This is a genomic window from Pseudomonas sp. WS 5146 (assembly GCF_012985495.1).
In the GTDB taxonomy this organism is placed as follows: domain Bacteria; phylum Pseudomonadota; class Gammaproteobacteria; order Pseudomonadales; family Pseudomonadaceae; genus Aquipseudomonas; species Aquipseudomonas edaphica.
On the sequence record NZ_JAAQWL010000002.1, the window covers coordinates 230,687 to 287,209 of the forward strand.

Below are 56,523 nucleotides of genomic sequence, written 5' to 3' on the forward strand. Positions count from 1 at the left end.
GACGGTGCCACCGCACCCGGTCTTGCCGCGCTTTATGCTGCGCTGCAGGATTACGCCGAGTGTGTGGTGGTTGCCCCGGACCAGGACAAGAGCGGCGCCAGCAGTTCGCTGACGCTCGACCGTCCGCTGCACCCGCAGGTTCTGGCCAATGGCTTTATCAGCGTGAACGGCACCCCCACCGACTGCGTGCACCTGGCAATCAACAGCTTGTTGGACCAGGAGCCGGATCTGGTGGTGTCGGGCATCAACCTGGGCGCCAACCTGGGCGATGATGTGCTGTATTCCGGCACCGTGGCGGCGGCCCTTGAAGGGCGTTTCCTGGGGCGCACCTCATTCGCTTTTTCGTTTGCCTCACGGCAACTGGATAACCTGGCGACGGCGGCGTATTTCGCCCGCAAGCTGGTGGAAGCCCACGGCTCGCTGGACTTGCCACCGCGCACGGTGCTCAACGTTAATATCCCCAATTTGCCCCTCGACCATATCCGCGGCATCCAGCTGACGCGCCTGGGCCATCGCGCTCGTGCGGCAGCACCGTTGAAGGTGGTCGACCCGCGTGGCAAGGAAGGTTACTGGATTGCCGCCGCCGGCGATGCCGAAGACGGCGGCCCCGGCACCGACTTTCATGCGGTGATGCAAGGTTATGTTTCGATTACCCCGTTGCAGCTCGATCGCACCTTCAGTGATGCCTTCAGTAGTCTGGATGGCTGGCTTGAGGGGTTGCGTTAATGGCGCGTGAACAAGACGACCTGTTGCGTCGTGGTATCGGAATGACCTCCCAGCGTACCCGCGAGCGTTTGATCCAGCGTCTGTATGAAGAAGGCCTGTCCAACGCCCAGGTGCTGGAAGTCATCCGGCGCACGCCTCGGCATCTGTTCGTGGATGAGGCGCTGGCGCATCGTGCCTATGAAGACACTGCGTTGCCAATCGGCCATAACCAGACCATCTCGCAACCTTATATGGTCGCGCGCATGAGTGAACTGCTGCTGGCGGCGGGGCCGTTGGACAAGGTGCTGGAGATCGGCACCGGTTCGGGTTACCAGACCGCCGTGCTCTCGCAGCTGGTGGAACGGGTGTTCTCGGTGGAGCGCATCAAGGTCCTGCAGGACCGCGCCAAGGAGCGCCTGGTGGAGCTCAACCTGCGCAACGTGGTGTTCCGTTGGGGCGACGGTTGGGAAGGCTGGCCGGCGCTGGCGCCGTATAACGGCATTATCGTCACGGCGGTCGCCACCGATGTGCCCCAGGCGTTGCTCGATCAGCTCGCCCCTGGCGGGCGCTTGGTCATCCCGGTGGGCTCTGGCGAAGTGCAACAATTGATGCTCATTATTCGCGAGGACGAAGGCTTTTCCCGGCATGTACTGGGTGCTGTGCGCTTCGTTCCGCTGCTCAATGGCCCGCTGGCCTGATCATTTCTTTGCAAACAGTGAATTCTGTTGATGGGGATGTGTCTTACGGCGGGGCTTATTGAGTCAACATGATTGGAAGCCGGGTTTAAACGCGATGAATTTTTCGTTTCAGTCGTGTACCGGTAAAAAGCCAATGCCCAGTTATACTTGCGACATATTTCAAGCCTGATACAGGCATTCATGTTCGGCCAGCACAAAGGGAGCGGCGGGTGAGTCTCACAGGTCTAGCGCAGCGTATGAGTAAAACAAGTTTTCAGCGACTGGTGCTTGGCCTTGTCTTGAGTTCCTTATTGGTGGGTTGCTCAAGCTCTCCGTCCAGCGGCGCTCGGGTTGTCGACCGAAACGGTGCCAGCGCCGTGCCGCAAAAACCGACAGTCACCACCGGGCAATATGTAGTGCGAAAGGGGGACACGATGTTCTCAATCGCCTTCCGTTACGGCTGGGATTACAAGGCGCTCGCAGCTCGTAACAATATTCCTGTGCCGTATACGATACATCCCGGGCAAACCATCCGTTTCGATGGGCGTACCGGTTCGGCATCTACGGCAGTTGTGACAAAGTCCGGATCTTCGGCCTCGTCCTCAAGCAAAACCACAATCATCACCAGGCCTGCAGGCACCGCTGCGCCTACGGTTGCGAGCAAGCCGGCAGCCACGCCGTTGCCACCTGCCGGGCCGGCGCCGACCGGTTGGGGATGGCCTTCAAACGGGGTGCTGATTGGAAAATTCTCTTCAAACGGTAGTTTGAATAAAGGCATTGATATCGCCGGGGATTTGGGACAGCCTGTTTTAGCTGCGTCTGATGGGACAGTGGTTTACGCCGGGAGTGGTTTACGGGGCTACGGCGAGCTGGTCATCATCAAACACAGCGATACCTACGTCAGTGCCTACGGTCATAACCGCAGGCTGTTGGTTCGGGAGGGGCAGCAGGTCAAAGTCGGACAGACAATTGCCGAAATGGGGTCAACTGGTACAGACCGGGTGAAACTGCACTTTGAGATTCGCCGCCAAGGGAAGCCTGTAGATCCGCTGCAATTCCTACCCCGTCGTTGATGTGTTGCACAGCCTGTTCCCTCACGTAGAAGGAACAGGCTCCAGCGTTGCCAAGGATAAAGGCGTCGCTTGAGCTTGAGGTCGAACTCACCAAAGGACTATAACAATGGCTCTCAGTAAAGAAGCGCCGGAGTTTGACATCGACGATGAGGTTCTCCTTGAAATGGAGATCCTCACCGAAAAGGAATCGATGTCGAATGATGAAGGAGCTGCTAAACCTTCAGTTCGCACCAAATCCAAAAACGCCACCGCGTTAAAGCAGCACAAGTACATTGACTACACGCGGGCGCTCGACGCTACGCAGTTGTACCTCAATGAAATTGGCTTTTCCCCTTTGCTGACTCCCGAAGAAGAAGTCCATTTTGCGCGCTTGTCGCAAAAGGGCGATCCGGCTGGGCGCAAGCGCATGATTGAAAGTAACTTGCGGCTGGTGGTGAAAATCGCCCGACGCTACGTCAATCGTGGCCTGTCGCTGTTGGACCTGATCGAGGAGGGCAACCTGGGCTTGATCCGGGCAGTGGAGAAGTTCGACCCTGAGCGGGGCTTCCGCTTCTCTACCTATGCCACCTGGTGGATTCGCCAGACCATCGAACGGGCGATCATGAATCAGACCCGTACGATCCGGTTGCCGATCCATGTGGTCAAGGAGCTCAACGTCTACCTGCGGGCGGCACGTGAGCTGACACAAAAACTCGATCATGAACCTTCGCCTGAGGAAATCGCCAACCTGCTGGAAAAGCCAGTGGGCGAGGTTAAACGCATGCTCGGCTTGAACGAGCGCGTGTCTTCGGTCGATGTCTCGCTGGGTCCGGATTCGGATAAAACCCTGCTGGACACCCTGACAGATGATCGCCCGACAGATCCTTGTGAGCTGTTGCAGGACGATGATCTTTCCCAAAGCATTGACCAGTGGCTGTCCGAACTCACGGACAAGCAGCGCGAGGTGGTGATTCGCCGTTTCGGCTTGCGCGGCCATGAGAGCAGCACCCTGGAGGATGTAGGCCTGGAGATCGGCTTGACCCGTGAGCGGGTGCGGCAGATTCAGGTGGAGGGCCTCAAGCGCTTGCGTGAGATCCTCGAGAAGAACGGCTTGTCGAGTGAGTCGTTGTTCCAATAAAGACGCAGTACAAAATGTGGGAGCGGGCTTGTGTGGGAGCTGGCTTGCCTGCGATAGCATCACCTCGGTGTACCTGATACACCGAGGTGTCAGTATCGCAGGCAAGCCAGCTCCCACATAAAGCTCGCTCCCACATTTTTTTGTGCCTGGTATTACCTGGGTGCCGGGACTAAATCCCAGGCATAAAAAAACCCCGCTTTTAAGGGCGGGGTTTTTTCGACTAAGTCAGTACAAGTTAGATAACTTGAACTTCTTCAGCTTGCATGCCTTTCTGACCGCGGGTAGCGATGAAAGAAACCTGTTGGCCTTCTTTCAGGCTTTTGAAGCCGTCGGATTGGATAGCTTTGAAGTGAACGAACAGGTCGTCACCGGATTGTGGAGTGATGAAGCCGAAGCCTTTTTCATCGTTGAACCACTTAACGGTACCAGTTTGGCGATTAGACATGGTGTATCTCCTTGGACAAAGTTAACTGCGACTCAGGAAAAGCCCTGGCCGAGACTGAGTGCAAAGAGCAGGAAAAATTCTTGGAGATGGTTGGATCGAAATTCAACATATCGTGTAGAGATTCTCAGTGACACAAGCAGCACAGTGGCGCCACCTTAACCCTTTTTCCGGGACGTGCCAATGGTATTTCCGAAGGTTTCTCTATTTTCGTGACTGGCGGTGGTATTTACAGTCACCTGGCACTGTAATGTGGGGCCCGGCCCCGCTGGCTGCCGCTTATAGACGGCTGCACATTCATCAACAAATGCCCTGCGCCCTTTGAACCCCAGGGCCAGCCCCGGTAAGATGCCCAACAGAATTTTTCCACCTCGCTATTCAGGACACCCGCCATGAGCATCAAATCGGACAAGTGGATTCGCCGCATGGCGCAAGAACACGGCATGATCGAACCTTTCGTTGAACGCCAGATCCGTGGCGAAGGCGCGGCTCCCGTGATTTCCTACGGTGTTTCCAGCTACGGCTACGACGTACGCTGTGCCGATGAATTCAAGGTGTTCACCAACATCAACTCGGCGATCGTCGATCCGAAAAACTTCGACGAAAAGAGCTTCGTCGACGTTAAAAGCGACGTGTGCATCATTCCGCCAAACTCCTTTGCCCTGGCGCGCACCGTGGAGTTCTTCCGTATTCCACGTGACGTGTTGACCATCTGCCTGGGTAAAAGCACCTACGCGCGCTGCGGCATCATCGTTAACGTGACGCCGCTTGAGCCGGAGTGGGAAGGCCACGTGACCCTGGAGTTCTCCAACACCACCACCTTGCCGGCAAAGATCTACGCCAACGAAGGCGTGGCGCAGATGCTGTTCCTGCAGTCCGACGAAGCCTGTGAAGTGTCTTATAAAGACCGCGCCGGCAAGTATCAGGGCCAGCGTGGCGTTACTCTCCCACGCGCTTGATCGAAAGGTCTTACACGCAAAGGGAATTAGTCTGCGTGAAGTGACTCTATTGGGTGTACTGCCTCGGTGCGTGCAAAACGCGCCGAGCCACGCTTGAGGAGTACTTTATGAAGATCGACCCGCGAATCAGCGCCGAACTCGCCCGGCTTGAACCCAACCAGATTGGTGTTCTGGCCTGGTCCCTGATGGCCGACCCAGCGTATGCGGGTGGCATCCCTGGCCAACCTGACGAAGATTGGCCGCAGCAGCCCACCGAGCCCGGTGAGCCAGTCCTTCCCGATGAGCCGCCTCCCGCGCCTGTCGCCTGACTTATCAAAAGACATGGCTGGCGCTTCAGCACACCGGCCATACGTCTTGATCGCCGATCACAAATACTTGCCGATCGTCGCTTTTCTCTACGGAGTAACCGCCGGTAAAAGCTCCGAATGCCGGCAGCAAGCTGATCTTCGAGCCGATCTGGAAGCACGGCAAACGCAAACTCTGCCGACCTTTGCCGCGCAACCGGTACACAGGATGCACATGCCCGGCCAGCACATGCTGGCTGGGATGGGCATCCGGCTCATGCTGCAATGCAAATGGCCCCATCAATAGCGGCTCGGCCACCACTTCAATCCTCAAGTCGGCAGGCGGGTCGCCAGCGCGTTTATCGTGATTGCCGCGAATCAAGGTCAGGTTCAGTGCGTGATTGCGCTCGCGCCAGGTTCTCAAGGCGCTCAGGGTGCCGCTGGCGTGCGAACCCGGGCCGTGCAGGAAGTCACCGAGAAAGATCACCTGCGCGCACGGTAGGGCCGATAACAGGCGGTCCAGGCGCTGCAGGTTGTCGGTAGTGGTGCCCTGCGGCACCGGTTGCCCGAGGCTGCGATACGCCGAGGCCTTGCCAAAATGCGCATCGGCGATCAGCAGGCACTGGCGGGCGGGCCAGTAAATCGCCTTTTCCGCCAGCAGCCACAACTCCTCACCCTCAAGCGTCAGCGAATAATGCATCAACGTTTCCCGGTATCCGCGACTTTTTCCAGGTCCTTGACCATGCGTGCAATACGCTCGGACAGCTTCTCCGAACTCATGCTCTCGCGCATTCGCTCAACCAGCAGTGGAAAAGCCAGCGGCGTCGGCCGTTCGATCATGTGCAGGTCGAGTTTCAGCGCCGACAAATGACGCAATGTCTCTTCCAGCCGACGAATATCCAACTCATCACGCAGGACTTCTTCTCCGGCCTGGGTCAGCAAAAGGTTCTCTGGGTCGTATTGTTTGAACACCTCAAAGAACAAGCCGCTGGAAGCCTGCACCTGCCGTGTGCTTTTCGGCGCGCCAGGGTAACCGGCAAACACCAGCCCGGCGATGCGGGCGATTTCGCGAAAGCGGCGCAGCGCCAGCTCACCGGCATTCAAGCTGGCCGCCACGTCCAACAGTAAGTTCGTTGGGCTCAGCAACGCTTGATTCAACACAACCGGCCAGTCCACCGGCGTAGCGCTCAATAGTTCCAGCCCGTAATCATTCACCGCAATCGAAAAGGTCACCGGCTGGCCTTGGCTGACCCTCCACGCCAGCAGGCTCGCCAGCCCCAGATGCACCTTGCGACCGGCGAACGGGTAGAGAAACAGGTGCCAGCCTTCCCGCGACTTCAGGGCTTCCGCCAGCAAGTACGCACGTGTCGGCAGGCCAGACCAGCGCAACTGGGTTTGTAACAGGGGTTGCACCGCCCGCATCTCCGGGCCATCGAAGTGCCCGTGGGCCGCTGCATCAAAGCGCTCGACCACCGCCTGCGCCAATTCATTGGATAGCGGCATGCGCCCACCATTCCAGCGCGGCACGGCAGCCTTTTTCGCGGTGCTGCGCCGTACATACGCGGTCATGTTTTCCACGCGCACCAACTCCAGCAAACGCCCTGCAAACAAAAAACCGTCGCCAGGCTTGAGCCGGGCGATAAAACCTTCCTCGACACTGCCCAGATTCTTGCCGCCGCCGCCCTTGCTCCAGAATTTCAACTGGATACTCGCATCGCTGACGATAGTGCCCACGCTCATGCGATGACGCCGCGCCAGGCGTGCATCCGGCACGCGCCACACGCCATGCTCGTCGGGTTCCACTCGGCGGTAATCCGGATAGGCCGTCAACGACAGGCCGCCATGGCGCACAAACCCCAGCGCCCAGGCCCAGTCGGCGTCAGTAAGGTCACGATAAGCCCAGGCATCACGCACCTCCGCCAACAGCGCATCCGGGGTAAAACCACCGCCCAGGGCCATGCTCACCAAGTGTTGTACGAGCACATCCAATGGCTTGTAGGGCGATTCGCGAGCTTCGATGCGCCGCTGCGCTATCGCGTCCTGGGCGGCGGCGGCTTCCACCAGTTCCAGGCTATGGGTTGGCACCAACGTCACCCGTGATGGCTTGCCTGGCGCATGACCAGAGCGCCCGGCGCGCTGCATCAGGCGTGCCACGCCTTTGGCCGAGCCGATTTGCAGCACGCGCTCCACCGGCAGGAAATCCACACCCAGGTCCAGGCTCGAGGTACACACCACGGCCTTGAGCTGGCCGTCTTTCAGGGCCCGCTCCACCCAGTCGCGTGTTTCACGCGACAGCGAGCCATGGTGCAGGGCAATCACGCCCGCCCAGTCCGGACGCGCCTCCAGCAACGCCTGGTACCAGATCTCCGACTGTGCCCGCGTATTGGTAAACACCAGGCAACTGCTGCTGGCGTCCACTTCGGCCACCACTTGCGGGAGCATCTTCAAGCCGATATGGCCAGCCCAGGGAAATCGCTCGGTGGTCGGCGGTAACAAGGTGTCGACCTTCAGTTCTTTAGCCGTCTGCCCCTGCACATTGATCCCACCGCCTTGTGGGACAAGAACCTCAAGGGCGTGAGACTGATTGCCCAAGGTCGCGGAAATCCCCCACACCATCAAATCCGGATGCCAACGCCGCAAGCGCGCCAACGCCAGTTGCAGTTGCACGCCACGCTTGTTGCCAATCAGTTCGTGCCACTCATCCACGATCACCATGCGCAGGTGCGCCAGGCTGGTCTCACTGTCGGCGCGCGCAAGCATCAGCGTCAGGCTTTCCGGGGTGGTCACCAGCGCGGTGGGCTGACGCCGGGTCTGGCGCGCGCGTTCGCTGCTGCTGGTGTCGCCGGTACGCAGGCCGACACTCCATGGAATCTCCAGTGCCGCCAGTGGCGCCTCCAGGGCGCGCGCCGTGTCGGCGGCCAAGGCGCGCATGGGCGTGATCCACAACACCGTCAGTGGCTCAGCGGGCGCTTTGCGTTTACCGGTGGCGGGCGGGCGAGTGACGGCGAAGCGGTTGAGGGCGGCAAACCACAGTGCATAGGTTTTACCCGCGCCGGTGCTGGCGTGCAGCAGGCCTGATTGGCCGTCTTTAACCGCCGCCCACACGGCTTTTTGAAAGGCGAACGGCTTCCAGCCCTTGGTGGCAAACCATGTTTTGGCGAAATCGAGGGGTTTTGCCATTCGGCAGCTGACGCTCTGGAGGCTCTATGTCAGAGACCCTCCAGGCGTCGCAAAGGTTTACTTCAAGTTACCGCTCAGAAATTGCTGCAGGCGCTCGCTCTTCGGGTTGCCCAACACATCTTCGGGCGTGCCTTGCTCTTCCACCAGACCCTTGTGCAGGAACAGCACCTGGTTCGACACCTTGCGCGCAAAGCTCATCTCGTGGGTGACCATGATCATGGTGCGGCCTTCCTCGGCCAGGCCCTGGATCACTTTCAACACTTCGCCGACCAGTTCCGGGTCGAGGGCCGAGGTGGGTTCGTCAAACAGCATCACCTCCGGCTCCATGGCCAGGGCGCGGGCGATGGCCACCCGTTGCTGTTGGCCACCAGAAAGGAACGCCGGGTATTGATCGGCCACGCGTGCCGGCAACCCGACCTTATCCAGGTAGCGACGGGCACGGTCTTCGGCGTCCTTCTTGCTGCAACCCAGTACCCGGCGCGGTGCCATGGTGATGTTTTCCAGCACGCTCATATGGCTCCACAGGTTGAAGTGCTGGAACACCATCGCCAGCCGCGTACGCAGGCGTTGCAATTCGGCGTCGTCGGCCACGCGCATGCCATGGCGATCGCTGACCATGCGGATCTGCTGACCATCTAGGGTCATGGCGCCGTCGTTGGGCGTTTCCAGAAAGTTGATGCAGCGCAAAAAGGTGCTTTTGCCCGAGCCGCTGGCGCCGATCAGGCTGATCACATCACCGGTGTTGGCCTTGAGCGAGACACCTTTGAGCACTTCATTGTCGCCATAGCTTTTATGCAGGCCTTCAACGGTCAATTTGTACATGGGGCGTGCATCCTCAAGGCGAAAGTAGGTAGCCGCTGCGGTAGGCTTGCGTGCCTGCAACATGGCTGATCACCATGCCGGCAGTGGCCATGCGCCGCAGCGAACGGGCGTAAAGCAGGCCGGCATGTTGGCAGTGCACAGGCGTTACGCGGTCAGTAATGGGGTCGATGATTTCGGCGATCAGTTGCCCGGCTTCCAGGTATTCACCGGGCAGGGCGCTGAACACCAGCAAGCCGCCGACCGGCGTGGTCACCGGTTCCACGCCCGCCAGCGGCGTGGCCGGGTAGGGCAGCTCGGGCAGGGGCGCCGCGTCACCTTTAATGGCACCGAAGTGAGTCAGGTAATCGATGATCGCCTGGCAATCCAGCGCCGCGAGGCCGTGGTTGACGTCGCCCTGGCCGCGCAGTTCGACGGTCACCGAAAAGCTGCCCATCGGGATCGGGAAGCGCTCGCCGAAGCGTTGCTGTAACTGCCACCACACCAGCGTGAAGCACTCGTCGAACGACTGCCCGCCGGAGTCGGTCGCCAGCAAGTTGGCTTCCGAGCCGATATAGCGCGCCAGCGGCTCCACCTGCGGCCAGGCCTCGGGGGTGGTGTACAGGTGCGCCACGGCTTCAAAGTCGCAATGCAGGTCCAACACCATGTCGGCATCGCAGGCCAGGCGTTGCAACACCAAGCGTTGGGATTGCAGCTGGGTAGCAGGCGTTTGCGCCGCAAGGGCCAGGCTCAGGGCGTCGCGAATAAGCTCGACGTTGTGCGTGGGGTCGTCGCCCAGCAGGTCTTCGACCTGATTGCCGACCTCCTCACTGAGGTCGACAAACAGGCGATTGAAATTTTGCCCGCTTTCCAGCTCGTAGCGGCCCAACGGAATGTCCATCAACACCTGCTCAAGTCCCACCGGATTGGCGATGGGCACCAGCACGATCTCACTGCGCAGGCGCCCAGCCGCCGCCAGCTCCGCCAGGCGCAGCTTCAGGTGCCAGGCCACCAGCATGCCCGGCAGCTCATCGGCATGCAGTGATGACTGGATATAGATCTTGCCTTCAGCCTGTTCCGGGCCGAAGTGGAAACTGTGAACCTGCCGCGCCGTGCCCGGCACCGGCGCGATCAGTTCATGCACCTGATGACGCATGACGACTCCTTAGTGGCTCGGCCCGAGAAAGGCCAGCCAGCGACGTTCCGCCAGACGAAACAGCCCGACCAGCGCGAAGGTCACGGTCAGGTAGATCAGCGCGGCGATGCCGAATGATTGAAAGGTCATGTAGGTGGCCGAGTTGGCATCCCGCGCCACCTTGAGAATGTCCGGCACCGTCGCGGTAAACGCCACCGTGGTCGAGTGCAGCATCAGGATCACTTCGTTGCTGTAGTAGGGCAGCGAGCGGCGTAGGGCCGAGGGCATGATCACATAGGCATACAGCTTCCAACCGCTCAGGCCGTAAGCCTTGGCCGCTTCGACTTCGCCATGAGCCATGCTGCGGATCGCGCCGGCGAAAATTTCCGTGGTGTATGCGCAGGTGTTGAGGGCGAAGGCCAGAATGGTGCAGTTCATCGCATCGCGAAAGAACGCATCCAGCACCGGTTGCGCGCGCACGGCGGCGATGCTGTAGATGCCGGTGTAGCAAATCAACAGTTGGATATACAGCGGCGTGCCACGAAACAGGTAGGTGTAGAACTGCACCGGCCAGCGTATGGAGCGTTTGCGCGAAACGCGGGCGATGGACAGCGGAATCGAGACCAGAAAGCCGATCACCAGCGCCGCGCTGAGCAGCCACATGGTCATCGCCAGCCCGGTGATGTGCTGACCGTCGCTATAAAGGAAAGGCCGCCAGTATTGCTGGATAAGTTCGATCATCGCACGGCCTCCCGGGACCCAGCGGAGTAGCGGCGCTCAAGCCAGCGCAGGACGACGTTGGATGCACTGGTGATCAGCAGGTAGATCAGCGCCGCGATGACCAGAAAATAGAACAGCTGATAAGTACTCTTGCCCGCATCCTGCGCGGCCTTGACCAGGTCCGCCAGACCGATGATCGACACCAGCGCGGTGGCCTTGAGCATCACCATCCAGTTGTTGCCGATGCCCGGCAAGGCAAAGCGCATCATCTGCGGGAAGGTCACGAAGCGAAACCGCTGCCCGCGCGTGAGCCCGTAGGCGGTCGCCGCTTCCAGCTGGCCACGCGGCACGGCGAGGATCGCGCCGCGAAAGGTCTCGGTGAAATAGGCGCCATAGATGAAGCCCAGGGTGATGACCCCGGCGCTGAATGGGTCGATCTCGATGTAGTCCCATTCCATAAAGTCGGTAAAGCCGGTCAGCCAGATTTGCAGGCTGTAGAAAATCAGCAGCATCAGCACCAGGTCGGGCACGCCGCGAATCAAGGTGGTGTAGAGCTGGGCGGGGATGCGGATCAGGCTGACGCTGGACAGTTTGGCGCTGGCGCCGAGCAGGCCCAGCAAGACGCTGACGGCCAGGGAGGCGACCGACAGTTTCACGGTCATCCACGTACCTTGCAGCAACAGCGGGCCGAACCCCTTCAGACTGAAGGCACCCAGCCCCAGGGTTTGCAAAAGATCTTCAAACATGAATTCAGGACCTAATGGCGATAAAAAAGCGCCCACCGCAAACCGGTGGGCGCCGGGGTGTTATTTACCGCTGTAGAGGTTCAGGTCACCGAAGTGTTTCTTCTGGATGGTGGCGTAGGTGCCATCATCGTGTAACGCTTTGATACCTTTATCGAGCAAGGCCTTGAGGTCTTTGTTACCTTTTTTGATACCGACCGCAGTTTTGGATGGCAGCAGTGGGTCATCGATGGCCTTGCTGACTTCGTAGTCAGCGCCGGCTGGCGACTTCAAAAAGCCCAGTTCGGCTTGCAGCATGTCCTGTACGGAAGCATCCAGGCGGCCCGAGGTCAGGTCGGCGTAAACCTGGTCCTGGTTGGCGTAGGCCTTGGTGGTCACACCGGCTTTGTCCAGCACGGCCTTGGCGTAGGCTTCCTGAATGGTGCCTTGCTCGTAGCCCACGGATTTGCCCTTGAGGGACTCAGGCGTGGAGAAGTTCGCGCCCTTTTTGAACACCAGGGACGTCGGGCCGGAGAACAGCTCGCTGGAGAAATCGATCGCCTTTTCACGGGCTTCGGTCACGGTCATCGAGGAAATCACGCCGTCGAACTTGTTGGCGTTGAGGCCTGGAATCATGCCGTCGAAGTCGCTTTCAACCCACTTGCACTTCACTTTCAGCTCGGCACAGATCGCATTGCCCAGGTCGATATCGAAGCCTACGAGGCTGCCGTCGGCGGCCTTGGACTCGAATGGCGCGTAGGAAGGATCGACACCAAAACGCAATTCCTTGTATTCCTTGGCCAGCGCGGTACCAGCAGCCATGCACAGAGCCAGTGCAGAAAGGGTCAGCAATGCTTTTTTCATTATGTAATCCCTGGAAACCAAGATAAGCGCTTGTGGCGCGGTTAGGACTGTTACTGAACGGTGTCAGACGGATCACAAGTAGCAATTTCTGCACCATAGTTCCGAATGTAGTTCCGAATGGTTGTTTTAAAAGGAAGGATAAAGAAGATGTGAGTGTAGGAGATGCCCGAAAATGGGCATGGAAAAATCAATGCACCATTCTGGATCTTGCTCGGATCCAAAATGTGGGAGCTGGCTTGTCGGGTCGCCGCATCGCTGCGATAGCGGTGTGTCAGCTGAATCTCTCTAACTGACCCACCGCCATCGCGGGCAAGCCCGGCTCCCACAGGGTTTTGCAGTGTTTGGGGGGAAGGGGTCAGGTCAACAAATCCTGCAACGTGCCGAGGTTGTCGGCTTCTTCCACTGTCTTATCCTGCCGCCACCGCAACATCCTGGGAAACCGTACGGCAATCCCGCTCTTGTGGCGTTTGGACAAGGCAATCCCCTCAAACCCCAGCTCAAACACCATGCTCGGCGTCACGCTGCTGACCGGGCCGAATTTTTCCACCGTGGTCTTGCGCACGATGGCGTCGACCTTGCGCATTTCTTCGTCAGTCAGCCCTGAATAAGCCTTGGCGAATGGCAGCAGCGTGCGTTCAGTGCCGGGCGGGCCGTCCCACACTGCAAAGGTGTAGTCGCTGTACAGACTGGCGCGGCGGCCATGGCCGCGCTGGGCGTAAATCAGTACGGCATCGACACTGAACGGGTCGACTTTCCACTTCCACCACACGCCCATGTCCTTGGTGCGGCCCACGCCGTACAGGCCATCGCGGGCTTTTAGCATCATGCCTTCCACGCCGAGGCGGCGAGAGTCTTCGCGTTGCTCCGCCAGGTCCTTCCAGCTCTTGCCCGTCAGCAAGGGCGATGGCAACAGCACGGGCTGGTTGCACTGCGCAATCACTTGCTCAAGCTGGACGCGGCGCTCGGCCTGGGTGTGGTTGCGCCAATCGTCGCCCTGATGCTCCAGCAGGTCATAGGCCAGGACCGCGACGGGCGCATCCTCCAGGACCTTTTTGCTCAAGGTTTTGCGGCCGATGCGCTGTTGCAACAGCGCGAAGGGTTGCACCGCGTCTTTCCACACGACAATTTCGCCATCGATCACCGTGCCATCCGGCAGGCCGCTGACCAAGCTGTGCAGTTCGGGGAAGCGCTCGGTGACCAACTCTTCACCGCGCGACCAGACCCACAGGCGACCGTCGCGCTTGACCAGTTGCGCGCGAATGCCGTCCCACTTCCATTCCACCTGCCAGTCGGCGGGTGCGCCGAGCAAGGCGTCGAACTGCTCCGCCGGTTGCGCCAGCCCATGGGCCAGAAAAAACGGATACGGCTGACCGCCGCGTTGCGCATGCTCGTCGGACGATTCGGCGGCGATCAGCTTGAGGTAGCCTTCGGCCGTAGGCCGGTTGGACAAATCGGTGTAGCCCACCAAGCGTTGTGCCACACGTTTGCTGTCCAGGTCGGCCATGGCGGCGAGGGCGCGGGTGACCAGCAGTTTGGACACGCCGACACGAAAACTGCCGGTGATCAATTTGATGCACACCATCAGGCTCGGCTGATCGAGCTGCGTCCATAACGCCGGCAGGCGTTCGGCCAATTCCAGCGGCGGCAGGCCACGCAGGGGCAGCAGCTTTTCCTCCAGCCACACTGCAAGCCCGTCTTCCGAGGTATAGGAGGATTCGGGCAACAACAGGGAAATGGTCTCGGCCAGGTCGCCTACCGACTGGTAACTTTCTTCGAATAACCAAGGTTCTATGCCCGATGCTGCGGTGGCCATGTCGCGCAGCAGACGGGTCGGCACCAATTGCCGGGGCCGCCCGCCGGAGAGGAAGTACACCGCCCAGGCCGCATCTTCGGGTGGCGCCTGGCGGAAGTAGGCTTGCAGCGCGGCCAGCTTGGCGTTGCTGGAGGTGGTGGCGTCGAGGTTGGCGTACAGCTCGGCGAAGGCTTTCATGCCCTGGCCTCTTCTTCGTCATCGCCGTATTCGGTGGTGAAACCCTGGGCATCCAGGCCTTTTTCCCGCAAGTGGCGTACCAAAACGCCTACGGAACCATGGGTGACCATCACCCGTTCGGCGCCGGTCTGTGCGATGGCCCACAGCAGTCCGGGCCAATCGGCGTGGTCCGAGAGCACAAAGCCTCGGTCCACACCGCGCCGCCGTCGCGTGCCACGCAGGCGCATCCAGCCGCTGGCGAAGGCGTCGCTGTAGTCGCCGAAGCGCTTGATCCAACTGCTGCCACCGGCGGACGGCGGCGCAATGATCAGTGCCTGACGCAGCAATGGGTCAGTCTTTTTAAAGTCCCCGGCATATAAGGTTTCGGGGATATAGATGCCGGCCTCGCGGTACACGCGGTTCAGCGGTTCCACCGCGCCATGGCTGAGAATCGGGCCGATGCTGGCGTCGATGCCATGCAGGATGCGCTGGGCTTTGCCAAAGGAATAACAGAACAACACGCTGGCTTTGCCGACCGCGATATTGGCCTGCCACCAATCATTGATGCCGGCAAAAATCTGCGCCTGGGGTTGCCAGCGGTAAATCGGCAGGCCGAAGGTGGATTCAGTAATAAAGGTGTGGCAACGCACCGGCTCAAAGGGCGCACAGGTGCCATCGGGTTCGACTTTGTAGTCGCCGGAGGCTACCCAGACTTCGCCCTGGTATTCCAGGCGCACCTGCGCGGAACCGAGCACATGCCCGGCGGGATGGAAACTCAGGGTGACGCCGTGGTGGATGAGTTTTTCGCCGTAGGCCAGGGTTTGCAGGTTGATGTCCTGGCCCAGTCGCGAACGCAGGATGCCTTCGCCGGGAGCGGCGGCCAGGTAATGCTGGTTGCCGGTGCGGGCGTGGTCCCCATGGGCGTGGGTGATGACGGCGCGGTCCACCGGGCGCCATGGGTCGATGTAGAAATCTCCCGCAGTACAATAGAGGCCTTCGGGGCGGGCGATGACAAGGTCCATGGGCGTGCCGGGGCAGTGGGCTTATCAGGTATGAGGGGAGCGAGACTTGAGAAGTTCTATCTAAATGCAGGCGATCAAATGTGGGAGCTGGCTTGCCTGCGATTGCGGTGTGTCAGTCGATTAATTAGTGACTGACACACTGTTATCGCAGGCAAGCCAGCTCCCACATTTTGATGGCGTGACGCGGAGCGTCACAGGATGCATTCCCACGCAGAGCGTGGGAACGATCACCGGGTTACTTGCCGGGTGTGAGGGTCAAGCGGGTTTTCCCGTACACCTTGTCAAAGTTCTGCGGCTGCATCGGGAAGCTCAGGTATTGCGCCTTGAGCGACGCATCGATGCCGTTCGCATAACTCGGGCTGGCCGGGTTGCCGGATTGGCCGATGCCACCTTGACCCATCATCGGTTCGATTTGGCTGAAGTCGACGATCATGCGCAGCGCCGGCACTTGGGTGGTGACAAAATCCTGCCCCCAGCTGTACGGCGCCGGGTTCAGGGTGTTGTGGTCGCCGCCACTGGCAAACGGCCCGCGGATCACCTGGCCATTGGTGTTTTTCCAGGTGGTGGTGTGCAGTTTGCCCCACTGCCAGGCCTTGTGATCACCACCCAATTGGCTGTCGCCAGCGGTGATGGCGGCGGCAAGGCTGCGGGCGAGGATCGCCGGTTTGTCTTCTTTTTGCGCGGTGCGCACGTCGTCCCAGAAGGGGCTGTCTTCGCGGCCCAGCAGGTGGTCGGCGTTGGCGGAATAGGACAGGTTGGCGTTGCTGACAAAGGCTTTCCAGCTGGCGCTGGTTTCCGGGCCGAGTTCGTCGAGGAAGATCTGCTTGGTGCTTTCCTGCAGGAACAGCTCATAGATCGCCGCGTCTGCGGAGGTCGGTGCCAGGCGGCCATCAAACGCCATCAAGCGACTGAGCGCTTCGCGTGCCTTCACAGCTTCGGTTGCCGGCAGCGCATCGATTGCCTGTTTCAGTGGCTGGGCCATACCCGGCGCCTGGAACATGGTCTTGAGCTTGGCGGCAAACGTGGTGGTCTGGTCGTACTGCATGGCGATCATGCTGCGGCTGTCATGCTTGCCGGCGTTGGCCAGTTGTGCCAGGCGCTCGCTGCGCTCCGGGGCGTCCCAGGAATTGGACAACTGCATGCCATAACCGCGTGGCGCGGTGCGCTGGTTGGCCGTGCCGATCCAGCCTTGGGCCGGGTCCTGATCGTAAGGGTGCAGCATCGCGTCGGCGTAGCCGTCCCAGTCAAAGCGCGCGTCCCAGCCCGGCGAGGGCAGCAGGCCTTCGCCTTCGCGACGGTTGGGGAAGCGGCCAGTGACTTGCCAGCCAATGCTGCTCGCGTCGGCAAAGATCATGTTGAGGGCGATGGCGCGGATTTCCCGGGTCGCGTCCGAGGCCTTGCCAGCGCTTTGGGCGCGGGACAGGTCGAAGAATGCGTCCAGGCTCTTGTCGTCCTTGAGGTCGGCGGTTTGCAGGGCCAGGCCGAACCCGGTGGTGAGTGCCTGGCTGCTGTTGAGCAGGGCGCCGTGGCGGGTTTCGTACACCACTTCGCGAATCGGCCGCTGGCCCTTGGCGAAGTAGGTTTCGTTGCGCACGACGGCCGGTAGCCATTTGCCGTTGTTCTCGTAGTACAACGCGCTGCCTTGGCGTTTGACCTTCTCCAGGAACAGGTCCTGGGTGTCGCCTTTTACCGCGCTCATGCTCCACGCCACTTTGCCGTTGAAGCCGGACAGCAGGGTCGGCAAACCGGCAATCGAGACGCCGACCGCCTGGTATTTCGGGGCACGGATCTGCACGTAGTTCCATGGCGACGGTGCTTGTGGCTGGGCTGCCAGGTCGCTGGCCAACAGGCTTTTGCCACTGCGGCTGCGTTGCGGGCCGATGGCCCAGTTGTTAGAGGTGGTGACGGCCAGTGCGTTGAGACTGTTCAACTGCTGGCCGACGCTTTCAAGCCCTGCAAGGCCGGTGATCTGGCTGAGGTTCACGCCCTTGAGCTTGTCGGCTTCGTCCATCGGGATCGGCTCGTCCGGCGCACTCGGCGTCAGCCAGGCGAGCTTGTCGGCCCCGACTTTCTGCGCCAGCACCAGCGACGAGAGTTCTTCCTGCAGGTTGCTCGACTCGCTGAAATTCAGCAGGCAGAACAGCAGCGCCGAATCTTCCGGCTTCCAGTAGTCGGGCTTGAAGCCGGTCTGGGCCAGGTCCGGCGGCAGCTTGTCGCGGTAGCGGAACAGGTAGGCGTTGACGCCACGGGCATACACTTCAAAGAAGCGCTTGAGGCGCGGCGACGAAGCGTTATACAGCTCGCCGGCGCTTTTTTTCAGGTTGACCGCGCGCATGAAACGGTCGACATCCAGCACTTGCGGGCCGGACATCTCCGCCAGGCGGCCCTGGGCCAACAGGCGCAAAGTGACCATCTGCGTGATGCGGTCGCTGGCGTGTACATAACCGAGGCTGAACAGCGCGTCATGGAAGGTGTTGCTTTCGATCAACGGCATGCCCTGGGCATTGCGGCGCACCGACACATTCTGTGCCAGGCCTTTGATCGGTTGCACACCGGCCACCGGCGGCAGGGTGTCCTGGGTGCTCTGGAGCTGGCAACCGGCCAGGCTTAAAGCACTGGCCACTGCCGCGGCAACGCCGAACCGGGGGATAAAGTGTGAGAGGGCTGGCGAGGCCATGGCAAAGCTCCTGCGGGGGGTAGCGTCATTAAAGGCGCTACGTTAGTGAGCGCGGCGAAACGACGCAAGCAGGAGTTTGGGTTAAGCGTGAGATCTTGAGACCGGTAGAGAACAATGTGGGAGCTGGCTTGCCTGCGATGCTGACGCCTCGGTGTGTCAGTTACACCGAGGTGATGCTATCGTAGGCAAGCCAGCTCCCACATAGATCAGGATTTTGGCGGATTCACTTTCTGCACCAGTTCATACGCCCGCACCGTCGCCGGCCGTTCCTTGATGCTGTTGAACCAGCGCTGCACGTGCGGGAAGTCCTCCAGACGCTGGCTCTGCCACTTGTGGGAAACGACCCACGGGTAGATCGCCATGTCGGCGATGCTGTAGTCCTCACCCGCCACGAACGCGCGGTCCGCCAGGCGTCGGTCCAACACGCCGTACAGGCGCGCGGTTTCGTCCACATAGCGCTTGATCGCGTAAGGAATCTTTTCCGGTGCGAATTGGCTGAAGTGATGATTCTGACCCGCCATCGGCCCCAGCCCGCCCATTTGCCAGAACAGCCATTGCAGCGCTTCCTGGCGGCCGCGCAGGTCTTTTGGAATGAATTGGCCGGTTTTTTCCGCGAGGTACAGCAAGATCGCGCCGGATTCGAATAGCGAAATCGGCGCGCCGCCGTCGGTCGGGCTGTGATCGACGATGGCCGGGATGCGGTTGTTGGGAGCGATCTTCAGGAAGTCCGGCTTGAACTGCTCGCCCTGGCCAATGTTGACCGGGTGCACCTTGTAGGGCAGGCCGGCTTCTTCCAGGAACAGCGATACTTTGTGACCGTTGGGGGTGGTCCAGTAGTACAGGTCGATCATGAAGCTCTCCAAATGAGCGAATGCCTGTCTCTATAGGTGATGATCAAGGGGCAATAATTCAATCAAACATTTGCGTCTAACCTTAGAAGCCAATCACACCGCCCCATCGACCAACACCTGCAATGACTGCTGCGAGCACCGCTCAATGCGCACCTGTACGCCATAGACCTCGGCAAACAACGCCGGGTCGAGCACCTCATCCGCCACGCCGCTGGCGTACAACCTGCCCTGGCGCAGCACGGCAATATGGTCGGCGAAGCGTGCAGCCAGGTTGATATCGTGCAGCACCACCACGGCGATCAAATTGTGTTCGCGCACCAGCGTGCGCACGCAGTCCATGACTTTTAATTGGTAATTAAGGTCGAGCGCGCTGGTGGGTTCGTCTAGCAGCATCACTTGCGGGCGACGCGCAATCAGCTGGGCGAGGCCGACCAATTGGCGCTGGCCGCCGGACAACGTGCTCAGCAGTTGATCGGCCAAATGCGCGATGCCGATACGCTGCAACGCTTCGAAGGCTTCGCCCAGGCAGGCCTCGCTGGACAGCGCAATCCCGGCCACATTGGCCACACGTAGCGCGGCGATCACGCTTTCCATCACGCTGAGGCTCAGGCCCGGCGGCAGGTTTTGCGGCATGTACGTCACGCGGCGCGCACGCTCGGCCACCGACATGGCTGACAGGTCGAGGTCACCCAGCCTTACTACGCCTTGCATCTTTTCCAGCCCGGCAATGGCCCGCAGCAGCGTGGATTTACCCGCGCCATTAGGGCCGATCAAGGCGGTGAGGCTGCCGTGGGGCAGGGTCGGCAAGCTCAGCTCATGCACAATCTGCCGACGCCCGTAGCTGACCGTGGCGTTGTGTACCGATAACCCCGCACTCATAACTGCCTCCCGCGCTTGAACACCAACACCACAAAAATCGGTACGCCCACCAAGGCGGTGACAATGCCCACCGGCACAATCACGCCGGGCATGATCAGTTTGCTGGCAATCGACGACAGCGCCAGCAGCAAGGCGCCGGTCAACGCACTGGCGGGCAGCAGGAAGCGTTGATCCTCACCTACCAGAATCCGCGCGATATGCGGCCCCACCAAGCCGATAAAGCCGATGGTGCCTACAAACGCCACGGCGGTGGCTGACAGCAGGCTGATACGCAGCAACGAGAAAAACCGCAGGCGCTTCACATCCACGCCAAAGCTTTGTGCGCGGTCCTCGCCCATGCGCAGCAGGGTCAGGCGCGGCGCGGCGGCGAGGGAAAACGGCAGCACCACGGCAACGACAAAGGCGAGGATGCCGAGCTTGTCCCAGTTGGCGCGGGTCACGCTGCCCAAGGTCCAGAACACCAATTGTTGCAGCACGTCTTCGGTGGCCACCAGTTGCAGCAAAGCCACCACGGCGTTGCAACTGAACACCAGAGCGATGCCGAACAGCACCAGGCTTTCCACGCCCGCACCGCGCAGGCGTGACATGGCTTGCAGCAAAAACACCGAGGCGGCGGCAAAGATAAACGCCGAGATGGAAATCGCGGTGTTGGCCGACACCCACAGCGTGGTCACCGGAAACACGATGACCAGCGAGGCGCCCAAGGCCGCCGCCGACGACACGCCCAACGTAAACGGGCTGGCCAGCGGGTTATTGAGGATCGCCTGCATCTCGGCCCCGGCCAGAGACAGCGCGCAACCCACCAGCACCGCCATCAGCGCGTAGGGCAGGCGCACGTTCCAGATGATCACCTGGTCGGTGGCGCTCAGGTGCGACGGATGCAGGATGCCGTCGAGCAACGCCAGCAGGCCCATGCCCGACGGGCCGCTGGCCAGGTCCACCAGAATGGCGCAGACCAGCGCAATGCCGAGCAGCGCCAGCAGCCAGGTACGCCGGGCCAGCAAACGGCGATAGCCGTGAGTGGCGCTGGCAAGGTCGAGAGTTTGAGAGGTCATGGGGGCTCACAAGGTCTTAAAAACAATGAACATCCAAATGTGGGAGCTGGCTTGCCTGCGATTGCGGTGTGCCAGTCGATTAATTCAGTGACTGACACACTGCTATCGCAGGCAAGCCAGCTCCCACACTGACTGCATTCCTGCAGGGCGATTGGGGTTACTTGGTTTTGGCGTCAATCCAGTAAGCACCCTGCAGCGGCATCCCCAAAAACTGCTGGTTGATCTGTTTCATAGTCGCTTGCGGGTCGAGCTTGGCGAACAGTTCCGGGTGTACCCATTTGGCCAATACTTCAATCGCCAGCAAGTTGTATGGCGAGTTGTAAAAGTCATGCCACAGGCCGTGGGCATCGCCTGCGCGGATGGCACGCAGGTTGGCGAACTCCGGCCGCGCCAGCACATGATCAAACGCCTCACGGGCTTCATCGGTGCTCACGCCAGCGCCGAGAATCAGCCCAGGCTTGTGGTTGCCGGTGGCCACGTACACATCCGGGTCGGCCTTGAGCGCGTATTCAACGCTGATATCCCCCAGCGCACCCGGCACCACCTCGGCGGCGATATTGCGCCCGCCGACCAGCTTGATCACTTCACCCATGCCGCTTTTGCCGGTGGTGTGCCCCGGTGCCTGCCAGGCACCGGCGAGCAATTCGAGGAACACACTCGGGCGCGGGCCGGCGGCAGGCAAGGTGGCAACGGCGTCGGTGATAGCCTTGATGTGCTGGTCATAGAAACCCAGGAACGCCTTGGCCTGGGCTTCGCGGCCCAAGGCCTGGCCCAGCGCGTTCATGCTGGTGTGGGTGCCTTGCACCGGGTTGATGCGAAAGTCGACGAACAACACCGGGATGCCGGCTTTGGCCAGCACGTCTGCCACCGCGCTGTGTTCGGTCGGGCCGTGGCCGGAAATGCTGAACACCGCCAGATCCGGTTTCAGCGAGAGAATCTCCTCAGCACTGACACTCTGCTCCGACGCTTGCCCGATCAACGGGATGTCTTTGACCGTAGGAAACTTCGCCACATAGGCGTTGTAAGTGTGCTGGTCCAGCAGCTTCAAATCGTTCTGCCAGCCGACGATGCGCTGGAACGGCGCGTCCTTGTCGAGCAAGGCAAACGCCGAAATCAAGCGGCCTTCGCCCAGCACCACACGTTTGACGTGGTCTTTGACCTCGACCTTGCGGCCCAACACGTCGGTGACTTCATGGGCAGCGGCAGTTTCGGCGTGGCCGAGGACCAGCGCGGCGCACAGCACGCCGAGCTTAAGCACGTTACGAGGTTTGAACATGGAAAGGACTCCGGGTGAGGGGCAATCAGAATTCATAATCGACACTGGCGGTGAGCGTGCGACCGGCACCTGGGATGCCGTAGAGCTGGAAGCCGTCGAGGGACGCGCCGACCTGGCTGTAATAGAACGTGTTGAACACATTGTTGAGGTTGAGGTTGACCGTGGTGTCCTTGTTCACCTTGTATTGCGCCGCCAGGTTGCTCAGCCAGTAACCCGGGGCTTTTTCGTGGTCGCGGGTGTAGATCGCATACACGCCGGACGGGCCGTTGGCGTAGCTGCTGTTGTTGTTCAAACCGCCGACATCCTTGTTGTCGCTGTAGCGGCGACGGCCCACGTATTGCTCGCCGTAGCTGAGGCTCAGGGCGTCGGTGACGGCGTAGGTGGTCCACAGGTTGGCGGTCAGGTCGGGGACGTTCTTGGCTTCCGCGCCTTTATTGATACCTTTGGTCTGCGTGCTTTTGAGCGCCGAGAAGCCGGTGTAGACGGTCCAGCGCGGGGTGATGTTGCCTTGCAGGCCGAGTTCGATGCCGTCCACACGCTTGGCGGGCAGGGCGCGCACCGGGGCGGATTCGCCGTCCTGGTATTCCCAGGCGTTGTCCAGTTCGGTGCGGAAGATCGCCGCCGTGACATTGAGCCTGTCGTGGGCAATGTCCCACTTGGTGCCGATCTCGTAGGTTTTCGACTTGGCCGGGCTGTAGTTACTGGTGGTGGACGCGCCGTAGATCTGGTTGTTGGTGGACGCGCCCAGCGCCGACGGTTGCGCCGCCTCGCTGTAGGACACGTAAATGCTGCCGTTCGGCAATGGCTTGTACACCGCGCCGACGCGACCGCTCACTGCGCCGTCGGTGCTGCTGATGTCGGCCTGGCCGCGCTGGCTGGTTTGCGCGCGCCAGTTGTCGTAGCGCAGCGAGCCGAGCACTTGCCATTGCTCGTTGAGGGTGACGGTGTCGCCCGCGTAGACACCGGCGTTATCGATCACCGAGCGCGGGTCGCCTTCGCCTTTGGTCACGTAGGTGCTGGCGAAGCTGTGGCTGGGGTCGTTCATGTTGAAGAACAGATCGCCGGCCGGCACTTCGGCGTTGCGTTTCAGGCCGCCGTAGGTCTCGTGATAGAACTCCAGGCCGCTGACCACGGCGTGCTGCAGGCTGCCGGTGTTGAACGTGAAGCTGAAGTCGGTCTGGTTATCCAGGATGGTGTAACGCTTGGACAGGCCAAAATCGCCGCCCCGCAGGATGCCGTGGCCGGTGTTGCTGTTGTTCACGTAGTCGGTGTAGGCATTCACCGTGCTGCCGGGCACTTGGCTGATAGGCCCTACGCCGGTGTAGCCCAAGGTCGCACAGCGGGCGCCGGTGCAGGTTTTTTTACCGCTGGCATCGGCGACGAAGAAGCGTGCCGGCGACAGCACGGCGAAGTTGTCGCTGCGTTCCCAGCGCGTCTGGTTGCGCAGGTAGGCGTCGTGCCAGTCAAAGTCATGCTCGAAGCGGGCGGTCAGCGAGGTGGTTTCGTTCTCCTGGGTATAAAGGCTGGAGTCGCCGTACCAGTCGGAGCGTTTGACGCCAGGCATGCGGTGGCCGTCGGTGCCACGTTGGATCGGCACGCCGCCGTCCGGCGTATTGGTGTCTTTCTGGTAAAAGGTGTCGACGAAAAAGCGCGTGTCGGTGCCCAGGCCGAAGCCGAACGAGGTGGCGATGCCCCAGCGGTCGTAGTCCACGTCGTCGCGGTCGGCCACTTGGTTGTAGTGCTTCATCAGGTTGATGCGCACGGCGGCGGTGTCGGTCAGCTGTTTATTGAGGTCGGCGGTGAGGCGACGGTAGCTGTCGGTGCCGATCCCGGCGGACACCTTGTTGGCATCGCCCAGGTGCGCTTCTTTGCTCACCAGGTTGACGCTGCCGCCCACGGCGGAAACGCCGGACTCGATCGAACCCGTGCCCTTGAACACTTCGGCCTGTTGCAGGTTGAAAGTGTCGGTGCGTGTGGACATGCCCGCGTCGCGCACGCCGTCGACGGTCAGGCTTTGCTCGGAGGAAAACCCACGGATCGAAAACAGATCGCCCCAGCCCAGGTTGCCTTCGCCGGACATGAAGGTGATGCCGGGCACGTTGCGCAACACTTCCTGCAAGGTCTGCGCGTTCTGCTCCTTGAGCACCTGCTGCGGCACGATGGTCACGCTTTGCGGGGCGTCGAGCAGCGGCTGGCTGATTTTGGCCGAGGTCACGCGGTCGACTTTGAAGGTGGAGGTGGCTTCCTGGCCGTCGACCTTGATTTGCGGCAGGCTTACCACCGAATCATTCGGCGTGGCGGCCGGCGCATCGGCCCAGGCGGTCGGCGCAACACTGCCGGCGGCGAGGAAACCGAACATCGGTGCCAGGGTTGTGTGCAGCGTGTGACGTTGGGGCGTGGGCAATGACATAGGTGATGATCCGAGTCTAAATTACAATTACTCTCATTCAGGTTCGGTAGTCTAAAGAGCGATTCCGCCTGCTATACCCTGGCTTTGTATCGCTGATGCGTGATTATGGTTTCCCACAACATTCCATTACATTTGCGTGTATCGCTGGATGAACTTTCGGCTATCTCCTGCGTTTTGAGTTTTCGGATTGACTGCCCATGGCCAAGCTTGACCACCTGCTGATCGTTGATGATGACCCGCAAATCCGTCAGTTGCTTTGCGACTACTTGAGTGACGCGGGGTTTCAGGTGTCCACCGCCGCCGACGGCAAGGAAATGCGCCGCCGCCTGGCGCTGAATGTGATCGACCTGATCGTGCTTGACCTGATGCTGCCTGGCGAAGACGGCTTGAGCCTGTGCCGCGAACTGCGCGTCAGTTCCAACACGCCGGTGGTAATGCTCACCGCCAAAGGCTCGTTGATCGACCGCATCGTCGGCCTGGAAATCGGCGCCGACGACTACCTGCCCAAGCCGTTCGACCCGCGTGAGTTGCTGGTGCGAATCAAGGTGGTGTTGCGCCGGGTGCAGAGTTTTCCGGACCGCGCGCGGCTGGACGAGGCGCCGAGTATTCGTTTTGCCGGCTGGCAACTCGACACACGGGCGCGGCAATTGCTCACGCCCGAGGGCGTGGTGGTGAGCCTGGGCAACTCGGACTACCGTGTGCTGCGCCTGCTGTTGCAGCACCCCAACCGGCCGTTGAGTCGCGACTTTTTGCTCAACCATGTGTTCGACAAGGACAGCACGCCGTTCGACCGCTCCATCGACGTGTGTGTCAGCCGCCTGCGCTCGCAGCTGCCGGCGGGGCTGATCAAAACCGTGCGCAACGAGGGTTACATGCTGACTGCCGATGATGTGGTGCTGGAGTCGTGAGACTGCTGCCGCGTTCGCTGTTCGGGCGGCTGGTGCTGATTCTGGTCAGCGGCATGCTCGCGGCCCAGGCGCTGACCAGCAGCATCTGGTACGACCGTCGGCATGGCCAGGTGCTGGAGATTCCTGCGCGGTTGATCGCCACACGCCTGGCAGACGTGGTGCGCCTGGTACACAGCGACCCGCAGCAGGCCGACCAGTTGATCAAACTGCTCAACACCCCGCATTTTCAATTGACCTTGAGCGATCAGGCCAGCAACACGCCGAGCACGTTGACCGACAGTGACCGGCCCACCGAGCGGCTGATCAAGCAGGTGCTGACGGAGAAAACCGGTTCTGCCCAGACCCTGATGTTGCTGCGCCTGTCTCTGGTTGATGGCGAAGGGCAAGGCGCCGGGCTCTCGACCCTGCTCAGTTCCAAGCCGGTCATCGGGCAGTTCCTGATCGACCTGCGCCTGCCCGATGGGCGCTGGTTGCAGGTGGACGCCAGTGAGGAGCAGGGCTGGACTAGCACGTCGCCGCTGGACTTGCTGTTCGACTACGTGATGCGCATCTATTTGCTGCGCGTGCTGGTGCTGGTGATCATCGCGTTGGTGGCGGTGCGCCTGGCCATCCGCCCGCTCAATGCCTTGGCCAAGGCCGCCGAAGCCCTGGGCCGGGATATCCAGCGCCCGCCGTTAGCGTTGGACGGCCCCACCGAAGTGCGCCGCGCCGCCCAGGCGTTTAATGCGATGCAGCAACGGTTGATAGCCAATATTGCCGAGCGCACGCGCTTTCTGGCGGCGATTTCCCACGACCTGCGCTCGCCGATCACACGCCTGCGCCTGCGCACCGAAATGCTCGAAGACACGCGCACCAAGGAGCGGTTTCGCAGTGACCTGGAAGAAATGGAACACATGGTGTCCAGCACCCTGGATTTTGTCAGCAGCGGCGAAATCAACGAGACGCGGCAGAACATCGACATCAATGCCTTGCTGCAAAGCCTGCAGGCCGACCTTGAAGACGTGGGCGAAAGCGTGACCATTGTCGGTCGCGCCCGGCAACCGCTGCCGGGCTATGCACGCAGCCTCAAGCGTTGCGTGCAGAACCTGCTGGAAAATGCGGTGCGTTATGGCCGAGAAGTGGTGGTGCGGGTTGAGGATCAGGTGGACAGTTTGAAAATCGTCATCAGTGACCGTGGCCCAGGGATTCCCCAGGAGCAACTGGAGCAGGTGATGGAACCGTTTTACCGCATCGAAGGCTCACGCAATGCCGACACGGGCGGTTACGGGTTGGGGCTGAGCATTGCGCACACGATTGCGCGGGCGCATGAGGGGCGGTTGAGTTTGAGTAATCGGGAAGGCGGGGGGTTGGAGGTGGTGTTGCAGTTTCAGAGAAAGCTCTGATCTGAAATGCTGAGCAAATGTGGGAGCTGGCTTGCCTGCGATGGCGGAGGGTCAGCTGACACATTGTTAACTGTCAGACCGCTATCGCAGGCAAGCCAGCTCCCACACTGACTGCATTCAGGGCATCAGGCCCCGTGGCACTTCTTGAATTTCTTCTCACTGCCGCACGGGCACGGATCGTTGCGACCCACGTCCTTCAACGCGTTGCGCACCGGCTCCTGGTGAGCGTGGCCGCAGTTCGGGCCGTGGACATGGCCGTGGTCGTGATCATGGCCGTGATCATGCTGATCGTGATCGTGGTTGCAGTCAGGACCATGGACATGGGGTTGCTGAGTCATCGATGTCGCTCCGGAATAAAATCGCCGGGGATTATCTCGCCATTGTGGGCGACCTGCACGTCATTACCGATGAATAATCCGGTTTTCAGCTCGCCTTCCAGGCGATAGGGCACGGGTTTGGTCGGGTTTTTGAGCATTTGCACCACATCGCGGATCTTCGGCCAGAGGTTGGTGCGCACCTTCACCCGAAAAAACCCATGACTGCGCGGCGGTATGGTCAGCCATTCGTTGGACTCGCCTTCGGTCAACACAAAACCGCCCAGGCTGACCTTATAGATCAGGCCGCGCACCGTGAGGTCGGCGTCGTCGCGGTTGTCGACGCGAAACCACAGTTTGAATTTCTGCTCCAGCAGCTTGGCCCGTACCACCTCGACTTTCACCAGGGCGACGTGGGGCGTAGGCGCATCGTCTTCAAACCACGACGCGCAGCCGCTGAGACTCAAGGTCAACGCCAGCATCAAGCTGTACATCCGAAGCATGGCGTTTTCCCTGTGGGTGATTAGAGGTAGCTGGAACAGCACTTCTTGAATTTTTGGCCACTGCCGCACAAACATACATCATTGCGCCCGGCCTTGAACTCAACCGTCGGATCGATGAAGTACCAGCGCCCGTCATTCTGTACGAAAGACGACTGCTCACGGTGGCTGTGTTCGCCGGTGCTGTCATGCCAGCGTGCGGTAAAGGTCACGAATGCATGTTCCGGCTGGCCGCCGAACACTTCCGAACTTTCCACCTCCAGGCCCAGCCAGGTGCTCTGCGCGCTCCAGGCGCTGATCGCAATGCGGTCCAGGCCGGCTTGCTGCGCGGGCAAGGTTGTGGCCACCAGGTAGTCCACCAGGCCCAGCACATAGGCGCTGTAGCGCGAGCGCATCAGCGCGGTGGCGCACGGCGCCGGGTGGCCGGCGTGATAGTGGCCGCAGCAGGCATCCAACAGGTTGCCGCTGCCGCAGGGGCAAATGGATGTACTCATCGGGTTACCACCAATACTTTCCAAAATTTTCCGGGTTGGCCCAGAAACGGGCGTTGAGCCAGTCGGGCACCTGTTTGTAGTCAAGCAGATCATAGGTAAACAGTGTCAGTACCTGCTCGTCGCGCTGGAAACGCTCGCCGGCTTGCAGGGCCAGGGAGAAGAAGTCGGTGTCTTTCCAGCCGCAGGCGCCCAGGTCCACCAGCACCGCAATGCGGCTGCTATTAAGGTTGCGAATGCCGCCGAGCAAGGTCAGGCCTTGCGGTTTTGACAGGTGCTCCAGGCAGTCGACCACCAGCGCCAGGTCAAAACGCTGCGCCGCCAGTTCTGCCGGCAACGGCCCGGGCGGGGCGATGGCCACGATGGTGTCCGGGTGCTCGGCCTGGAACGCCTCCAGCGCCGGAAACTGGCTGGCGCCCAACAACAACAGGCGTTTGGGCTGGTGCAAGTCGAGCAAAGCGGCCAGGGCTTGCTGGGGTGTACGGGAAGAAATACCAGCGGTCATCACAGATCCTCACATCAGAACCCTAGAGACTAGCGCGGCTGAGCGTGCGGGCCTAGAGCGGGCGGCAGCGAAAAGTCCTACAAATGCGGCGATCCTCAATGAAACCGGGGGTGTGGCGTACTGGCGCAGATGAAAAGAGCGGTCTTTACTCCACCTGTCGGCCCCCGCCGATCCCCTCAGGAGAAATCACATGAGCATCATGCGGACAGCTCTACCCTTGGTTCTGCTAACCGGAGTATTGACAGGTTGCGCAGGGTTGCAAAAAACCGATTGGCCCACCTGTGCAGCAGTCGGTGGTGTGACGGGCGCTGCCATTGGCGCCACTGAAAGTTCAGCCTATGCGGGCGCAGGCGCGCTGTTGATCGGCGGCATGGCCGGCGCCTATTGCTGGGTGCATGGCGACGGCGACGAAGATGGTGACGGTGTGCCGGACAGCCGCGACAAGTGCCCTGGCACGCCAAAAGGCGTGCAGGTCGATGCCAATGGTTGCCCACCCGCACCGCCGGCCGCCGTGGTTGAGGAAGTGGTGGTGGTCAAGGAAGAAACCATCGTGATTCGCGATGTGCACTTCCAGTTCGATTCGGCCAGGTTGACGGCAGCGGACAAAACCAAGCTCGACATCATTGCCACTCGCCTGAAAAAAGAAGCCCCAGGCGCGCAACTGCGGGTCAGTGGGCATACCGACAGCGTCGGTAAAGATGCCTACAACCAGAAACTCTCGGAAAAACGCGCCCACTCGGTGACTGATTACCTGGTCAGCTCCGGTGTGCCTCGCAGCAACTTTGTCTCGGTGACCGGTGCTGGCGAAAGCCACCCAGTGGCCGATAACAAAACCGCTGAAGGGCGTGCGTTGAACCGTCGCGTGGAAATCCAGATCAACCGCTGACAGCCCTTGCCCCTGCGGGCACCGCAGGGGCATCGCCGGCGAGCCCTGGCAAGTTTTTTCATCCTTCACTGGCAAATCGCCTGCAGAAGTCGGTACTGTGCGCCCAAAGAATAATAGGCAGGGGCATGCGGGATGAAGGTGTTTTGGGGGCTGGGAAAGTTTCTGACGTTGTTGTTCTGGGTAGTGGTGCTGGTCAACCTGTTCCGGCCGCTGACGAATCCGTTTCACCTGTTGGTCAGCCTGGCCGGCAGTCTGTTGATGCTTACCCACCTGCTTGAATTGCTGTTGTTCAACAGCAGCTTGAAACACCGTGCCCACCCTTGGCGTGACCGCTTGCAGATTCTGCTGGTGGGGATGTTCCATGTGCGGGGCCTGTCGGCGCCTGCTGCGGTTAATGAAACGAACGAGGAGGCCAATCATGCGTAAGGTTTTTCTGTTGGCCCTGTTGGTCAGCCCCATTGCTATGGCGCAGAGCGTCAGTGTTGAAACCAACTCGCTGATGCGCCTGCCCAGCAGCACCAGCGTGTTGCAACTGGAGCGCCTGGATGTGGCGGACTACGGAACGTTGCTGGTGCCGGCGACCATCAGCCAAGTGACCGTGGATGAGTTGCACCTGGGTCGCGAGGCGCGTATCACCATCGCCCCCGGCAATACCGCGCTGCAATTGCAGGTGCGTAATGCGCAACTGGAACATGGCAGCCAGATCACGTCGCGCGGCGCCCCCGGTACCCACGAAAAGCCGGCCAAGGCCGGGCGTGACCTGGTGCTGCGCATTAACGCGCTGACCGCCGAAGAGCTGTCGGTGGACGCGCGTGGCGGCGCCGGTGCCCAAGGTTATGCCGGCCTCGATGGCGCCAACGGTGTGGACCCAGGCTGCACCTGGGGTTCCGCCGGGCGTGGTGCCAATGGCGATAACGGCGGCGACGGCCTGCCGGGCGCGTCGGGGGCGACTGTGCGGGTTGAGCTGCCACAGAGCTTCCCGGCAGAGCAGATCAAAGTGTGGGTCGACGGCGGGCCGGGTGGCTTGGCCGGTACGGCGGGCAAACCGGGCAAAGGCGGGCAATCCAAAGGGTGCCTGGTGTACCGCGCCGACGGTGGTGATAAAGGCCGGCCAGGGCTGGAAGGCCAGCCGGGGCCGGCTGGGGCTGCGGGTGCTGTGACCATTCAGCGGTTGTGAGTCGTTTGGGCTGACGCCATCGCGGGCAAGCCCGGCTCCCACAGGTTGGAATGCATTCCAAATGTGGGAGCCGGGCTTGCCCGCGATGGCGGACTAACAGCCGCCTCAGAACATCGGCCGCGCCGAAGCAATCGCCACCACCACCAACCCCACGATCAAATTAATCCCCACCAATTTGCGGATCTGCCCCAGCGCAGCCGCGCCCGCCGGCCAATCCTCAGCCGCCACCGCTGTGCGCAGTTCCGGGAACTTCAGTGCCTGGATGCGGATAAACAGCGCCGTCATCACCAGATACAGACCCATCATCACCTGCACATAGCGCGGCGCAGTCTCAAAACCACTGAAGCGCAGTTGCAACAGGCCGATGCCGCTGATCGGCAAAATCAGCACCGCGACCCAGACCCACACAAAAAAACGCTGAAACACATTTGCCCACAGCTTGAGCCGGGCAGGGCCTTCAAGTGCCGCCATGGCGGCGGGGCGCAGGATCATCCAGGCGAAAAACATACCGCCGACCCAAACCAGGGCGGCCAATACATGCAGGGTGTAAGCGAGGCTAAAGGCGGTCATTGTGGTACTCCGTTCTGCGCGGGATTAATTAGCGGGGTATGATAGCGGCCGATCCGAACCACTGAAAATTTATCCAGCGTTTTTTGCGCCCGACTATCCATGATCAGCACTGAACTCAAAACCACGATCCAGGGCGCCTATTCGCGTTTTCTCGAAGCCAAGAGCTTGAAACCGCGCTACGGCCAACGCCTGATGATCGCCGAAGTGGCCAAGGTCCTCGGGGATATCGACACCGACGACGAAGGGCGGCGCAGTGGCGACCCTGCGATTGTGGCTGTCGAGGCCGGCACCGGCACCGGCAAGACCGTGGCCTACAGCCTGGCCGCGATCCCTACCGCCAAGGCTGCCGGCAAGCGCCTGGTGATCGCCACCGCCACTGTCGCCCTGCAAGAGCAGATCGTCTACAAAGACCTGCCCGACCTGATGCGCAACAGCGGTCTGAACTTCACTTTCGCCCTGGCCAAGGGGCGTGGGCGCTACATGTGCCTGTCCAAGCTCGACGTGTTGCTGCAGGAAGGCCATGCGCAAACCGCCACTGCCTCCTTGTTCGAAGAAGAAGGCTTCAAGATCGAGGTGGATGAAGTCAGCCAGAAGCTGTTTACCAGCATGATCGAGAAGCTGGCCGGCAATAAATGGGACGGCGACCGCGACAGCTGGCCCACCGCTCTTGAAGATTCGGACTGGGCACGCCTGACCACCGACCACAGCCAGTGCACCAACCGCCATTGCCCCAACTTCGGCCAGTGCGCCTTTTACAAGGCCCGCGAAGGCATGGGCAAGGTCGACGTGATCGTCACCAACCACGACATGGTACTGGCCGACCTGGCCCTGGGCGGCGGCGCGGTGTTGCCGGACCCGCGCGACACCCTCTACGTATTCGACGAAGGCCACCACCTGCCGGATAAGGCAATTGGCCACTTCGCCCATTACACGCGCCTGCGTTCCACGGCCGACTGGCTGGAAACCACTGCCAAGAACCTCACCAAACTGCTGGCCCAGCATCCGCTGCCCGGCGATTTGGGCAAGTTGATCGAGCAAGTGCCGGAGCTGGCGCGGGAGATCAAGACTCAGCAGCAGTTCATGTTCAGCGCCTGTGAACAGGTCGCCGACTTCAAGCCCGGCGAAGACGTGGAGGGCCGTGAGCGGCCGCGCCACCGCTTTGTCGGCGGGTTGATCCCCGAGCATATGCGCGAAATGGGTATTGAGCTGAAGAAGGGCTTTTCACGCCTCACCGACCTGTTCACGCGCCTCACCGACTTGCTCAAGGAAGGCATGGATGGCGAGGTCAATATCGGCATCGCCAGCAACCAGGCCGAGGAGTGGTACCCACTGTTCGGCAGCCTGTTGTCACGCTCCCAGGGCAACTGGGAGCTGTGGACCGCCTTCACCGTCGAAGACCCGGAAGACGACCCGCCGATGGCGCGTTGGCTGACCCTGTCGGAAAGCGGTGCGCTGTTCGATATCGAGGTTAACGCCAGCCCCATCCTCGCCGCCGAAATGCTGCGTCGCAACCTGTGGAACGTGGCTTATGGCTGCCTGGTGACCTCGGCCACGCTGACGGCCCTGGGCACTTTCGACCGTTTCCGCATGCGCGCCGGGCTGCCGAAAAAAGCAGTGACGGCCGTGGTGCCGAGTCCGTTCCACCATGCCGATGCTGGCGTGCTGCGCGTACCGGACCTCAAGGCCGACCCACGGGATGCGGCCGCGCACACGGCGGCGATCATCCGCGACTTGCCGGAGCTGGTCGAAGGTTCGCGCGGCACACTGGTACTGTTTTCGTCACGTAAACAGATGCAGGACGTGTTTGACGGCCTCGACCGTGACTGGCGCAAACAGGTGTTTATCCAGGGCAACCTGTCCAAGCAGGAAACCCTCAACAAACACAAGGCGCGGGTTGATGGCGGCGATTCCAGCGTGCTGTTCGGCCTGGCCAGTTTTGCCGAAGGCGTGGACTTGCCCGGCGCCTATTGCGAGCACGTGGTGATTGCCAAGATCCCGTTCTCGGTACCGGATGACCCGGTCGAGGCAGCCTTGGCCGAGTGGATCGAGGCGCGGGGCGGTAACCCGTTCATGGAAATCTCGGTGCCGGATGCGTCCTTGAAGCTGGTCCAGGCCTGCGGTCGCTTGCTGCGTACCGAGGAAGACCGCGGCACTATCACCTTGCTCGACCGCCGTTTGGTCACGCAGCGCTATGGCAAAGCTATCCTTAATGCCTTGCCGCCGTTCAGGCGCGAAATTTCTTAAGCCACTCATTTATTAAGCTGCTGTGGGCGAAGTCGCCCACTTCGTGGTCTATCTCACTGCCAACGCTTTATGTCATCAGGCCAGTTATCGGCCGATTGGGAGAACCTTGTTCGTATGATTCGCACGCTGCCTGCTCTTTTTGCCCTGTTATTCGCTGCGCCCTTGATGGCCGCGCCTGCCGGGCAACAAACGCTGTTCAACTTCGTCCGACCTGCCGATGTGGTCAAGGTGGCGACTCAGGACGCCAGCCTGCCGCAATACAACGCCGAACAAACCCCCGAAGGCGAGGTGTTGCGCCGCATCACCTTCAACCCGGTGGCCGAACCGAGCCTGGTGCTCAGCCCGCAGGCCGGGAGCTGGGACTGGTCGCAATCCGGCGCCATGAGCCTGCGTATCCAGAGCGCCATGGACTGGGCGTTGACCCTCTATGTCAAAGTACAGAGCGTCGACGGCAAGACTCTGGTCAGCCGTATCGACCTGCCGGCCGGCCCGGCCCAGACCCTGTTGATCCCGTTGCAAGCCAACTCGCCGCTGAGCCAGGGCATGAAGGCCGGCCCGCCCATGCCGATCACCCTGGACGGCCAGCGTGTATTGCTGGCCGCCAGTGCTGGCGAGATCGACCGCAGCCAAGTGGCCTCGGTCACCTTGTCGATGCTCAAGCCCAATGCCGCCCAAAGCATTTTGCTTGAGCGTTTTGGCGTGCAGGACAGCGAGCCGGTGCTGAAGGCGGTCTACAGTGAGCTGGTGGACGCTTATGGCCAGTCCACCCGTGCACGCTGGCCGGAAAAGGTCAGCACTGACGAGCAACTCAAAGCCGCAGCGGCCAAGGAGCAGCAACAGCTCAAGGGCTGGCTGGCCGAGCGTGACAAATCCGCTCTGGACCCATACGGTGGCTGGAACAAAGGCCCGGCGTTCGACGCCAGTGGTTTTTTCCGTACCGAGAAGCGTGACGGTCGCTGGTACCTGGTGACGCCGCAAGGCCATCCGTTCTATTCGTTGGGTGTTAACACCGTGGCACCGGACAACAACCAGACCTACGTGGCCGGCCGCGAGTGGATGTTCGCCGCGCTGCCCAAGGCTGGCGAACCGTTCGACAAGTACTACGGCAGTGGCGATAACCGGGGCGGCAACGGTGCCGATCAGGGCCGCGGCTTCAATGTCGGGCGTTGGTACGATTTTTACGGCGCCAACTTGCAGCGTACTTATGGCGGCGAAGGTTTCGACCAGAAGCGCTGGGTCAGCCACACCCTCGACCGCCTGCAAGCCTGGGGCTTCAACACCGTGGGCAACTGGAGTGATGAGGACCTGGCCCGCGCCGACCGTGTGCCCTACACCTTGCCGCTGTCGATTGTCGGTGACTACGCCAGCATCAGCACTGGCACCGACTGGTGGGGCGGCATGCCCGACCCGTTCGACCCGCGCTTTGCCATGGCCACCGAACGCGCCGTGGCCATTGCCGCCCGTGACCACCGTGATGACCCGTGGCTGATCGGCTATTTTGCCGACAACGAGCTGGCCTGGGCCGGCCCCGGCGATGATCCAAAATCCCGTTACGCCTTGGCCTATGGCACGTTGCGCATGACCACCGACGTACCGGCCAAACGCGCATTCCTCAAACAACTGCGCGACAAGTACCGTAACGAAGAAGGCCTGTCGAAAGCCTGGGGCATCCACCTGGCGGGTTGGGAGCTGATGGAAGACCCAGGCTTCGAGCCGCCGATGCCGAGCCCCGAACACCCGGAAATCGAAGCTGACTTCAAATATTTCCAGAAGACCTTCGCTGATGCCTACTTCAAAACCATCTCCGATTCGTTGAAATGGCACGCGCCCAACCAGTTGCTGCTGGGTGGTCGGTATGCCGTCAGCACGCCCGAGGCCGTGGCGTCCTGCGCCCAGTATTGCGACGTGCTGAGTTTCAACATGTACACCCTGAAGCCGCAGGACGGTTATGACTTTGCTGCCTTGCGCACGCTGGACAAGCCGGTGCTGATTACCGAGTTCAACTTCGGCTCGGCCGACCGTGGCCCGTTCTGGGGCGGCGTGACACAGTTGGCCCGTGAAGAAGACCGTGGCGTGGCGTACAGCAACTTCCTCAAGCAGGCCATGGCCGAGCCATCGATTGTCGGCGTGCATTGGTTCCAGTACCTGGACCAGCCGGTCACCGGGCGCCTGCTGGATGGCGAGAACGGCCACTTCGGGCTGGTGGGCATCACCGATGTGCCGTTCCAGGGCTTTGTCGAGAGTGTGCGTAAAAGCAACCTGGCGGCGGTCGACCAACTGGGCAAGGAGGCCGAAAAAGCCAAGGCGGCCAGCAAGGTTCGCGAGAACGAAGGCGGCAAGTCCGGGCAAGAAGGCAAAGGCGCGGGGCAGGGCGCCGGGCATGCGGGTGGACACTCTGGAAATGGCCATTGATTCATCACTGACGGGTTCACAAAACCTGCAATGACTGGAACAATGTCGGCCACTTCTTACGGTGTTTTCCAAGGCGGCTTAGGTGCAGATTCAGGGTCATTACGAGCTCCAGTTCGAAGCGGTACGTGAAGCCTTTGCCGCGTTGTTCGATGACCCGCAGGAGCGTGGTGCCGGGCTCTGTATCCAGATCGGCGGCGAAACCGTCGTCGACCTGTGGGCCGGTACCGCCGATAAGGACGGTGCCGAGGCCTGGCACAGCGACACCATCGTCAACCTGTTCTCCTGCACCAAGACCTTCACTGCCGTCACGGCCCTGCAGCTGGTTGCCGAAGGCAAGCTGAAACTGGATGCGCCAGTTGCCGACTACTGGCCCGAGTTTGCCGCGGCGGGTAAAGAAACCATCACGCTGCGCCAGTTGCTCTGCCACCAGGCCGGGCTGCCGGCGATTCGCCAGATGCTGCCGACCGAAGCCCTGTATGACTGGCCACTGATGGTCGACACCCTGGCGGCCGAAGCCCCGTGGTGGACGCCGGGCGAAGGGCATGGCTACGAGGCCATCACTTATGGCTGGTTGGTCGGCGAGTTGCTGCGCCGTGCCGACGGGCGCGGGCCGGGCGAGTCGATTGTGGCGCGGGTTGCGCGGCCCCTGGGCCTGGACTTCCATGTCGGTTTGGCGGACGAAGAGTTTTATCGGGTTGCGCATATAGCGCGCAGCAAAGGCAATATGGGCGATGAAGCCGCGCAACGTTTACTTCAAGTAATGATGCGCGAACCTAATGCCATGACCACCCGTGCATTTGCCAACCCACCGTCTATTCTGACCAGCACTAATAAGCCCGAATGGCGGCGGATGCAGCAGCCAGCGGCAAATGGTCACGGTAATGCGCGCAGCCTGGCAGGTTTTTATAGCGGATTGTTGGACGGTAGTTTGCTTGAGAGCGACATGCTCGAACAATTGACCCGCGAACACAGTATCGGGCCAGACAAAACATTATTGACTCAAACCCGTTTCGGTTTGGGGTGCATGTTGGATCAACCGCAACTGCCCAATGCCACCTTTGGCCTTGGCCCGCGTGCGTTTGGCCACCCTGGCGCCGGTGGTTCGGTGGGGTTTGCCGACCCTGAGCGCGATGTAGCATTTGGTTTCGTGACTAATACACTGGGCCCTTATGTACTTATGGACCCGCGTGCGCAGAAGTTGGTCGGAATATTGGCCGGTTGTCTGTAAAGAGCTTGCTGTTTCACGTTTTTTTGTTACAAAGGCAAGTATAAGAAGGCGCTGAACGAAATTGTGTAACTTTACTGTTCTCTAAGCGTCTGTTTAACGGGTCAACCAGGCCCCCCGTTTTTTTCTCATTTTGTGGATACCTCATGTTATCGAACAAGTCCTTGGCACTGGCGCTGTGCCTCACTATTACTGGCTGCGCACAAACACCACAAAGTGATGCCGAAGGTGGGCACTGGTGGTCATTTGGATCTGACAAGGCTGCTACCAAGGACGCCGTGACACAAACCGACGCCAAGCCGGATGCCAAACCTGCCGCCGGCGCCAAGCCTGTCGAACCTGTGGCCGCCGCTGCTGCTCCAGCGCCTGCACCGGTAGCCAAGGCTGACACCGGCTTCAACTGGTGGCCGTTCGCTGCCAAAAGCGCCGACGAAAAAGCGGCGGATGCCAAAGCCGACCTGAAAGCCGACCTCAAGGCCGCAACCCCTGCTTCCACGCCGGATGCTGCGCCTGCCGTCGCCAAGACCGACACCGAAACCAAATGGTGGTGGCCGTTCGAAAGCAAGCCAAAGCCACTGGCCAAGGTTGATGTGACCAACGTGCAGATGCCCGATCCGAAAATCACCCAAGCCTGGCTGGATGATTATGAGCCGCGTCTGCGCGCCGCCATCAAGGACAGCAACCTGCAACTGGAACGTCGTGACAACGTATTGGTCGTGATTGCCCCGGTGGACGGCTCCTACAACCCGAAACGCCCGGCAATGCTGCTGCCGGTCACACTCGGCCCGTTCACACGCGTTGCCAAAGCTGTTGAAGCTGACCCCAAGACCGCGGTCCTGGTCCTGGGTCACGTTGATGCCACAGGTACCGCCCCGGCCAGCCAGGCGTTGACCAAAGAACGTGCGCAATCCATTGCCTCTATCTTCAGCCTCAGCGGCTTGAAGCAGGATCGCTTGATGCTGCGCGGTATGGGCGACCTGATGCCGCGTGCCGCCAACGACAGCAATCAGGGGCGTGCGCTGAACCGTCGCATGGAGATCATGTTCACTCAGCGTACAACTATGTTGGCGCTGCTGAGCAAGTACAACTCGGGCAAACCACCGGTCGCTGACATGGTCGCTGTGCAAACTGCGCCAGCCCCTGTGCCGGCTCCGGCTGCGAAAAAAGCGGCTCCGGCGAAAAAAGCCCCGGCCAAGAAAGCTGCCGCCAAGCCAGCTGCGAAAAAAGCCGCTGCCAAGCCTGCCGCGAAAAAAGCCGCACCGAAGGCTGCCGCCCCGGCTGCGAACGACCAGGCGAAAAACTGATCCGTTGAAACAGAAGGATAAAGCTGCATGACCCAGGCACTGGCCGATATGCGCCGTGACTACACACGGGACGGTTTGAGCGAGGCCCAGGCCCCGGACGAGCCGTTTGCGTTGTTCCACCAATGGTTTGGCGATGCGGTGAAAACCGAGCAGCCACCGGTGGAGGCCAATGCCATGACCCTGGCCACGGTCGACCAGGACGGTCGCCCGCACTGTCGCATCCTGCTGCTCAAGGGCCTGGATGCACAGGGTTTTACCTTCTTCACTAACTATCAGAGCGCCAAGGGTGAACAACTCGCGGCGCGGCCGTTTGCGGCCATGACCTTCTTTTGGCCCTCCCTGGAGCGCCAGGTGCGCATCGAAGGGCGGGTGGTCAAGGTCACGCCTGAAGAGTCGGATGCCTATTATCAGGTCCGGCCTTTGGGCAGCCGTCTTGGCGCCTGGGCATCGCCGCAAAGCCAAGTCATTCGTGACCGTGAAGAGCTGCAGGAGCTGCTCAAGCAGACCGAACAGCGTTTCAGCGATACCCAACCCGACTGCCCCGAGCATTGGGGTGGCTATCGTTTGTTGCCTGAGCGCATCGAGTTCTGGCAAGGCCGCGCCAGTCGCCTGCATGACCGCCTGAACTATCGCCTGCAAGCGGGCGAGTGGACGCGCGAGCGCCTGGCGCCCTGAGCTACACCTTTCGTCATTCCATCTGAATGGTGATCATCACGCCGAAGTCTCTACACAGAGGCTTCGGCGTTTTTGATTGCGTGACTACAATAAAGAGCGCTTCCACGTGATTTTTGGATCGGGGCGGGAGCTACCGTTCGTCGAGTTTTTTGGTGCTGGCAGTCTGTACTCAGGCTGAATGAAAGCAATTTTCTGGCGTGCTTGCCGTGACAGGCGCCAAGCAGCGGCGTCTAATGAACACCTGTCCTTTGGAGTTGATGCTATGCGTAAGTCTGTTTTACTAGTTGCCTGCTTTACCACCTTGTCGTTGCTGTTGGGTGGCTGCGCCTCGAGTCTGACCGGCGACTCGTACTCCCGTGACGAGGCGCGTCGTGTACAGACCGTTCGTATGGGCACCATTGAATCCCTGCGTCCGGTGAAAATCGAAGGCACCAAGACCCCAATCGGCAGTGTTGCCGGTGCAGTGGTCGGCGGCGTTGGCGGCAGCGCGATCGGTGGTGGCCGTGGCAGTATCGTCACTGGCGTTATCGGTGCGGTTGCCGGTGGCTTGCTGGGTTCCGCCGCTGAAGAAGGACTGACCCGCACCCAGGGTGTTGAAGTTACCGTTCGCGAAGACGACGGCAGCATGCGCGCCTACGTCCAGGCCGTCGACCCTAACGAAATCTTCCGCATTGGCGACCGCGTGCGCATCATGACGGTTAACGGCACCAGCCGTGTAACGCGCTAAGCGCTGGTTGTAGAAACGCAAAACCCCAACCGGGTGACGGGTTGGGGTTTTTTATTGCCTGCGGTTTTTTGAGAAAATGCAGGCAATAAAAAAACCGCCTTAGTAGGGCGGTTTTTATTGCAAGCCATGTCTAAGTTTGCCTGTGGCGAGGGAGCTTGCTCCCGTTGGACCGCGTAGCGGTCCCATGCTTTTAAAGCAAAGAGCAGGGGCCGCTACGCGACCCAGCGGGAGCAAGCTCCCTCGCCACAGGTACGGTGTCCGGGCAGGCATTCACGCACTCACTTCACACCTGAAAGTGCTTCACCATCGTATTCAACTCATGCGCCAGGCTGGCAAGCGATTGCGAAGCGGCGGTGGTCTGAGTCGAGCCTTCGGCGGACTGAATCGACAGCTGTTGAATATTCAGCAAGTTGCGGTCGACCGCCCGGGCAACGTCAGCTTGCTCCGCCGCCGCCGTGGTAATCACCAGATTGCGGTTGTTGATCTCGTCATTGGCGGCAAGGATATCCGCCAGCGCTTGCTGCGCCAGTTCGGCCAGGCCAATGGTTTGCTGGGTCATGGTGCTGCTGTCGAGCATGGTGTTGACGGTGCTGGCGGTGTTGGTCTGGATGCTGCCAATCATCTGTTCGATTTCCTGGGTCGATTGCGCGGTGCGATGGGCGAGGGCGCGTACTTCGTCGGCGACCACGGCAAAACCACGGCCCGCATCACCGGCCCGCGCCGCTTCGATGGCCGCGTTCAGTGCCAATAAATTGGTTTGCTCGGCAATGGTGCGGATAACGTCGAGCACTTTGCCGATGCCTTTGGCCTGCTCGGCCAGGCCGCCCACTTGGCTGGAGCTTAGCTCTACACCACGGGTCAGGGCCTGGATGGAACTCAGTGCCTCGACCATACGTTGCTGGCCTTTCAAGGCGATGCTGCGCGACGCCTGGGACAGGTCGGAGGTGGTGGCGGCATTCCGGGCGACCTCTTCAATGGCCGTGGTCATCTCGGTGACGGCGGTGGCGGCCTGCTCGATCTCGCCATGTTGCTGCTGCAGGTCGCGGCTGCCCTCGGCAGTAACGGCATTCAGTTCCTCGGCCGCTGCCGCCAGTTGGCTCGACGAGCCGGTTATTTGCCGCAGTGTCTGCACCAGGTTGTTGCGCATGGTCTCTTGTGCCCGCAACAGGCGTGTGGCTTCGTCATTGCCGGTCGGGTTTATGGGCTGGCTGAGATCGCCCTTGGCGATGGTTTCAGCCACCCGTACCGCCTCAATGATGGGGCCGGTGATGCTGCGGGTCAGCAGCCAGGCCACCAGCACCGTGCCGCCACTTACCAGCACGATGACGATGGCGATACCGCCCACGGCATGCTGGTACGCGGCCACGGAAGTCTGGCCGGCAAGTTCTGCGCCCTTGTTGGCGAGGTCGATCAACTGATCGAAGTTCTTGGTCATCTGCTCATAGCTTTCTCGAATGCTGTTGAGAAAGTCACGGGCGCCAGCCTTGTCACCTGAGCGCGAGCGTTTGAGCATCTCGGTGTGGTTCTTGGCGTACCCTTCCAGGCTCTGGTTAAACACGTCCAGGCGCGATTTTTCCTCCGGCGTGCGCAACAGCGCTGCATATTGAGCCAGTTGCTCCTTGACGCTTTTCAGGCGACCCGCGGATTTGTCTTCGTAGGTCTGCATATCGGCGTCGCTTGCGGACAGGATGTGCGCCATTTCCCCCAAGCGAAAACGATCCAGCGAGGCATTGGCCAGGGCGAGGATCCTCACGCGCTGCATCCAGTTGTTTTGGATGTCGGCAGCCTGGGACTGCACTTCGCCGATCTGCTTGAGCGCGAACAGGCCGAGAAACACACTCAGCGACGCAATAGCAGCGAAGCCGATGAAGGCTCTGGCTGCGATTCTTATATTTCTCAGGAACATGGGTTTTCGCTCGGGCTGGGAACGTGTTGAAGAGCTGTGTCAGGCGGGTGCCCCAGACGGGGCAGGCGGATCGCCACAATCCTTAGTCGGCGGCCGAGACAAAGTCTTTAGGCGTTACGCGAAAGTGTCATCTTCGCCAAAAGAAAAACCCCAACCGGGTAACCGGCTGGGGTTTTTTGTGGGGCGTTCAGAGCGCTCAGGCTTTCTTGCGACTCGCCAGCGCTGTGACCGCGTAGCCAATACAGGCTGCCAGGATCGACCCGGTGAGGATGCCCATTCGATCCTCACCCGCGAACTCACTGGCGCCCGGCACAAAGGCCAGGGAGCCGACAAACAGGCTCATGGTGAAGCCGATGCCGCACAAGATGGCCACTCCCAGCACCTGGCCCCAATTGGCGCCGCTGGGCAGGGTGGCGATTCCGGTCTTGATGGCCAGCCAAGTGAGGCCGAACACGCCGATGGTCTTGCCGATCAGCAGGCCGGCAGCGATGCCCATGGGCACGTGGTGAGTGAAGCTGTCCAGGGTAACCCCGGTCAGCGACACGCCAGCGTTGGCGAAGGCGAACAACGGCAGGATAGCGTAGGCCACCCAAGGGTGCAGGGCGTGCTCCAGAGTCAGCAGTGGCGAGGGTTCGGCATTTTTGGTGCGCAGTGGAATGCAGAACGCCAAGGTTACCCCGGCCAGGGTGGCGTGCACGCCACTCTTAAGCACGCAGACCCACAGGATCAGGCCGATGATCATATACGGGCCGAGTTTGACCACGCCCAGGCGGTTCATCGCGATCAAGGCGACCAGGCACGTGGCCGCGCCCGCCAAGGCTGCATTCGACAGTTCGGCGGAGTAGAACACCGCGATGACGATGATAGCGCCCAGGTCATCAATGATGGCCAGGGTCATCAGGAACAGCTTCAGTGACACCGGTACACGCTTGCCGAGCAGGGCCAGGACGCCGAGTGCAAAAGCGATATCGGTGGCCATCGGGATTGCCCAGCCGGCAAGTGCGGCGGGGTTGTCCTTGTTCAGTGCCCAATAGATCAAAGCCGGCACCACCATGCCGCCAATCGCGGCCGCCCCCGGCAGTACCACTTGCGATGGCTTGGACAGGTGGCCGTCGAGCAACTCGCGTTTGACCTCCAGACCGATCAGGAGGAAGAACAGCGCCATCAGGCCATCGTTGATCCACAGCAGCGCTGGCTTGGCGATTTTCAGCGCGCCAACCTGCGCCACCACCGGCGTATCGAGGAAGGCGCCGTAGAGGTGGGATAGCGGTGAGTTATTGATGATCAGCGCCAGAGCGGCAGCGGCGATCAATAACAGACCGCTGGCGGCCTCCAGCTGGAAGAAACGGGTGAAAGTGCTACGCAGAGGCAAGGGATGCTCTCCAATAAGGTTCAATAGGTGGGTACCCTAACCCGTACTGTTAGTTGTTAAAACAAAATTTATATTCTTATTTGTTATAAGAGAGGGTCAGGATCGGTCTTGCGTCAAAGCTTAGCAATTGTGTGTCTAATTGAGTCGTCACTGTATCTGTGTGGCGTGTAGGAAAGCCCCTAAAATCGGGACTGAAACCCTTAGAGACTCACCTCATGAACGACCACCGTACCTGGGCTCGCGAAGCCATCCGTGTCATCGAAGCGGACTTCCAGCGCAGCGCCGACACGCACCTCATCCCTCTTCCATTGCCGGGGCTGCCGGGTATCGAGTTGTACTTCAAGGACGAGTCCAGCCACCCCACTGGCAGCCTCAAACATCGGCTGGCGCGTTCGCTGTTCCTTTATGCGCTGTGTAATGGCTGGCTCAAGCCGGGTGCGCCGGTGATCGAAGCGTCCAGTGGGTCTACTGCGGTGTCGGAGGCTTACTTTGCGCGTTTGCTTGACCTGCCGTTTATCGCGGTGATGCCGGCCACCACGTCCCAGGCGAAGATCGACCAGATTGCCTTCTATGGTGGCAAGAGCCATCTGGTAAAGGATCCGACGCAGATCTACGCCGAGTCCGAACGTTTGGCGAAGGAAAGTGGCGGTCACTTCATGGACCAGTTCACCTACGCCGAGCGCGCGACGGACTGGCGGGCAAACAACAACATCGCTGAGTCGATTTTCCAGCAGATGCGTTTTGAGCATTACCCGGAGCCGAGCTGGTTGATTTCCAGCCCCGGCACCGGTGGTACCACGGCGACCCTGGGCCGCTACGTGCGTTATCGCCAGCATTGCACCCGCGTGCTGTGTGCCGATGCCGAGCGTTCGGTGTTTTTTGACTACTACCAGACGGGCGATGCCAGTTTGCGTCTGGAGTGCGGTTCACGCATCGAAGGGATCGGCCGGCCACGGGTCGAGGCTTCGTTTTTACCCCAGGTGATTGATGCGATGGTCAAGGTGCCGGATGCGCTGTCATTGGCAGCCATGCATTACCTGGCCGAGCGGTTGGGGCGGCGGGTGGGTGGTTCCAGCGGGACTAACCTGATCGGCGCTTTGGTCGCGGCGCTGCAGATGAAAGCGGCGGGGGAGTCGGGGTCGATCGTGGCGATCTTGTGTGATGGGGGCGAGCGGTATGCGAACACGTACTACGATCAGGCTTGGTTGGCGGAGCAGGGGTATGAGCTTGGCGGCTTGATAGCAGCCGTTGCGGCCAGTGTAGAGAAGGGTGAGCCGTTGCCTGCCAGCGTCCTGCGCGCCAATATCTGACACGCCCAATAAACCCATGTGGGAGCTGGCTTGCCTGCGAAAGCGGAGTGTCAGTCGCCGAATTTATCGACTGAACCACCGCCATCGCAGGCAAGCCAGCTCCCACATTTGATACGGGTTGGCTGTAAGAAGTGCTTAAGCTTATATACCCAGCATATCCCGCGCCAACGCCTCGGCAATCCGAATTCCGTCAACACCCGCCGACAGGATGCCACCGGCGTAACCTGCGCCTTCACCGGCCGGGAACAAGCCTTTCACGTTCAGGCTCTGCATCGACTCGTTACGGGTAATGCGCAGTGGCGACGAGGTGCGGGTCTCAATACCGGTCAGTACCGCATCGTGCAGCGAGTAACCTTTGATCTGTTTCTCGAACGCCGGCAGCGCTTCACGAATCGCCTCAATGGCGAAGTCCGGCAATGCCAGCGCCAGGTCGCCCAGGGCCACCCCCGGCTTGTAGGACGGTTCCACACTGCCAATGGCGGTGGACGGCTTACCGGCGATGAAATCACCCACCAGCTGCGCCGGCGCCTCGTAGTTGCTGCCGCCGAGGATGTAGGCGTGAGACTCCAGGCGCTCCTGCAACTCGATACCGGCCAGCGGTCCGCCTGGGTAATCCACCTCAGGCGTGATGCCGACCACGATGCCGGAGTTGGCGTTGCGCTCGTTGCGTGAATATTGGCTCATGCCATTGGTGACCACGCGGTTCGGCTCGGAAGTCGCCGCCACCACGGTGCCGCCCGGGCACATGCAGAAGCTGTAGACCGAACGGCCGTTCTTGGCGTGGTGTACCAGTTTGTAGTCGGCGGCGCCCAGTTTCGGGTGCCCGGCGTATTTGCCCAGGCGCGCTGCGTCGATCAGTGACTGCGGGTGTTCGATACGGAAGCCCACCGAGAATGGTTTGGCCTCCATGTACACGCCACGGCCGTGCAGCATACGGAAGGTGTCGCGGGCGCTGTGGCCCAGGGCCAGAATCACGTGCTTGGAGAGGATCTGCTCGCCGCCGTCGACGACCACGCCGTTCAACTGGCCATCTTCGATCAGCACATCAGTGACGCGCTGCTCAAAACGCACTTCACCACCGAGAGCGATGATCTGCTCGCGCATGTTTTCCACCACGCCGGTCAGGCGGAAGGTGCCAATGTGCGGCTTGCTGACGTAGAGGATTTCTTCCGGCGCGCCGGCCTTGACGAACTCGTGCAGCACTTTGCGACCGTGGAACTTCGGGTCTTTGATCTGGCTGTAGAGTTTGCCGTCGGAAAAGGTCCCGGCACCGCCTTCGCCAAATTGCACGTTGGACTCGGGGTTGAGCACGCTTTTGCGCCACAGGCCCCAAGTGTCTTTGGTGCGCTGGCGCACTTCCTTGCCGCGTTCGAGGATGATCGGCTTGAAGCCCATCTGCGCAAGCAACAGCCCGGCGAAAATGCCGCAGGGGCCGAAACCCACCACGATCGGCCGTTCAACCAAGCCTCGCGGCGCCTGGCCCACCACTTTGTAGCTGACGTCCGGTGCCGGGTTGATGTTGCGGTCATCGGCGAACTTGAGCAGCAGGGCGGCTTCGCCCTTTACGTTCAGATCGATGGTGTAGATGAAGCACAGCTCCGACGATTTCTTGCGCGCGTCGTAGCTGCGTTTGAACAGGGTGAAGTCGAGCAGGTCATCACTGGCGATGCCCAGGCGCTGCACGATGGCAGGCCGCAGGTCTTCTTCGGGATGGTCGATGGGCAGCTTGAGTTCGGTGATTCGTAACATGACAGGATCCGGTGGGCGGCGGGCTTCGATGCCGGCTGTTTTGCAAACCGGCGATTATAAGCCCCAAAGGCTGATTCCCGTCATGTTAAAACAGCCCAAGGCTGAATCAGTCGTCCCGCGAGCCGCCGAATGATGCACAACCGCGCTGGACCTGGCCATTGACCCGCAACTCGGCGGTCATGTGTTGCAAGCTCCCGCTGGCGGCATCGATGCAGCGTTGTGGGGCTACCCACAGTTCGATGTGCTGGTTATTGGCTTCGGTCATCAGGTTGAAACGGCCGTCACCCAGTTGCTCTTCGACAAAAGGCACCGCCAGTGGCGGCTGGCCCTCGCGTTCCAGCACCATGCCCTTGGCCGTTACGCTCATCGCCCAGGCCGGTTTATGGCCATTGGCCCGCAGAATCATGCGTTTGAAGTCCGGGTCGTTACAGGCCGAGGTCGAGCGTTCTACACGATACAGTTGTTGCAGGTCGACCGAACCCTGGGTGCCGCTGGCCACCCCGGAAAACTTGCCGCGTAAATCGGCAAACAGCACGCCTTGCTGGCCGGCCAGGGACGCGGCTTCCTGCAAGACGCTGGTGCCGCCGGTGTCATTGACCACGTAGTTGCGTTTGTCGCCGCACGGCTGGAACAGCAGTTTGTCGCCCACTGCCGTGAGCTCACCCTGCATGCGGGTCAGCCCGACGGTAGACGGTTTGGCCGGCTCGCTCTCGAACATCTGGCAAGCGGTGAAGAGGGGCAGCAGGGCAAACAGAGCAAGGGTACGGGCGGCGCGCATTATTGGGTCTCCAAACTAGTGCCGCCACGTTACGCAGGCTCGCACCGCACCACAAGCCCGTTCGCCGGGTTCAGGCGATTCTGACAGACATCATATTTCAGCCAACGATGTAGGTCTGACCAGTCTGTAAGCCTTCGACACTTTTCGCGTAGGCCAGTGCTACATCGGCACCCGAAGCCGGTTTGAAACCGCGGAAGTACGGCGCGTAGCTGCCCATGGCTTCGAGCAAGACGGTCGGGCTCACCGAGTTGATGCGCAAGCCGCGCGGCAATTCGATCGCCGCCGCCTTGACGAAGGCATCCAATGCGCCGTTGACCAATGCGGCAGAGGCGCCGGTGCGGATCGGATCGCGGTTCAGGATGCCGCTGGTAAAGGTGAACGAGGCACCGTCGTTGGCGTAGTCGCGGCCGATCAGCAGCAGGTTGACCTGGCCCATCAGCTTGTCCCGCAGGCCCAGTTCAAAGTCGGCTTCGCTCATCTCACCCAGTGCCACAAAATTCACACTGCCTGCCGCGCAGACCAACGCGTCGAACTTGCCGGTCTGCTCGAACAGTTTGCGGATCGATGCGCTGTCGCTGATATCCACCTGGAAGTCGCCGCCGCTGCGGCCGATGCTGATCACCTCGTGACGCTGCGCCAGTTCCGCCTTGACCGCTGAGCCGACCGTGCCGCTGGCACCAATCAATAGGATTTTCATCGTGCTGTTCCTCCGGGGATTAAGTGAGGTTTCAGTCTAGGATGGCTTTTTAAGTGGATAAACGCGCTAATAGGCAACCTTTGGTTTTCAATTGGAAACAATCCATGAGCGAAATGGATGACCTGGCGGCCTTTGCCGTGCTGATCGAAGCGGGCAGTTTTACCCTGGCGGCGGAGCAATTGGGCTGCAGCAAGGGCCAATTGTCCAAGCGCATCAGCCAATTGGAAGCGCAGTTTTCGGTGGTGTTATTGCACCGTACCACTCGCAAGCTCAGCCTGACCGCCGCCGGTGCGGCGTTGTTGCCCCAGGCTCAGGCGCTGGTGGACCAGGTGGAGCGCGCCCGTCAGGCGTTGGCGCGGCTCAAGGACGATCTGGCTGGCCCAGTGCGTATGACGGTTCCGGTGTCGCTGGGGGAAACCTTCTTCGATGGCTTGTTGCTGGAGTTCACCCAGCAATACCCGCAGGTTCAGATCGAGCTGGAACTGAACAACAGCTACCGCGACCTGGCGCGTGATGGCTTCGATTTGGGCGTGCGCATGGGGGCGATGGATAACGAGCGGCTGGTGGCCAAGCCACTGTTGGCCTGGCATGAAATGACCTGCGCCAGCCCGGCCTACCTTGCGCAGCATGGCGAACCGCTGACGCCTGCGGATCTGGCCGCGCACACCTGTCTGCTCAACAGCCATTACAGCGGGCGTGAGGAGTGGTTGTACCACCAGCAACATGAACTGCTGCGGGTGCGGGTCAGCGGTACCTTCGCTTCCAACCACTACAACCTGTTGAAAAAAGCCGCCTTGGTGGGCGCCGGCATCGCCCGCCTGCCGTCCTACGTGTTACCGGCAGAACTGGCCGACGGGCGCTTGCGCTGGCTGCTGCGTGATTATCAAACGCGCAGCATGCCGATGTACCTGGTTCATCCTTATCAAGGTGGCCTGCCGCGCCGAACCCAAGTGTTGGCCGACTACTTGGTGGACTGGTTCAGACGCAGCGGCGAAACCCTGGATCGCCTTCAGCGGTAGCGGCGCGCGATCAGGTGATCAATCGACAGGCAACCTGGGCCTTTGGCCACCAACAGCAGCAGTAACGCGATCCAGGTGCCATGGGTGGGGTAGGCCTCGGGGTAGACGAACAGTTGAATGGTCAAGGTCATGCCGATCAGCGCCAGGGCCGAGAAGCGCGTGGCAAAGCCCACCAGGATCAGTACCGGGAAAAAGTGTTCGGCAAATGCTGCCATGTGCGCGGCCACTTCCGGTGACAGCAAGGGCACGTGGTACTCGCTGCGAAACAGCGGCAGGGTTGAAGCGGCAAGCTTGGGTTCGCCCAATTGGAAGGTGCCGTTGATGATATCAATCGCAAAGCCTTCGACTTTGGTCTGGCCGGACTTCCAGAACACCGCCGCAATGGAAAACCGTGCGAGAAAGGCGATCAGGCTGTAGGGGATTTTTTCGAACAGCGCGATGGTCCGTTTTACCAGGCAAGTAGGGGAAGTGTTCATGGCGATTCCTTTTGTTCTGTGTGCAAATGAATGATGGCGTCGTGGCAGATCAGCAGTGTCAGGCAATGGTTGAGGTCGAATTCGGCTGATGCTTCAAGCGCGTGCTCTACCGCTATTTCCAGGCCTGATCCCTGGTCAAGGCTGTTGATAAACGCCACCGAACCGCTGTCGATGGCGAAGACCTTGACCGCCAAGCCCTGGCGTAACACCAGTGCACTTTGGGCGTACCAAGGGTTCAAGGTGGCAATGGTGCCTTCGGTCTGGTGCGCGGCCCATACCGCAACCACGGCGTAGGGTGAATTCAAGGTGGCCAGGGACGGATGCAGGTGCAGGCTTAGCTGCCCCAGGTCGGTCGGCCCTTGCAGTTGTTCAAGGATGGCCTGCTGATTCAGTGGCTGGCGGTCCGCGGCGTGATAAGCACGCACCCGCAGGCGTTCCAGGCGTGCGACGTCCGCCAGGTAAGGCACGCTCGCAGCCGGTTCGAACGCCTGGATGAACGCGGCAAACGTGCTGCCGTAATCGCTGATCAACGGGCTGTCGGGCGGGCTGGCTTGCACGTACAGGCTGGCCATCGCGCGAAAAAATTCATCGCCAACCAATTGCAGCGTTACCGGATAAGCGGCGGCGAGCGCGTTGATCAGCGAGCTGTGGACATTGTTTCGATACACCGCGAAACGGCTGGCCGGGTCGGCGCCGTTGTTGCTGAACAATCCGTCGGGGCAGGCCTGGTCGGCGTCGAGCAAGGCGCCGGCAAATGCAGCTTGATCGCTCATGGCTTCAATACCTTCGCCTGTGACAGATGCCAGTCGGCGTGTTGGGCTTCGGCGTGTAACACGCTGAAGGCGGGCACCTGGTTGTCCCGCTCGATCAGCGTGGCCACCGGGCCGGTGTACTTGAGCACCTGTTCATAGAGCTGCCACACCGCGTTATCGATGGGCGCGCCATGGTCATCGATCAGCAGGCGGTCGCCCAGGCTGTCGGTGTCTTCGGCAAAGCCGGCCAGATGAATCTCACCGACGGCCTTCAGCGGTAGCGCATCGATGTAGGCCAGTGGATCGCGCTGATGATTGATGCACGACACATAGACGTTGTTGACGTCCAGCAACAGCCCGCAACCGGTGCGCCGGATGATCTCGCTGATGAAGTCCGTCTCGTCCAGGGTCGAGCGTTGGAACTGCAGGTACGTCGAGGGGTTCTCCAGCAGCATCGGCCGCTTGAGGGTGCTTTGTACCTGATCGATGTGCTCGCACACCCGGTCCAGGGTCGCGGCGTCGTAGGCAAGCGGCAGCAAGTCATTGAGGAACACCGGGCCGTGGCTGGACCAGGCCAGGTGTTCAGAGAAAGAGTGGGGTTGATAGCGTTCGATCAGCGTGGCCAACCGTGCCAGGTGCTCACGATTAAGCGGGCCTTCGCCGCCGATGGACAGACCCACGCCATGCAATGACAGTGGGTACTGTTCGCGTATCAAACCCAGGTAGTGATGAAACGGGCCGCCGGCGACCATGTAGTTTTCGGCGTGAACTTCAAAAAAACCGATATCGGGCGAGGTCTTGAGCACTTCAAGAAAGTGCTCGTTCTTCAGCCCCAGCCCGGCCCGGTAAGGGAGGCCGGGCACCTGAGCCGGTGAGACCGTGTGCTGGGGTAAAAGCGTCATCATCAGTACTCAGGTTTTGCAGGGTTTCAGGACTTGGCGGTGAAGGCTGCTTCCTGGCCGAAACCGGTCGGCGAGGTGGCGCTTGGGGTCTTGGCGCACGTGCCGGCTGGGACCAGTTTCCAGGCGTTGGCCTGGTCTTTGACTTTCGAGGTACCGGCGCAGGTAGTACCGGCGCCTGCAGCGCAATCGTTCTTGCCGGCTTCGGCGACACCAAAGCACTTGTCCATTTTCGCTTCGTCAGCGTGGGCCATGTTGGTCAGGGCGGAAAAGCTCAGGGCCGAACCCAGGGCCAGAACGAGGGTAGCGGCGGACAGCGAACGGGATTTAGTAGTCATGGTGTAACTCCAGCAGTGAGGTTGGGTAAGGAAGCGTTTTTGCTTGCTTACCCCTCTAGAGTTGGGGCATCAGGCTGCGTTACAGCAGGTGATAAATAAATTTTCGAGGCCGAGCAAATGGCGCCGTGAGTCTTAGTGTTCGCAAGCCCCGTATGCGCTTGCTGTAGGATCAAGCAATGCCTGGCACTGGGCGAATGTGCGCAAGACCAATAAGGAGCGTTGGCTGTGAAGAACCGCTTTGCAGATTTTTTCATCAGCAGAAATTTCTCATTCTTGTGGCTGGGGCAAGCCCTCTCATCGTTTGGCGAGTTCGTTTTCGAGAGCACCGTCATTGTGTGGCTGGTGACTGACCTGTTTCACGACAGTGCGTTCTTGCCGACGGCCGTAGGCCTGGCAGTGGCGGCTTCGGCTATACCGCGTGTATGGGTGGCCCCACTGGCCGGGGCTTGGGTCGATCGGATGGCCCCGTTGTACGTGATGATCGCGGCGGATGGGATTCGGGTGCTCAACTTCCTGATCTTTTTCGTGATCTATTCACTGGCCGGGCTGGACCCGATGCAAGTGTTCGTCGGCGTTCTGCTGTTGTTGTTGGTGAACAGCACGGCCGCACAGTTTTTCAACCCGTCGCGCCAGGCGATCATGCAAGTGGTCATCCCTTCGGCACGCCGCGTTGAAGCATCGGCCAAGGCAATGTTTTCCCTGACGGGCATTTCAGTGTTGTCGGCGTCCCTGGGGCCGGCCTTGTTTGTCTGGGTGGGCCCCGCCCTGGCACTGCTGATCAATGTGCTGGCCTTTGCCTGTTCGGCCCTGTGCATCGCATCTACCCAGGGCTTGCGCCGGACCTTGCTGGCCGAGCAACAACGGCCGCCCTTTTGGCATGGAGTGCTCGCAGGGCTGCGGTTTTCCTGGGGGCACGCCTCGATTCGAACGTTGCTGATCGGTGTGGCGTTGTATGGGTTTTCCCTGGGGGTCAATAACGTCGCGTTGTCCTTGTATGCATTCAAAACCCTGGGCTTGAGCCCTTATGAATACGGCCTGATTCTCGCGGCGTTCCCTGTCGGCGGGTTGATTGCTGCCGTGCTGGTCCGGCCGCTGTTGAAGTCATTGAGCACGCGCCAGGCCTTTACCTTTGCGTTGCTGTGCATGGGGTTCAGTTACCTGGCGTATTCGCTGCATCCGCCGTTTTACCTGGCCTGGGCGCTGATGTTCAGTTGTGGGGTGTTCTTCTCGGTGTTTGCGATTGTGCAAGGGCCGATGCTTCAGGAAGCCGTGCCTGAAGGCTACATGGGGCGTGTGTCCGCAACGGTCACGCCGGTACTGGCCATTGCCTCGTTGACCGGTACGCTGGTGTGTTCTCAGACATTGAATAGGGCAGAGCGCGTCATAGCCTATTTCGACGCGCCGCTGGATGTGTACGGCGCGTATATCTTCCTGGCGGCGGGCTTGTTGCTATTGGGCGGGGCATTGATGCTGGCCGGCCAGCGCGCGGGCAAGGGGGAGTTGGTCGCGACGCTTTGAACCGCGATAAAAAAACGGCCCGAAGGCCGTTTTTTTGTTACCTCAATGGCTCAGCCACCGAGATAGGCTTCACGCACCTTCGGATCCGTGAGCAATTGCTCCCCGGTGCCCTGCATCACCACCCGGCCGTTTTCCAGCACGTAGGCGCGGTCGGCGATTTTCAGCGCCTGGTTGGCGTTCTGCTCCACCAGGAATACCGTTACACCGTCCTTGCGCAGTTGTTCGATGATATCGAAGATCTGCTGGATGATGATCGGTGCCAGGCCCAGTGAAGGCTCGTCGAGCAGCAACAGCTTGGGCTTGCTCATCAGCGCCCGGCCGATGGCGAGCATTTGCTGCTCGCCGCCGGACATGGTGCCGCCGCGCTGGCTGAAGCGTTCCTTGAGCCGTGGGAACAGGTGCAGCACCTTGTCCATCTGCTCCTGATAATCGCCCTTATCGGTGAAGAACCCGCCCATGGCCAGGTTCTCTTCCACCGTCAGGCGCGAGAACACACGACGGCCTTCGGGCACCACGGCAATGCTCTTGCGCATGATCTCGGAGGAAGCCTGGCCCACCAGTTCTTCACCCATGTAGCGGATGCTGCCGCTGTGGGCCTGGGGTGAACCGCACAGGGTCATCAGCAAGGTCGACTTGCCGGCACCGTTGGCGCCGATCAGCGTGACGATTTCACCTTGGCGCACTTCCACGTTGACGCTGTGCAGCGCCTGGATCTTGCCGTAGAAAGTGGAAACGTTTTCGAATTGCAGCATTTTACGCTTCCCCCAAATAGGCTTTGATCACTTCCGGGTTGTCGCGGATCTGCTCCGGCGTACCGTTGGCCAATGGCGTGCCCTGGTTGATCACCACGATGTGGTCGGAAATGCTCATGACCAGTTTCATATCGTGTTCGATCAACAGCACCGTGGCGTTGTTTTCCTCACGCAGCACCGTGATCAGCGCCTTGAGGTCTTCGGTTTCCTTGGGGTTCAGGCCGGCGGCCGGTTCGTCGAGCATCAGGATCCGCGGGCGGGTCATCATGCAGCGAGCGATTTCCAGTCGGCGTTGTTGGCCGTAAGCCAGGGTGCCGGCCGGGCGGTTGGCAAACTCGGTGAGGTTGACCTTGTCCAGCCAGTACGCCGCGTATTCCATGGCCTCGCGCTCGCTCTTGCGGAACGCCGGGGTCTTGAACAGGCCAGCAAAGAAGTTGGTGTTCAAGTGCCGGTGCTGGGCGATCAGCAGGTTTTCGACCGCCGTCATGTCCTTGAACAAGCGCACGTTCTGGAAGGTACGCACCACGCCCTTGCGGGCGATCTCGTGACCGGCCAGGCCCTGGATGGGTTGGCCATCCAGCAGGATGCTGCCACCGCTCGGCTTGTAGAAGCCGGTAAGGCAGTTGAACACCGTGGTCTTGCCGGCGCCGTTCGGGCCGATCAGCGCCACAACCTGTTTCTCTTTGACGGTCAGGGCCACGCCGTTGACCGCGAGCAAGCCGCCAAAACGCATGCTCAAGTTTTCGACTTTCAGGATCTCGCGGCTCATTTGCGCAGCTCCATGTGTGGGCGTTGCATCGGCAGCAGACCTTGGGGACGCCAGATCATCATCAGTACCATCATGGCGCCGAACATCAACATGCGGTATTCGCTGAACTCACGCATCATTTCCGGCAGCAGGATCATCACGATCGCCGCCAGGATCACGCCCAGCTGCGAGCCCATGCCACCCAGTACCACGATGGCGAGAATGATCGCCGACTCGATAAAGGTGAACGACTCCGGGGTCACCAGGCCTTGGCGCGCGGCGAAGAAGCTGCCGGCGAAACCGGCGAAGGTTGCCCCCAGGGTGAATGCCGAGAGTTTGATGACGGTCGGGTTCATGCCTAATGCACGGCAGGCGATTTCATCTTCGCGCAACGCTTCCCACGCGCGGCCGATCGGCATGCGCAGCAGGCGGTTGATCACGAACAGTGCCGCCAATGCCAGCAACAACGCCACCAGGTACAGGAACACCACTTTGCTCACCGGGTTGTAGTCGATCCCGAAGTATTCGTGGAAGGTCTGCATGCCTTCGGCTGCGGTGCGGTCGAACGACAGCCCGAAGAACGTCGGTTTGGGGATGCTGCTGATGCCGTTGGGGCCACCTGTGATATCGGTGAGGTTCCGCAGGAACAGCCGGATGATTTCACCGAAGCCCAGGGTCACGATCGCCAGATAGTCACCGCGCAGGCGCAGCACCGGGAAACCCAGCAGGAAGCCGAACGTGGCCGCCGCCATGCCGGCCAGTGGCAGGCAGATCCAGAAGCCCCAGCCCAGGTAGTGCGAGAGCAGCGCGTAGGTGTAGGCACCCACGGCATAGAAACCCACATAACCGAGGTCGAGCAGGCCGGCCAGGCCGACTACGATGTTCAGGCCCAGGCCCAGCAACACGTAGATCAGGATCAGGGTGGCAATGTCGACGGCGCCGCGCGAGCCGAAGAACGGCCAGATCAACGCGGCCACGATCAGCCCGATGATGATGTAGCGCTGGGTACGCGGCAGGGTCAGGAATTGGCTGACCTTGGGCGACACCAACGGGCCACGGTTGCCCTTGAGCAACGCACCGACCTGCTGGGTGAACAGCACACGCAGGAACATCAGCACCGAGCACAGGGCGATGATGGTCAGGGTCACGGGACCGGTGCCATGCACTTCCAGGTTGATGCCGACAATGCTCAGCTTGAGGCCGAGTACCGGAAAGGCCACGGCCCAGACCAGCAAGGCGCTGAAGAACGCCGATTTAAGATATCTGCTCATACTTTCTCAACCTCCGGACGACCCAGGATGCCGGTCGGACGGAACAACAGCACCAGAACCAACAGGCCGAACGCCACGACGTCCTTGTACTGGTCGCCGAACACGTCGGCGCCAAAGGCTTCAGCCACACCCAGCACCAGCCCGCCGAGCATCGCGCCCGGAATACTGCCGATACCGCCCAAGACCGCTGCGGTAAAAGCCTTGAGGCCTACCAGGAAACCGGCGTTGGGGTTGATCACGCCGTACTGCATGCTCAGCAGCACCGCCGCAATGGCTGCGAGTGCGGCACCGATCACGAAGGTCAGGGCGATGATGTTGTTGGTGTTGATGCCCAACAGGTTGGCCATCTTGATGTCTTCGGCGCAGGCCCGGCAGGCGCGCCCCAGACGGGAGCGGGAAATGAACAGGGTCAGGCCGAGCATTGCCACCAGGGTGACGACGAAAACCAGCACCTGCATGTACGAAATCAGCACTTCTTGTGCGCCACCTGGGCCGAAGGAGAAGCTCCCCGGAATCAGGTTGGGAATGGACTTATCCTTGGAGTCCTGGGACAGCAATACAGTGTTCTGCAGGAAAATCGACATGCCGATGGCGGAAATCAGCGGGATCAAACGGTTGCTGCCACGCAAGGGGCGGTAGGCGACGCGCTCGATACTGTAGCCATAAGCACTGGTCACGACGATCGATGCCAGGAACGCAGCGGTCATCAACAGCGGCAGGGAATGGATACCCAGCATGGCCAGCCCGGCAAGGGCGATGAAGGCCACGTAGGAACCAATCATGTACACCTCGCCATGGGCGAA

The 56,523-nt window shown here is 60.7% G+C and carries 54 protein-coding genes (2 of these 54 only partly in view); 20 read left to right on the forward strand and 34 right to left on the reverse strand.

Annotated elements, in window-relative coordinates:
• The 4 genes from surE to rpoS form a co-directional block, all read left to right on the forward strand.
• A protein-coding gene (surE, locus tag HBO41_RS05540; RefSeq protein ID WP_017137163.1) for a 5'/3'-nucleotidase SurE crosses the window boundary here: on the forward strand, positions 1–726 show its 3' portion. The gene continues 24 nt to the left of window position 1, outside the view; 726 of the gene's 750 nt are visible here — the last part of the coding sequence; the start codon falls outside the window, past its left edge; its stop codon occupies positions 724–726.
• A gap of 41 nt (positions 727–767) precedes the next feature.
• Positions 768–1,403, forward strand: a complete 636-nt coding sequence (locus tag HBO41_RS05545) for a protein-L-isoaspartate(D-aspartate) O-methyltransferase (protein ID WP_169850588.1) — start codon at positions 768–770, stop codon at positions 1,401–1,403.
• A 209-nt stretch (positions 1,404–1,612) separates the two neighbouring features.
• Positions 1,613–2,455 (forward strand): peptidoglycan DD-metalloendopeptidase family protein, encoded by an 843-nt coding sequence (locus HBO41_RS05550; protein ID WP_017137164.1) that lies wholly within the window; start codon positions 1,613–1,615, stop codon positions 2,453–2,455.
• 106 nt (positions 2,456–2,561) lie between these two features.
• Entirely contained in the window at positions 2,562–3,572 is a 1,011-nt protein-coding gene (gene rpoS, locus HBO41_RS05555) for an RNA polymerase sigma factor RpoS (RefSeq protein ID WP_017137165.1), read from the forward strand.
• A gap of 235 nt (positions 3,573–3,807) precedes the next feature.
• Here rpoS and HBO41_RS05560 read toward each other — a convergent pair whose 3' ends face one another.
• The gene (locus tag HBO41_RS05560) at positions 3,808–4,017 is read right to left on the reverse strand and encodes a cold-shock protein (RefSeq protein WP_002554837.1); all 210 of its coding nucleotides are present in this window, start codon (positions 4,015–4,017) and stop codon (positions 3,808–3,810) included.
• A 389-nt stretch (positions 4,018–4,406) separates the two neighbouring features.
• On the opposite strand from HBO41_RS05560, the gene dcd reads away from it, so the two are divergent.
• Positions 4,407–4,973 carry a dCTP deaminase gene (gene dcd, locus HBO41_RS05565; RefSeq protein WP_017137166.1) on the forward strand — a complete coding sequence of 189 codons (567 nt, stop codon included), beginning with the start codon at positions 4,407–4,409 and terminating at the stop codon, positions 4,971–4,973.
• A 107-nt stretch (positions 4,974–5,080) separates the two neighbouring features.
• Complete coding sequence (locus HBO41_RS05570; RefSeq protein ID WP_017137167.1) at positions 5,081–5,281, forward strand: hypothetical protein; 201 nt, start codon at positions 5,081–5,083, stop codon at positions 5,279–5,281.
• A gap of 25 nt (positions 5,282–5,306) precedes the next feature.
• Here the strand turns inward: HBO41_RS05570 and pdeM are convergent, their stop codons facing one another.
• The 15 genes from pdeM to HBO41_RS05645 form a co-directional block, all read right to left on the reverse strand.
• On the reverse strand, positions 5,307–5,957 hold the full coding sequence (gene pdeM, locus HBO41_RS05575) for a ligase-associated DNA damage response endonuclease PdeM (protein ID WP_017137168.1): 651 nt from the start codon (positions 5,955–5,957) through the stop codon (positions 5,307–5,309).
• Entirely contained in the window at positions 5,957–8,437 is a 2,481-nt protein-coding gene (locus HBO41_RS05580; RefSeq protein ID WP_169985391.1) for a ligase-associated DNA damage response DEXH box helicase, read from the reverse strand. The genes pdeM and HBO41_RS05580 overlap by 1 nt, the downstream gene beginning before the upstream one ends.
• 57 nt (positions 8,438–8,494) lie before the next feature.
• The gene (locus HBO41_RS05585) at positions 8,495–9,259 is read right to left on the reverse strand and encodes an ABC transporter ATP-binding protein (RefSeq protein ID WP_017137170.1); all 765 of its coding nucleotides are present in this window, start codon (positions 9,257–9,259) and stop codon (positions 8,495–8,497) included.
• Between the two features lie 13 nt (positions 9,260–9,272).
• Positions 9,273–10,391, reverse strand: coding sequence for a succinylglutamate desuccinylase/aspartoacylase family protein (locus HBO41_RS05590; protein WP_169985394.1), 1,119 nt, complete (start codon positions 10,389–10,391; stop codon positions 9,273–9,275).
• Between the two features lie 9 nt (positions 10,392–10,400).
• Entirely contained in the window at positions 10,401–11,111 is a 711-nt protein-coding gene (locus HBO41_RS05595; RefSeq protein ID WP_017137171.1) for an ABC transporter permease, read from the reverse strand.
• Positions 11,108–11,836 (reverse strand): ABC transporter permease, encoded by a 729-nt coding sequence (locus tag HBO41_RS05600; RefSeq protein ID WP_017137172.1) that lies wholly within the window; start codon positions 11,834–11,836, stop codon positions 11,108–11,110. Before HBO41_RS05600 ends, HBO41_RS05595 begins: the two co-directional genes overlap by 4 nt.
• A 60-nt stretch (positions 11,837–11,896) precedes the next feature.
• Positions 11,897–12,676 carry a transporter substrate-binding domain-containing protein gene (locus HBO41_RS05605; RefSeq protein ID WP_017137173.1) on the reverse strand — a complete coding sequence of 260 codons (780 nt, stop codon included), beginning with the start codon at positions 12,674–12,676 and terminating at the stop codon, positions 11,897–11,899.
• 355 nt (positions 12,677–13,031) lie between these two features.
• Positions 13,032–14,666, reverse strand: a complete 1,635-nt coding sequence (locus HBO41_RS05610) for an ATP-dependent DNA ligase (protein WP_169985396.1) — start codon at positions 14,664–14,666, stop codon at positions 13,032–13,034.
• On the reverse strand, positions 14,663–15,667 hold the full coding sequence (locus HBO41_RS05615; protein WP_169985398.1) for a ligase-associated DNA damage response exonuclease: 1,005 nt from the start codon (positions 15,665–15,667) through the stop codon (positions 14,663–14,665). The genes HBO41_RS05610 and HBO41_RS05615 overlap by 4 nt, the downstream gene beginning before the upstream one ends.
• 235 nt (positions 15,668–15,902) lie before the next feature.
• Complete coding sequence (locus tag HBO41_RS05620; RefSeq protein ID WP_169985400.1) at positions 15,903–18,344, reverse strand: penicillin acylase family protein; 2,442 nt, start codon at positions 18,342–18,344, stop codon at positions 15,903–15,905.
• 206 nt (positions 18,345–18,550) lie between these two features.
• Positions 18,551–19,195 (reverse strand): glutathione S-transferase N-terminal domain-containing protein, encoded by a 645-nt coding sequence (locus HBO41_RS05625; protein WP_169985402.1) that lies wholly within the window; start codon positions 19,193–19,195, stop codon positions 18,551–18,553.
• Between the two features lie 93 nt (positions 19,196–19,288).
• Positions 19,289–20,074: an ABC transporter ATP-binding protein gene (locus HBO41_RS05630; protein WP_169985405.1), complete on the reverse strand. Its 786-nt coding sequence runs from the start codon at positions 20,072–20,074 to the stop codon at positions 19,289–19,291.
• Positions 20,071–21,129, reverse strand: coding sequence for an iron ABC transporter permease (locus HBO41_RS05635; RefSeq protein WP_169985407.1), 1,059 nt, complete (start codon positions 21,127–21,129; stop codon positions 20,071–20,073). The genes HBO41_RS05630 and HBO41_RS05635 overlap by 4 nt, the downstream gene beginning before the upstream one ends.
• 157 nt (positions 21,130–21,286) lie before the next feature.
• Entirely contained in the window at positions 21,287–22,405 is a 1,119-nt protein-coding gene (locus HBO41_RS05640) for an ABC transporter substrate-binding protein (protein WP_169985408.1), read from the reverse strand.
• 25 nt (positions 22,406–22,430) lie between these two features.
• Positions 22,431–24,815, reverse strand: coding sequence for a TonB-dependent siderophore receptor (locus HBO41_RS05645; RefSeq protein WP_169985410.1), 2,385 nt, complete (start codon positions 24,813–24,815; stop codon positions 22,431–22,433).
• Positions 24,816–25,012: 197 nt separating this feature from the next.
• On the opposite strand from HBO41_RS05645, the gene HBO41_RS05650 reads away from it, so the two are divergent.
• Together HBO41_RS05650 and HBO41_RS05655 are read left to right on the forward strand one after the other, a co-directional pair.
• The gene (locus HBO41_RS05650; RefSeq protein WP_056857506.1) at positions 25,013–25,723 is read left to right on the forward strand and encodes a response regulator; all 711 of its coding nucleotides are present in this window, start codon (positions 25,013–25,015) and stop codon (positions 25,721–25,723) included.
• Positions 25,720–27,105: an ATP-binding protein gene (locus HBO41_RS05655; protein ID WP_099548572.1), complete on the forward strand. Its 1,386-nt coding sequence runs from the start codon at positions 25,720–25,722 to the stop codon at positions 27,103–27,105. Before HBO41_RS05650 ends, HBO41_RS05655 begins: the two co-directional genes overlap by 4 nt.
• A 125-nt stretch (positions 27,106–27,230) precedes the next feature.
• On the opposite strand, the gene HBO41_RS05660 is transcribed toward HBO41_RS05655, so the two are convergent.
• Genes HBO41_RS05660 through HBO41_RS05675 form a run of 4 tightly spaced genes read right to left on the reverse strand, consistent with a single transcriptional unit; the run spans position 27,231 to position 28,915 of the window.
• Positions 27,231–27,443, reverse strand: coding sequence for an SEC-C metal-binding domain-containing protein (locus tag HBO41_RS05660; RefSeq protein ID WP_017137184.1), 213 nt, complete (start codon positions 27,441–27,443; stop codon positions 27,231–27,233).
• Complete coding sequence (locus tag HBO41_RS05665; protein ID WP_017137185.1) at positions 27,440–27,922, reverse strand: LEA type 2 family protein; 483 nt, start codon at positions 27,920–27,922, stop codon at positions 27,440–27,442. Before HBO41_RS05665 ends, HBO41_RS05660 begins: the two co-directional genes overlap by 4 nt.
• Positions 27,923–27,942: 20 nt before the next feature.
• The gene (locus HBO41_RS05670) at positions 27,943–28,413 is read right to left on the reverse strand and encodes a YchJ family protein (RefSeq protein ID WP_017137186.1); all 471 of its coding nucleotides are present in this window, start codon (positions 28,411–28,413) and stop codon (positions 27,943–27,945) included.
• Between the two features lie 4 nt (positions 28,414–28,417).
• Positions 28,418–28,915, reverse strand: coding sequence for a DUF6231 family protein (locus HBO41_RS05675; protein ID WP_017137187.1), 498 nt, complete (start codon positions 28,913–28,915; stop codon positions 28,418–28,420).
• 190 nt (positions 28,916–29,105) lie between these two features.
• On the opposite strand from HBO41_RS05675, the gene HBO41_RS05680 reads away from it, so the two are divergent.
• The 3 genes from HBO41_RS05680 to HBO41_RS05690 all read left to right on the forward strand — a co-directional run bounded on the left by HBO41_RS05680 (position 29,106) and on the right by HBO41_RS05690 (position 30,978).
• Positions 29,106–29,801, forward strand: coding sequence for an OmpA family protein (locus HBO41_RS05680; RefSeq protein WP_169985412.1), 696 nt, complete (start codon positions 29,106–29,108; stop codon positions 29,799–29,801).
• Between the two features lie 132 nt (positions 29,802–29,933).
• Positions 29,934–30,227, forward strand: coding sequence for a DUF1145 domain-containing protein (locus HBO41_RS05685; RefSeq protein WP_017137189.1), 294 nt, complete (start codon positions 29,934–29,936; stop codon positions 30,225–30,227).
• Positions 30,220–30,978: a hypothetical protein gene (locus HBO41_RS05690; protein WP_026013715.1), complete on the forward strand. Its 759-nt coding sequence runs from the start codon at positions 30,220–30,222 to the stop codon at positions 30,976–30,978. Before HBO41_RS05685 ends, HBO41_RS05690 begins: the two co-directional genes overlap by 8 nt.
• A gap of 105 nt (positions 30,979–31,083) precedes the next feature.
• On the opposite strand, the gene HBO41_RS05695 is transcribed toward HBO41_RS05690, so the two are convergent.
• Positions 31,084–31,548: a CopD family protein gene (locus HBO41_RS05695; RefSeq protein ID WP_017137191.1), complete on the reverse strand. Its 465-nt coding sequence runs from the start codon at positions 31,546–31,548 to the stop codon at positions 31,084–31,086.
• Positions 31,549–31,647: 99 nt separating this feature from the next.
• Between HBO41_RS05695 and dinG the strand changes: the two genes are divergently transcribed.
• The 6 genes from dinG to HBO41_RS05725 all read left to right on the forward strand — a co-directional run bounded on the left by dinG (position 31,648) and on the right by HBO41_RS05725 (position 40,135).
• Positions 31,648–33,792, forward strand: coding sequence for an ATP-dependent DNA helicase DinG (gene dinG, locus HBO41_RS05700; protein WP_169985414.1), 2,145 nt, complete (start codon positions 31,648–31,650; stop codon positions 33,790–33,792).
• Between the two features lie 114 nt (positions 33,793–33,906).
• Positions 33,907–36,204 (forward strand): beta-galactosidase, encoded by a 2,298-nt coding sequence (locus tag HBO41_RS05705; protein WP_169985416.1) that lies wholly within the window; start codon positions 33,907–33,909, stop codon positions 36,202–36,204.
• An 82-nt stretch (positions 36,205–36,286) separates the two neighbouring features.
• Complete coding sequence (locus HBO41_RS05710; protein ID WP_017137194.1) at positions 36,287–37,432, forward strand: EstA family serine hydrolase; 1,146 nt, start codon at positions 36,287–36,289, stop codon at positions 37,430–37,432.
• Between the two features lie 143 nt (positions 37,433–37,575).
• Positions 37,576–38,733 (forward strand): OmpA family protein, encoded by a 1,158-nt coding sequence (locus HBO41_RS05715; protein ID WP_099548575.1) that lies wholly within the window; start codon positions 37,576–37,578, stop codon positions 38,731–38,733.
• A gap of 27 nt (positions 38,734–38,760) precedes the next feature.
• Positions 38,761–39,408: a pyridoxamine 5'-phosphate oxidase gene (pdxH, locus tag HBO41_RS05720; protein WP_099548576.1), complete on the forward strand. Its 648-nt coding sequence runs from the start codon at positions 38,761–38,763 to the stop codon at positions 39,406–39,408.
• A 262-nt stretch (positions 39,409–39,670) separates the two neighbouring features.
• Positions 39,671–40,135 (forward strand): glycine zipper 2TM domain-containing protein, encoded by a 465-nt coding sequence (locus tag HBO41_RS05725; protein WP_017137197.1) that lies wholly within the window; start codon positions 39,671–39,673, stop codon positions 40,133–40,135.
• A 283-nt stretch (positions 40,136–40,418) separates the two neighbouring features.
• Here the strand turns inward: HBO41_RS05725 and HBO41_RS05730 are convergent, their stop codons facing one another.
• Together HBO41_RS05730 and nhaA are read right to left on the reverse strand one after the other, a co-directional pair.
• On the reverse strand, positions 40,419–42,041 hold the full coding sequence (locus HBO41_RS05730) for a methyl-accepting chemotaxis protein (protein ID WP_169985418.1): 1,623 nt from the start codon (positions 42,039–42,041) through the stop codon (positions 40,419–40,421).
• 196 nt (positions 42,042–42,237) lie between these two features.
• A complete protein-coding gene (nhaA, locus tag HBO41_RS05735) occupies positions 42,238–43,413 on the reverse strand; it encodes a Na+/H+ antiporter NhaA (protein ID WP_138454015.1) in 1,176 nt (391 codons plus the stop codon).
• A 215-nt stretch (positions 43,414–43,628) separates the two neighbouring features.
• Between nhaA and HBO41_RS05740 the strand changes: the two genes are divergently transcribed.
• The gene (locus HBO41_RS05740) at positions 43,629–44,723 is read left to right on the forward strand and encodes a PLP-dependent cysteine synthase family protein (RefSeq protein ID WP_017137200.1); all 1,095 of its coding nucleotides are present in this window, start codon (positions 43,629–43,631) and stop codon (positions 44,721–44,723) included.
• 141 nt (positions 44,724–44,864) lie between these two features.
• Here the strand turns inward: HBO41_RS05740 and HBO41_RS05745 are convergent, their stop codons facing one another.
• From HBO41_RS05745 to HBO41_RS05755, 3 genes are all read right to left on the reverse strand, one after another.
• Complete coding sequence (locus tag HBO41_RS05745; RefSeq protein WP_169985420.1) at positions 44,865–46,472, reverse strand: NAD(P)/FAD-dependent oxidoreductase; 1,608 nt, start codon at positions 46,470–46,472, stop codon at positions 44,865–44,867.
• 106 nt (positions 46,473–46,578) lie between these two features.
• Positions 46,579–47,250, reverse strand: coding sequence for a COG3650 family protein (locus HBO41_RS05750; RefSeq protein WP_099548579.1), 672 nt, complete (start codon positions 47,248–47,250; stop codon positions 46,579–46,581).
• 97 nt (positions 47,251–47,347) lie between these two features.
• Entirely contained in the window at positions 47,348–47,947 is a 600-nt protein-coding gene (locus tag HBO41_RS05755) for a short chain dehydrogenase (protein WP_169985422.1), read from the reverse strand.
• A 104-nt stretch (positions 47,948–48,051) separates the two neighbouring features.
• On the opposite strand from HBO41_RS05755, the gene HBO41_RS05760 reads away from it, so the two are divergent.
• Positions 48,052–48,966 (forward strand): LysR family transcriptional regulator, encoded by a 915-nt coding sequence (locus HBO41_RS05760; RefSeq protein ID WP_017137203.1) that lies wholly within the window; start codon positions 48,052–48,054, stop codon positions 48,964–48,966.
• Here the strand turns inward: HBO41_RS05760 and HBO41_RS05765 are convergent.
• From HBO41_RS05765 to HBO41_RS05780, 4 genes are read right to left on the reverse strand one after another with little or no spacing between them, the layout of a single operon-like run.
• On the reverse strand, positions 48,957–49,442 hold the full coding sequence (locus HBO41_RS05765) for a DoxX family protein (protein ID WP_017137204.1): 486 nt from the start codon (positions 49,440–49,442) through the stop codon (positions 48,957–48,959). The genes HBO41_RS05760 and HBO41_RS05765 overlap by 10 nt on opposite strands.
• Positions 49,439–50,215, reverse strand: a complete 777-nt coding sequence (locus HBO41_RS05770) for a DNA-binding domain-containing protein (RefSeq protein WP_169985424.1) — start codon at positions 50,213–50,215, stop codon at positions 49,439–49,441. The genes HBO41_RS05765 and HBO41_RS05770 overlap by 4 nt, the downstream gene beginning before the upstream one ends.
• Entirely contained in the window at positions 50,212–51,099 is an 888-nt protein-coding gene (locus HBO41_RS05775) for a DUF692 domain-containing protein (RefSeq protein ID WP_169985426.1), read from the reverse strand. The genes HBO41_RS05770 and HBO41_RS05775 overlap by 4 nt, the downstream gene beginning before the upstream one ends.
• A gap of 23 nt (positions 51,100–51,122) precedes the next feature.
• Positions 51,123–51,431 (reverse strand): DUF2282 domain-containing protein, encoded by a 309-nt coding sequence (locus HBO41_RS05780; protein ID WP_017137207.1) that lies wholly within the window; start codon positions 51,429–51,431, stop codon positions 51,123–51,125.
• A gap of 225 nt (positions 51,432–51,656) precedes the next feature.
• Between HBO41_RS05780 and HBO41_RS05785 the strand changes: the two genes are divergently transcribed.
• Positions 51,657–52,949, forward strand: a complete 1,293-nt coding sequence (locus tag HBO41_RS05785) for an MFS transporter (RefSeq protein ID WP_169985428.1) — start codon at positions 51,657–51,659, stop codon at positions 52,947–52,949.
• A 50-nt stretch (positions 52,950–52,999) separates the two neighbouring features.
• On the opposite strand, the gene HBO41_RS05790 is transcribed toward HBO41_RS05785, so the two are convergent.
• The 4 genes in view from HBO41_RS05790 to livH are tightly spaced (at most 1 nt apart) and all read right to left on the reverse strand, a layout consistent with a single transcriptional unit that may run on beyond the window.
• Entirely contained in the window at positions 53,000–53,701 is a 702-nt protein-coding gene (locus HBO41_RS05790; RefSeq protein ID WP_017137209.1) for an ABC transporter ATP-binding protein, read from the reverse strand.
• A 1-nt stretch (position 53,702) separates the two neighbouring features.
• Positions 53,703–54,470, reverse strand: coding sequence for a high-affinity branched-chain amino acid ABC transporter ATP-binding protein LivG (gene livG / locus HBO41_RS05795; RefSeq protein WP_017137210.1), 768 nt, complete (start codon positions 54,468–54,470; stop codon positions 53,703–53,705).
• Complete coding sequence (locus HBO41_RS05800; RefSeq protein ID WP_017137211.1) at positions 54,467–55,720, reverse strand: high-affinity branched-chain amino acid ABC transporter permease LivM; 1,254 nt, start codon at positions 55,718–55,720, stop codon at positions 54,467–54,469. Before HBO41_RS05800 ends, livG begins: the two co-directional genes overlap by 4 nt.
• On the reverse strand, positions 55,717–56,523 hold the 3' portion of the coding sequence (livH, locus tag HBO41_RS05805; RefSeq protein WP_017137212.1) for a high-affinity branched-chain amino acid ABC transporter permease LivH. Its footprint extends 117 nt past the window's final position; only the last 807 of its 924 coding nucleotides appear in the window; its start codon lies off the right edge, out of view — the gene reads right to left on this strand; the stop codon is at positions 55,717–55,719. Before livH ends, HBO41_RS05800 begins: the two co-directional genes overlap by 4 nt.

Coding starts and splice junctions, on each gene's coding strand:
- HBO41_RS05670 (WP_017137186.1), bottom strand. CDS start 28,413: ATGAGTACATCCATTTGCCCCTGCGGCAGCGGCAACCTGTTGGATGCC.
- HBO41_RS05635 (WP_169985407.1), bottom strand. CDS start 21,129: ATGACCTCTCAAACTCTCGACCTTGCCAGCGCCACTCACGGCTATCGC.
- HBO41_RS05570 (WP_017137167.1), top strand. CDS start 5,081: ATGAAGATCGACCCGCGAATCAGCGCCGAACTCGCCCGGCTTGAACCC.
- HBO41_RS05750 (WP_099548579.1), bottom strand. CDS start 47,250: ATGCGCGCCGCCCGTACCCTTGCTCTGTTTGCCCTGCTGCCCCTCTTC.
- HBO41_RS05660 (WP_017137184.1), bottom strand. CDS start 27,443: ATGACTCAGCAACCCCATGTCCATGGTCCTGACTGCAACCACGATCAC.
- HBO41_RS05680 (WP_169985412.1), top strand. CDS start 29,106: ATGAGCATCATGCGGACAGCTCTACCCTTGGTTCTGCTAACCGGAGTA.
- HBO41_RS05675 (WP_017137187.1), bottom strand. CDS start 28,915: ATGACCGCTGGTATTTCTTCCCGTACACCCCAGCAAGCCCTGGCCGCT.
- HBO41_RS05620 (WP_169985400.1), bottom strand. CDS start 18,344: ATGGCCTCGCCAGCCCTCTCACACTTTATCCCCCGGTTCGGCGTTGCC.
- HBO41_RS05715 (WP_099548575.1), top strand. CDS start 37,576: ATGTTATCGAACAAGTCCTTGGCACTGGCGCTGTGCCTCACTATTACT.
- HBO41_RS05745 (WP_169985420.1), bottom strand. CDS start 46,472: ATGTTACGAATCACCGAACTCAAGCTGCCCATCGACCATCCCGAAGAA.
- livG (WP_017137210.1), bottom strand. CDS start 54,470: ATGAGCCGCGAGATCCTGAAAGTCGAAAACTTGAGCATGCGTTTTGGC.
- HBO41_RS05695 (WP_017137191.1), bottom strand. CDS start 31,548: ATGACCGCCTTTAGCCTCGCTTACACCCTGCATGTATTGGCCGCCCTG.
- HBO41_RS05615 (WP_169985398.1), bottom strand. CDS start 15,667: ATGGACCTTGTCATCGCCCGCCCCGAAGGCCTCTATTGTACTGCGGGA.
- HBO41_RS05640 (WP_169985408.1), bottom strand. CDS start 22,405: ATGTTCAAACCTCGTAACGTGCTTAAGCTCGGCGTGCTGTGCGCCGCG.
- HBO41_RS05665 (WP_017137185.1), bottom strand. CDS start 27,922: ATGCTTCGGATGTACAGCTTGATGCTGGCGTTGACCTTGAGTCTCAGC.
- HBO41_RS05625 (WP_169985402.1), bottom strand. CDS start 19,195: ATGATCGACCTGTACTACTGGACCACCCCCAACGGTCACAAAGTATCG.
- HBO41_RS05560 (WP_002554837.1), bottom strand. CDS start 4,017: ATGTCTAATCGCCAAACTGGTACCGTTAAGTGGTTCAACGATGAAAAA.
- HBO41_RS05770 (WP_169985424.1), bottom strand. CDS start 50,215: ATGAGCGATCAAGCTGCATTTGCCGGCGCCTTGCTCGACGCCGACCAG.
- HBO41_RS05790 (WP_017137209.1), bottom strand. CDS start 53,701: ATGCTGCAATTCGAAAACGTTTCCACTTTCTACGGCAAGATCCAGGCG.
- HBO41_RS05630 (WP_169985405.1), bottom strand. CDS start 20,074: ATGAGTGCGGGGTTATCGGTACACAACGCCACGGTCAGCTACGGGCGT.
- dinG (WP_169985414.1), top strand. CDS start 31,648: ATGATCAGCACTGAACTCAAAACCACGATCCAGGGCGCCTATTCGCGT.
- HBO41_RS05730 (WP_169985418.1), bottom strand. CDS start 42,041: ATGTTCCTGAGAAATATAAGAATCGCAGCCAGAGCCTTCATCGGCTTC.
- rpoS (WP_017137165.1), top strand. CDS start 2,562: ATGGCTCTCAGTAAAGAAGCGCCGGAGTTTGACATCGACGATGAGGTT.
- HBO41_RS05775 (WP_169985426.1), bottom strand. CDS start 51,099: ATGATGACGCTTTTACCCCAGCACACGGTCTCACCGGCTCAGGTGCCC.
- HBO41_RS05760 (WP_017137203.1), top strand. CDS start 48,052: ATGAGCGAAATGGATGACCTGGCGGCCTTTGCCGTGCTGATCGAAGCG.
- HBO41_RS05590 (WP_169985394.1), bottom strand. CDS start 10,391: ATGCGTCATCAGGTGCATGAACTGATCGCGCCGGTGCCGGGCACGGCG.
- HBO41_RS05685 (WP_017137189.1), top strand. CDS start 29,934: ATGAAGGTGTTTTGGGGGCTGGGAAAGTTTCTGACGTTGTTGTTCTGG.
- HBO41_RS05765 (WP_017137204.1), bottom strand. CDS start 49,442: ATGAACACTTCCCCTACTTGCCTGGTAAAACGGACCATCGCGCTGTTC.
- HBO41_RS05650 (WP_056857506.1), top strand. CDS start 25,013: ATGGCCAAGCTTGACCACCTGCTGATCGTTGATGATGACCCGCAAATC.
- HBO41_RS05725 (WP_017137197.1), top strand. CDS start 39,671: ATGCGTAAGTCTGTTTTACTAGTTGCCTGCTTTACCACCTTGTCGTTG.
- HBO41_RS05705 (WP_169985416.1), top strand. CDS start 33,907: ATGATTCGCACGCTGCCTGCTCTTTTTGCCCTGTTATTCGCTGCGCCC.
- HBO41_RS05780 (WP_017137207.1), bottom strand. CDS start 51,431: ATGACTACTAAATCCCGTTCGCTGTCCGCCGCTACCCTCGTTCTGGCC.
- HBO41_RS05545 (WP_169850588.1), top strand. CDS start 768: ATGACCTCCCAGCGTACCCGCGAGCGTTTGATCCAGCGTCTGTATGAA.
- HBO41_RS05740 (WP_017137200.1), top strand. CDS start 43,629: ATGAACGACCACCGTACCTGGGCTCGCGAAGCCATCCGTGTCATCGAA.
- HBO41_RS05610 (WP_169985396.1), bottom strand. CDS start 14,666: ATGAAAGCCTTCGCCGAGCTGTACGCCAACCTCGACGCCACCACCTCC.
- HBO41_RS05800 (WP_017137211.1), bottom strand. CDS start 55,720: ATGAGCAGATATCTTAAATCGGCGTTCTTCAGCGCCTTGCTGGTCTGG.
- dcd (WP_017137166.1), top strand. CDS start 4,407: ATGAGCATCAAATCGGACAAGTGGATTCGCCGCATGGCGCAAGAACAC.
- pdxH (WP_099548576.1), top strand. CDS start 38,761: ATGACCCAGGCACTGGCCGATATGCGCCGTGACTACACACGGGACGGT.
- HBO41_RS05690 (WP_026013715.1), top strand. CDS start 30,220: ATGCGTAAGGTTTTTCTGTTGGCCCTGTTGGTCAGCCCCATTGCTATG.
- HBO41_RS05605 (WP_017137173.1), bottom strand. CDS start 12,676: ATGAAAAAAGCATTGCTGACCCTTTCTGCACTGGCTCTGTGCATGGCT.
- HBO41_RS05580 (WP_169985391.1), bottom strand. CDS start 8,437: ATGGCAAAACCCCTCGATTTCGCCAAAACATGGTTTGCCACCAAGGGC.
- HBO41_RS05600 (WP_017137172.1), bottom strand. CDS start 11,836: ATGTTTGAAGATCTTTTGCAAACCCTGGGGCTGGGTGCCTTCAGTCTG.
- HBO41_RS05595 (WP_017137171.1), bottom strand. CDS start 11,111: ATGATCGAACTTATCCAGCAATACTGGCGGCCTTTCCTTTATAGCGAC.
- pdeM (WP_017137168.1), bottom strand. CDS start 5,957: ATGCATTATTCGCTGACGCTTGAGGGTGAGGAGTTGTGGCTGCTGGCG.
- HBO41_RS05585 (WP_017137170.1), bottom strand. CDS start 9,259: ATGTACAAATTGACCGTTGAAGGCCTGCATAAAAGCTATGGCGACAAT.
- HBO41_RS05645 (WP_169985410.1), bottom strand. CDS start 24,815: ATGTCATTGCCCACGCCCCAACGTCACACGCTGCACACAACCCTGGCA.
- HBO41_RS05755 (WP_169985422.1), bottom strand. CDS start 47,947: ATGAAAATCCTATTGATTGGTGCCAGCGGCACGGTCGGCTCAGCGGTC.